This window comes from Clostridia bacterium (assembly GCA_026414765.1).
Taxonomy (GTDB): Bacteria; Bacillota; Clostridia; order Acetivibrionales; family DSM-27016; genus SKW86.
Map to the genome: position 1 here is coordinate 173,015 of JAOAIJ010000009.1, position 57,671 is coordinate 230,685.

Genomic DNA, 57,671 nt, shown 5'->3' on the forward strand with positions numbered 1-57,671 from the left:
GTCCTTGCTGCCAGACAGCACAAACTACAAGTCATCAGGTTTCCTATAAACTTCTGACTTGAACACCATATCAATGCCATTAACGCTACACCACAGGCAAATATAGAAAATACAGTATTTAAAACTGTCTGCAACATTTTATTTACCTTCCGGATTCCAGAAAATCCATAATTCCATTTATGAAGATTTTAACACTATTGTATATCAAATGCAATATAAAGGAGCATATCTTTTGATATGCCCCTTTATGAAGACCTTATATCAATACCCTTTAAAACTACCTGATTTTTCGTTGCTGACAATGGCTATGGATGCACTGGTACCCAATCTTGTGGCCCCTGCATTCACCATTTTTTCAGCCATAGCATAGTCACGTATACCCGCTGAAGCCTTCACCCCAGTATCTGGTCCGACAGTACGTCTCATGAGTCTGATGTCCTCTTCTGTTGCTCCTCCCGTACTGAATCCAGTTGAGGTTTTTACAAAGTCTGCGCCTGCTTCCTTTGCCAGCAGGCACGCATTAATTTTTTCTTCCTCCGATAGCAAGCAGGTTTCTATAATCACCTTAACTATAGCCTCAGGCTTAGCTGCTTTCACAACTGCCTCGATATCTGCTTTCACATAATTGGTTTTTCCGGATTTGAGAGCACCTATGTTTATAACCATATCAACTTCATTCGCTCCATTATTAACCGCTTCTCTTGTTTCAGCAGCTTTTGCTTCTGAAGTTGTAGCCCCCAAAGGGAATCCGATAACCGTACATACCTTGACAGAAGTCCCTGTCAATTCACTGGCAGCCAGAGTGACATATGACGGATTTACACATACCGATGCAAATCCATATTTCCTAGCCTCGCTGCAAAGCTCTTTTATCTGCTTCTCTGTCGCATCAGGCTTCAGGAGGGTGTGATCAATGATTGAAGCCAGATTAATAGCATTACCGTTTATACTCAATATTTTCACCTGCCCGACTAAAATTATATTTATGTAAGTTCATATCAAAGCCTTACCTTTTTCCATGATCAAAAGGTTCACCTGCTGCCCTGGGAGCTTGCGAAGACTTTGAAAACATAATAAGCGCCACAAGGGTTACTATATACCGTACATCTGTCTGCAACTGCTTTTATCTCCTTGAGCTTGTGAGTAATCAATATTATAGATTTACCCTCACTGACAAGATTTTTCATTATTCTGATAAGCTCCTGAATTTCCTGAGGTGTGAGGACCGCAGTGGGTTCATCAAATATCAGCACCTCTGCATCCCTGTAGAGCATTTTCAGAATCTCGACACGCTGCTGCATACCTACTGATATATTTTCAATCTTTGCATTTGGGTCTACATTCAATCCATACTGTTCCGACAGTTCCTTTATACGTTTTGCTGCCGACTTTGTATCAACAGTGATTCCCTTTTTAGGCTCCATACCAAGAATGATGTTTTCAGTCACAGTAAAGTTGTGTACCAGCTTGAAATGCTGATGCACCATACCAATTCCCAACTTGTTTGCAACATTGGGATTAGATATTTTCACATCTTTTCCACGCATTCTGATACTGCCACCGTCCGGCTGGTAGAGTCCAAAAAGGATGCTCATGAGAGTTGACTTCCCAGCACCGTTTTCTCCTAGCAACGCATGTATCTCTCTCTTTTTTAGCATGAGAGTAATATTATCGTTTGCTACTATACCGGGAAACTCCTTCTGAATATCAAGCATCTCTACAACGAATTCCATCTGGCTTCCCTCCTGCTTTTACTCTAAACAAAAAATAAATATAAAGAAAAAGACGGATTCCCGTCTTTTTCCCAATAAACGAGCTTATTTTATAAGACTGCCCATTTCTGCCGCAACCTTAATATCGCCTGATTGTATCTTTTTAAATACTTCGTCAACCTTTTTAACAACATCATCCGACAGGTTAGGATTTTTTGAAGGAATACCTACGCCATTGTTTTTATCATCGATATATTTATTTCGAGCTTTAAATATTGCAGATGAAAACATATAATCGAGACAAACAACAAATTTAAAACCTACATCATACAGAAACTCCCAAAACTGCTGCAATCAATGTAGATATGACCCTGCCTTTTACCATCTTGATTCCTCCTTTGATGATTATAATACACCTAAAATTCTATCATATCAGTACAACTTTGTCATATGGATAATTGCTAATCACAGGACTTTTTACCTATCTTTATCCATTTTGCCACCTATTACTTCACCGGCCAAAACCCTGGTCTCATAACCAGCTTCTGTCTGCTTAAGGATATCCGCATGAATACGGACCTTGTTTTTCTTAAATAAAACAAGTACCGTTGATCCACCAAACTTGAAATATCCTTTTTCATCACCCTTTTGAACCCTTGCTCCAGAGCTGTATGTCTGAACAATTGAGCCTACAGAAGTAGCTCCTACCTCAACATACAGAATATCCCCGAAATTATCGGAAGCCAGGATGCTGTACTCCCGCTTATTCCGGCAAAAAGCCAGCGGAACGGAACTCAATGCAATAGGGTTTACTGAATAATATGCTCCATTTATCCTTTTACTCCCACTACATACACCTCCATCTATAAAATGGAATCTGTGATAGTCTACAGGACAGAGTCTCAACAGAAGATATGTTCCCCCTTCATATTCAGCGGCAAGCTGTTCATCTCTTATTAAGTCCTTCAGAGTATATGAAAATCCTTTAATCTGAAGCAGTTGATCAATGTTTACATTTTCCCACGCCTTTAGCCTTCCGTCTCCGGGAGAGAGTACAGCACTACCTTCTTTTTGAAATACCCGTGCTTCCGGTTTTAGCCTTCTGGTAAAAAATTCATTAAATGTTTTGAAGTCTTCAGCTTTGTCAGCGCATTCCGACATGTCTATCTCAAAGTCTCTTATAAATGACTTGACTTTAGAAGCGCTTAGCCTGCTGTCGCATATGGCCCCTGTCAGGGCTGAGTAAAATTTCCTTTTAATAAGCAGCTCCAAGCCCAACCTGCCGGTTCTAGTGCCATAAAGAGCATTGAGCAGACCTCCTCCGGCCACCTTTTCCATCTCATATTCCTTAGTCTTTCTGTTAAATATTTTTATCATATAAATATTCCTTCTAAAACTATATAGTAGTAATATGTCAAAAACATTAAAAGTAAATGCTACTATAATGATTCTACTAGAGGGCCCTTTGTTTGTCTATGACAAAAACTACAGACATTTTTAAAGAAGATAGGTAAATCTTCGTACCTATTTTGCATATGCTCGTTTAGAATTCGTCATCCTCTTCCAGAGGAATCACTTCCTGTGGCGACACATTATGTTGTGTTTTAGTAAATTGCTTTACAGGTGTCTGTTGCATTTTATGGACATTCTTTTCATGTAGATGAGTACTTGTAAATTTTTTTCCATGATTGTTCATTAAGCTTTCCGTGACTTTTCTACCACTATAACCGCCAAATCCACTATCTGCGCTCCTGCCTTTTACCATGGTGTTCATTTCAAAAACGACATGTTCCAGTTCTTCCGCCTGTGATTGAAGTTCTTCAGCTGCTGCCGCACTTTCCTCGGCTGTAGCCGCATTGTGCTGTATCACCTTTTCCATTTGTGAAATGGCTATATTGACTTGGTGTATCCCTCTGAACTGCTCTTCACTGGCAGCTGTGATTTCTCCTACAATACTATTCACATTTTGCGACTTCTGGTTGATTTCTTCCAGTGCCTTCAACACCTCAGCACTGACATCCACACCTTGCCTGGACAGCTCTATATTTCTCTCAATGATTTCTGCAGTATCTTTAGCAGCCTGGGCACTTCTCTGAGCCAGATTCCTGACTTCTTCTGCCACCACTGCAAATCCCATTCCTGCTTCTCCCGCCCTTGCAGCTTCTACTGCGGCATTTAAAGCAAGAATATTGGTCTGGAACGCGATATCGTCAATTACTTTTATGATTTTTGCAATCTTATCGCTTGATTTCTTAAGCTCCTCCATGGACACTATCATATTGTTCATTTTGGAAAAACCTATACCGGCAGCACCCTTGGCTTGTTCCGACAAATCTGCTGCCTGCCTGGTGCTTTCAGTATTCTGGCTGACCATGGATGAAGTCTCGTTCATTGTCGCCGAGGTTTCTTCTACCGATGCTGCCTGCTCATTGCTGCCTTCCGCCAGCTGCTGGCTTGCCGCAGCAAGCTGTCCGGCAGCTGAGGCAACCATCTTGGAGGATTGGGACAGTCTTTCGGTCAGGTTTGAAAGTACTCTGTTGATATTTCTGGAAACACCTAAGCCCAGGAGCAAAGCAAGTATTATCGCAGCTATGGACAGTACTACCATTACAATTATTGTGTTGCTGGCTTCTTTACCAAATTCACCCCGTTTCTCCGCTCCTGTTTTATCCATTATGCCATATATTTCGTCTATAAGCCTGTTCGCCTCAATAGCCGAGTTCCTCCATGCACCATTGTACATGTTCTGGAATGCAACATCCCTTTTGTCATCATCAATATATTTAATCATTTTGTCACTTTCAGCGTAATAAATATCTATCTGTCTCAGCAGATCCTTAACTGCACCCTCCACAGGCTGATTTTTTACCGCCTGCTCAAAACGCTTAAGTCCATTTTCAATATTCTTTTTACATTCCTCAATAGCTCTCTTGTTATTCTCTGTAAGAATGGGATCATCATTGATATAAATATCCCTTATGTAGTTTCTTATTCTCTGGTATTCCTTGGATATGTATCCCATATCAGCCAAAGCATGTCCATAATTATCATATAGTTCCTTATATCCTGTATTGATATTGCCAAGGTTAATAGTTCCAATGCCTCCTATAAAGCCTGCAATCACAGATACTAAAATAAAACTGAGTAAAAGCCTGACACTGATTTTTTGTTCAAAAAACCATCTCATAACCTGCAACTCCTCCCACATTGATTTTTTTGTCTTCAGATTTTATTGATTGCCTTGATTTCATTGGTAGTCAGAATCTTGTCCGTATCCAGTAGCATGATTACCTTATCCTTCACCTTCCCTATACCTGTAAGAATCTCCTGTTCAGCACCATCGCCGCAAGCCGGCGGAGCCTCGATATTCTCTTCGGCTATAGCCAGCACTTCACACACACTGTCTACTACAAGTCCATTTACACGTTTACCGTTTTCACTTTCCATTTCAACTACGATGATACAGGTTCTGTCACTATACACAGAGCCAGGTATGGAAAATTTGATTCTTAAGTCAATCACGGGAATTATCTTCCCGCGGAGATTGATGACTCCCTTTACAAACTCAGGCATTCGCGGCACATGAGTAATGGTCATCATACCGATGATCTCCTTAACTCTCAAGATATGTATCCCATAAATCTCGTTTTCCAGAACAAAGGAAAGATACTTATTCTGTTGAATCGCCATTCTTATCACCTCTTTCTCCTGAATTAATAGTATATAAAGTGTGTTGAAGAACTTTATACGTCATACACTTTGCATACATATGCTTTGCACAGGCTCAGACATTTTTCAGAATCTCGTCTACTATCCTTTCCAAAGCTACAGTCTTACAAACAGCTCCGGCATCGATAGCCTCCTTGGGCATTCCAAACACTACACAACTCTTTTCATCCTGTGCGATGGTATAGGCACCTTCATTTTTCATTTCCAGCAGCCCCAGCGCACCATCCCTCCCCATCCCTGTCATAATGACTCCGACAGCATTCCGTCCGGCATACCTGGCAACGGACCTGAAGAGAATTTCTACAGACGGCCTTTGATGATGCACCATAGGCCCATCGGATATATGTACGTAATATATCGCACCATTCCTCCTCAGCTCCATGTGTAGATTTCCCGGAGCAATCAATACCTTTCCCGGTGACAGGACTTCCTTGTCCTCCGCTTCCTTTACATGAATGGTGCATACCTCGTCCAATCTCTTAGCAAAGGATTTTGTAAAAAAGGGAGGCATATGCTGCACAATGACTACCGGAGGCGTATTTGCAGGCATTTGCTCCAGCACAGTACGTAATGCTTCTGTTCCACCTGTTGAAGCACCGATGGCAATAATCTTGTTTGTTGTCCTAATCAGGGAGGCTTTCCTGTTTTTACTATCCGCTTTTTCCAGCAGCCTGTCTCCGGTTTTTGACAATTTCCACTGTGGAACTTTTGCTACAGCCTTTATCCTTTCAATCAACTGCTCTGTCATATCCCCCACCGAATAGGCTGCAGCCGGCTTGGCCATTACATCCAAAGCACCGTATTCAATCGCTTTTAATGCAACTTCTCCCCCGTCTTCTGCCAGAGAACTCACTACAATAACTCTACAGGGGTAATGATGCATCAGTTTTTTAAGAAAGGTCAGCCCGTCCATTCTAGGCATTTCAATGTCAAGGAGTATAACATCCGGTTTCAGTTCCACAATCTTATCCCTGGCAAAATACGGGTCCGGCACTGCAGCAATCACTTCAATCTCTTTATCCCTGGAAAGCTCACTTGTAAGCATTTTTCTTACCATAGCCGAATCATCTACAACCAGTACCTTTATTCTGTTAATGCCAATCACTCTCCCGTATTATCATAGTCCTGCTTTCTTAAACATATCTTCTACATCCAGAATCAGCGAAACCACCCCATCACCTAATATAGAGGCGCCTGACGCATAGTCTATGGAGTTGAACTCCGTTCCCAGAGGCTTTGATACTATTTCCTGTCTGACTATAATCCTATCTACCGGAAACGCTAGAAGCTTTTGTTCCAGCTCTACTATGACCAACTCACACCGCTCCTTTCCTGCCTTACTTATTTCTTCACCGAAGAATACCTCCGGCTGCAGTACAGGAATAACATGCTCCCTGAGCCTAACCGCTTTTGCTTTTCCCTGCATGATAACCCATTGCTTTTCATCAACTATAAAAAATTCTTTTATAAACAGAGTAGGGACAATATATCTCCCGCCGCACACCTCGACGATGGTTCCATTCACAACTGCGAGGTTCATTGGAATTCTGATTGTAAAGGTACACCCGTTTCCTGGACAGTTTTGGATTTCTACCCTTCCCCCTACTTTCTTTATTTCCTCTTCTACAACATTCATACCCACGCCACGCCCTGAGATACTGTTGATTTTTTCCTGTGTAGAAAAGCCCGGCAAAAAAATGAACCGGATAATTTCTTCTTCGCTGTATTCCTCGTGTGTCTTAGTCATTCCTAAAGCCTGAGCCTTTTTTAAAATTTTGCTGGTGTCAAGTCCCCTGCCATCATCCGATACCTCAACGTAAACATTCCCTCTTTTGCTATATGCCCTGATTGTAATCTGCCCTTCCGGCTTTTTCCCTTTCTCAAGCCGTTCCTGTTCTTCCTCGATTCCGTGGGAGACCGCATTTCTTACCAGATGCATCAGCGGATCAAAGATTTTCTCAGCCGCACTTCGGTCGATCTCAGTATCCTCACCTTCAATGGATACTACAACACCCTTTTGTAGTTCTGCGGCTGTATCTCTGGCTATTCTTGTCAGTCGATGCAGTGTCGATTTTACTTCTACCATTCTTAACGACATTGATAATGCCTGAATTCCTTTTATTATTTTCGCTGTACGGGATAATATAGTCTGGGATCCCAAATCATAACTGCCGGTTTCCGAAGTCCTCTGCTCTAACTGAGAATTAAGAATAAGAAGTTCACCCAGCATATCCATCAGGTTGTCAACTTTCCCGACAGGTATACGGATAAACCCACTTTCAGCTTTTATAGCCGTATTTTCCTTCTTCTCAGTCACCTGACCCTGCTCTTTCAACGCCTGCAGCATGTCATATGCATTAACCTTATTCTCTTTGACAGCCACCTGTCCAAATCTCAATTCCTGCTGACTCTCTCTCTGCTTATTAAGGATATCTTCAATATCCTTATCACTCACCAGACCCTTTCTTAGAAGAATATCGCCTATCCGCCGGTTTGGAGCTTCACACCTTGACTTGAGCATCAAAAGGTGCTCATCAAGCTTAGCTTGATAGTCACTATCCTCAAGCATTCCTGAAGTTTTAAAGCTTATTTCCAAACCCTTGCATACATAAGCCAACATTTCCATATCTTCTTCAGTAAGCTGCTGATTGTCTTCCAAAGCCGCGTTCAATGCCTTGACGAGTTCGGAAGCGGCTTTCTTTACAAATGAACATTCTTCAGGGAGGTCACTGGCAGCGATTCTTTCAAAATGCCCGATAATACTCCCGATAATTCGTCTGTGCGTCTCCCTGCTGCCGCAGTCCAGAATATGTACACCTATATCACTGAGGATTTTCAGTATTTCCTCCTCTTTTTCTTTCCTTTCCAGTTCACTTCTGACCTCATAAGGACTGATCTGTTGAAGGCTTACATCTATGACTTCTGCTATATTCCTGATCCCTGAGGCAATACTGTCAGCCTCTTTTTCCGTCAGCAATAGCAGCTCTATCTTATTCCATTCAAAATTGCAGGTATCATTCCTGAATTCTTCCTCAGACGGACGTTCCGGCTTCGAAAACACAATAGAACCATATCCGTCCAACTCTTCAAAAACCAGCCATGCCCGGACAGTTTTCATCATACAGTCGGGATCTATAGTGACGGTAATCTTGCAAACGGTAAAGCCCCTCCTGCAGTTTTCTTCAATTATCTGCAGCAATTCAGAATACTCCCTGCTTAAAGCATCATAGGTTTCAGTCTCGATGGCTTCCTTCCCCACATCGCCTTCTTTGCCGCCTTTTAGCTGCTCCAGCTTATTTTGCAGGATATCTGTATTGAGTCTTACATCCGACTCTGCATTGGAAATAATCTCGATACAATCCTCCAGGAAATCATGGCAGGCAAACAGTATCCTGATGATATCCTCTGTCAATTCCCTATCGCCGTTCCGTACCTCCTGCAATATGTCTTCCATGGTATGCATCACTTTCTCTATTTTCATGAAATTCATCGCAGCAGAGTTGCCTTTCATGGTATGAGCCACCCTGAAGATACTATTTATTACACTTGCATCAGCGCCAGAATTCTGTATCTTGATCAATGCATCGTTTAATATTAAAAGGCTGTCTTTCATATCCTCCATATACCCGGATAGCATCTCTTTCATACTGACTCATCCTCCATAGAACTCATATTGGCTTTTTCATATAGATTGAGGGCTTGTAACTTAGAAAATCATGTTTTTTATTGATAAGGCTCTCAGAATGCCCAAGCAGCAGCAATCCACCAGGAACAAGCACCTTATGGAATATATCTATCAGCTTCTGTTGCATGTTTTGATCAAAATAAATCATTACGTTGCGGCAAAATACGATATCAAACCCGTGCCTGAAGCCATGTTCACCCATTAGGTTAAATATCCTGTACTTTATCGTGTTTAGAATGACATCCTTTACCCTGAAGTTTTCACCATCCTTAATGAAATACTTGTTAAGATACACTTGCGGTATACCCTCGCATTCGGTTTGCGAGTAAACGCCGGAAGCTGCCTTGGTCAATACCTTTGTACTGATGTCAGTTGCCAGAATCTTTATATCCATTCCCTCTTCCAGGAGCTCTTTTAACACCATTGCGATAGTAACAGGTTCTTGTCCAGTTGAGCAGCCCGCGCTCCATATACGCAATTCATTTTTGCGATTGATTCTGGGATTCTTTTGAAGGATATAAGAGAAATTATTTTTCAAATATTCGAAGTGATCGTTTTCGCGAAAAAATTCCGTAGTATTTGTTGTCATAATATTGATAAATTCTTGAATCTCATTTGCATCCCGCTGCTCTATTAACAAATCCAGGTGCTTTTCAGGATTTTCTACCTGCCTCTTTCTCAGAAGCTTGAAAATTTTTGTCTGGATCAGGTGTTCTTTATGATTATCCAGCGATATCCCGGTCTTTTCCCTTAATATATCTATATATTCCCTACATATATCATCGCTCAGTTTATGCACGGTATCCCTCCATATGCTGAATTTGATGGAATAATGTTATGAAACAGCATTAATCAGAAGAAACGAAAGATAACCCTGATGTTTTTTTGTGATGCTCCAAGCTCATATGTCTTTCTTGGAGCTGCTTGTCATTATTTCGATTTTTACCACGTATTAAGGGAAAATAAACACAGTTTTATTTTAAGAGCAAATTATACGCTTTATGTAAAGTAATAAATCAAGATACATAGATACGTAAAATCAGAAACGGCAGATAAAAAACCGTGAACGCAATAATAGATTTCTTAAACCTTCAAACCATTACAACTAATTATGGAAAATATCAAAATACAGTAACAAGAACATTAGAATCTGGAAAAACAAAAGATGTTAATTTATGAATTCACTTAAGAAATAAAAAGAACAACACACAATTTTTCAACTGTAAACTATTTTTATTATAAAGCAATGTTCTCTAAGAATCAATACTTTTATGACGTACTACACAGTCATGTATGCTGCCAATATCCTTCTACATGTAATTCTTATGAGTCACATTCCAGACAATCGTCAAGCTTATAGCAGTCAAATCAGATTAAGTAGAACTTGACAAGAGTCTATCTGCGCATTAAAATAATTCGTATGCGAATTATTTTAATGCGAAATATTTTAATGCTAAATGTTTGTACACGAAGTAGCTGAGGGGTGAGTTAATGGAGTCATTAAACAGAAGTATAGAGGTCGGAAGACTTTTCAGGGAAGTCATTTCCCTCATGCACCAAAAAATGGACAGAGTTTTTGAAAGCATGGGTATCACTGCACCTCAAGGGATGATTTTAAGCATCCTAATCAAAAAAGGAAAGATGAAAATAAGCGAACTGAGCGAACAAATTTTTCTGTCAAACAGTACTGTATCCGGGATAATAGACAGGCTTGAAAACCAGGGGATTGTTGAAAGAGAAAGAAGTATGGATGATAAGAGGGTAGTATACGTAAAACTATCACCCAAGGCTGATGAAATGCACAAGGACTTTCATCAGATAGTAGAAGCAAAATGGGAAAAATTAATTAAGAAAGGAACACAAGAGGATCTGGAAAAAATTTTGGAAGGGTTGAATACGCTCAAGCGGTTGCTAAGTGAACCAAAAAAATAATTTTGTGTGTTTGGTTTACAGCAAATTCGGCTGTCCCATGCTCAATTCGCAAGTTATGCGGGCACCTGAACATATAATGTAAATCAAAATCACAATTGATATAGATTTAATGATTAAAGAAATTGGATTTGTTATTTCCAATAGCAAAAGTGTACAAATATATATAGCATCCAGGAGATGATGATTAATGCTTCGATTGTATAAGTTTTTAAAACCATACTCAGCTTTAATAGCCGGGGTTTTGATATTGATTTTTTTGCAGACCCTTGCTGATTTATATTTACCGACCTTAATGTCTGATATTGTAAACAAAGGCATAATGATAGGCGATACAGGCTATATCTATAAAGTAGGGGGATTAATGCTGCTTATAGCAGCCGGCGGAACCATATGTGCAATTATTGCCAGCTTTTTGTCGTCAAAAGCTTCCATGGGCTTGGGCAAAATCCTCCGCAACAAGGTTTTCAACCGTGTGGAGAGCTATTCCCTGCACGAATTTGATAAACTTGGAACCTCTACACTTATTACAAGAACTACAAACGATATTACTCAAATCCAGATGGTTACCATAATGATTATGAGAATGATGATCAGTGCCCCAATGATGGCTATAGGCGGTATTATTCTGGCATTATCCAAGGACAGGACTCTGACCTGGGTACTCGCTGTAGCAATTCCTGTTTTAGGAGGTACTATAGCTTTAATTGCATCAAAAGGTATACCTCTGTTTAAGCAAATGCAGGTAAAGCTGGATAAAATCAACCTGGTTTTACGTGAAAACCTCACAGGAATCAGGGTTATCCGTGCATTCAACCGTGATGAACACGAAAAAGCCCGTTTTGAAGCTGCAAATGCAGATTTAACCGATAACTATATTAAAGTCAATAAAATAATGGCCTTTATGATGCCTTCCCTGATGATGGTTATGAACCTGACCACCATCTCCATATTATGGTTCGGTGGAATAAGGATTGACAATGGGGATATGGACCTGGGATCACTCCTTGCATTCATTCAATACGCAATGCAAATAATGTTTTCCATGCTTATGCTCTCAATGATGTTCATAATGGTTCCCCGCGCTCAGGCTGCCGCTATAAGGATTAATGAAGTCCTTGATACAGTTCCGGAAATCGAGGATCCAAAGCAGGTAAAGACAGCAGGTAAAGAAAAAGGTTATGTTGAATTCAGGAATGTTTCCTTCAGTTACCATGGTGCAGAAGAGCCTGCTTTGCAGAATATCTCTTTCAGCGCAAAACCCGGAGAAGTTACCGCGATTATCGGTGGAACAGGTTCAGGCAAATCAACGCTTATAAACCTCATTCCCCGCTTTTATGATGTAGACAGCGGAAGTGTTCTTGTTGACAATATGGATGTACGGGAAATGTCTCAGGAAGCACTTCGTGCAAAGATCGGTTTTATACCTCAGAAAGCAGTCCTGTTTTCAGGTACTGTAACCGAAAATATCAAATATGGTAATGACAATGCTACCAATGAAGAGGTAAAACACGCCGCCGAAATTGCTCAAGCTTTGGAGTTTATTTCCGGAATGAAGGAAGGGTTTGATACTGTAATAGCCCAGGGCGGTACAAATGTATCCGGAGGACAGAAGCAGCGGCTTTCCATCGCCCGGGCGCTTATAAGAAGACCGGAGATATATATTTTCGACGACAGCTTTTCAGCACTGGATTTTAAAACAGATGCCATGCTTCGTGCAGCACTTAAAAATGAAATTGCTGATGCTACAGTGCTGATTGTCGCTCAAAGGGTTGGAACAGTTATGGATGCAGACCGTATTATTGTTTTGGATGAAGGACGTATAGCGGGCATCGGTACCCATAGAGAGCTTTTAAATACCTGCGAGGTGTACCGTGAAATTGTATCCTCACAGTTGTCAGAGGAGGAATTAGCATGAGTGGAGTAGGTACAGAAAAAAGAACTGTTCAAAGGCCGAGAGGAGGTGCACACGGAGGAGGTCCTGGAGGTGCTCTTGGAATGCCCGTTGAGAAAGCTAAGAATTTCAAGGGAACACTCAAGAGATTGCTTGGTTACCTGAAACCTCATAAAGTAAACCTCATTGCTGTACTTATATTTGCAATTATTGGAATGGGTTTCACAGTTATATCACCCAAAATTACCGGTAAGGCTATGAACAAGCTGACAGATGGCATTTCTGCAAGGATGGTCTTAAAGGAGATTTCCGGCCAACAGAAGAAATTTCAGGAGCAGATAAAGCTGCAAATGCAAAAAGGTACTCAGTCACAACAGAATGCTAGCCAGCTGGACCCTGAAGCGTTGAAGGCTATTCAGGAAATGATGCAGCTGCCTTTACTGGATACAATCGAAGATCCCGAACAAAAGGCCGAAATATGCAAGAAACTGATGTCTTTAAGCAAAAAGCTGCCAAATGCCACTCAGGCTTCAGAAGGCCAGCAGAAAATGAACTATTCGGAAGAACAGATAGACAGAGTAATAAAAGCAATAGAAGAAACTGACGGCAAAGTGGATTATACGTATATCGGAAGAATACTTCTGATATTATTGGGTTTCTACTTATTGAGTTCAGCTTTCACTTTTATCATGCAGTATGTTATGTCTGGCGTCGCTCAAAAAACAGTATATAATATGCGTAAGGACGTAGACAACAAACTACCCAGATTGCCACTCAAGTATTTTGACTCAAAGACCCATGGAGAAATTTTAAGCCGCGTGACCAATGATATAGATACTATATCTCAGACGCTGCAGCAAAGTTTGACCCAGTTGATTACTTCCATTGTACAGATTCTTGGCTACATCATAATGATGCTGACCATAAGTCCGGTGCTGACACTAATAGTGCTTGCTACACTGCCGCTTTACATTTTCTCAACAGCTTTTGTTGCAAAAAAATCACAGAAATACTTCGCAGCACAGCAAAAAGAACTCGGACAGCTCAGCAGCCATGTTGAAGAAATGTATACCGGACACAAAATAGTAAAAGCCTTTGGTCATGAAAAAGATTCTATTGAAAAATTCAGCGGAATAAATGACAAACTGTATGAATCTGGCTGGAAAGCACAGTTCGTATCAGGTATAATGTTTCCTCTGATGAATTTTGTAAGCAATTTGGGGTATGTACTGATTTGTATTGTGGGCGGACTGTGGATGACCAAAAACAGACTTAATCTGGGAGACATCACAGCATTCATCCAATACTCAAGATCATTTACCATGCCTATAGTGCAGACTGCAAACATCGCAAATATCATTCAATCTACAATTGCATGTGCTGAAAGGGTTTTTGAAATACTTGACGAGCAGGAGGAAATCCCTGACAGTCCGGATGCCAAAGTAATAAAGCTGCCAAAGGGCGAGGTTGAGTTTAAAAATGTTAAATTCAGCTATAAGGAAACAGAGCCCCTTATAGAAAGCATGAACCTTGATGTAAAACAAGGCCATACCATTGCTATTGTAGGTCCTACTGGTGCGGGTAAAACTACTCTTGTAAATCTGTTGATGCGTTTTTACGAAATCAATGAGGGAAAAATTACAATTGACGGTATAGATATAAGAGATATCAAGCGAGGCGCTTTAAGGAGTATGTTCGGTATGGTGCTTCAGGATACATGGCTTTTTAACGGAACGATAAAAGATAATATTGCATATGGCCGTGAAGGTGCAACTATGGATGAAATTGTAAGGGCTGCCAAAGCAGCTCATGCAGACCACTTTATCAGAACACTGCCTGACGGTTACAATACAATATTAAATGAGGAAGCCACCAATATATCTCAAGGGCAAAAGCAGCTACTTACTATAGCACGTGCAATACTGGCTGACCCTGCTATCCTTATTCTTGATGAGGCTACCAGCAGCGTTGACACAAGGACGGAAGTTTTGATACAGAAAGCTATGGCAAACCTTATGAAGGACAGAACTAGCTTTGTAATTGCACACAGATTATCCACGATACGGGATGCTGAGATGATACTTGTTATGAATCATGGAAGTATTATAGAAATGGGTAATCACAAAGAGCTGCTGTCAAAGGGCGGTTTCTATGCGGATCTCTACAACAGCCAGTTTACAGGTGCCAATCTCGAAAATGAAGCTGTATAAATAATACAAATCTGAAGCAAAAACTCTATCTTAACGCGTTGTACCAGATAAATTCTGTTATTGAACTGGGTAATACAAGGGTTAAGTTAGCAGTTTTTGCTTTTTTTCTTCCGATATCAGGCCATCAGGGTTTAGCAGTAGCACATATCTCCTAATGCTCCTGTATAGATTTTGATTAGCAGATTTTCTTGACCTAAACCCCAGCTATACTATAATAATGTATACAAACATTAATTTAAAAAGGAATTTCACATGAACACACTGAGCTATGTATCTTCATTCATTATCGGAGCAGGCATACTTCAAGGAGTATTTCTTGCAGTCATATTATTAAGTATTGGAAAGGGAAACAAAAGAGCCAACCGCATCCTTGCTTTTCTTCTGCTGACATTTTCCATCAACATCACCCACTCCGTATTGTTTGCAGATTTGATTTACAAACAGAATAACCCGCTTATGAAAATAAATGAGCCTTTTCAACTGCTGCTGGGACCGCTTACCTTCTTTTACATAAGAGAGCTGACTAGCCCTTTAAACCGTTTTAAAAAAGCAGATATTTTTCACATTTTACCCTTTGGACTTTACAGCCTTATGATTTTATTTTCACCCAAAATTGAGGCATGGCACTCATTTTTGAAGCAATATTCGAGCACAGCCACAGTTTTCATATGGAGTATCATACTAACCCATATAGTATCCTATACAATAGCAGCAGTACACTGCTCCGAATTGCACCGGAAACGGATAAAGGAATGCTATTCCGATATTGACAGGATTAACTTGAACTGGTTGAAATACATGCTTTGTATTCTACTTGCAGTCTATTTAATATATTTTGTACTGCTTGTCTGGCTGATTCACGGAAGCAATCCATTCCCCCACTTTCAAAAGGTTATTTGCATTATCCTGTCTATATCTGTATTTGGCTTTGGTTACCGCGGTCTTACGCAGCCTGAAATTTTCAACAACAATTTGCCGGACAATGAGATAAGCCTGGAAAAAATGCAACTAGAAAGCATATGTACAGATGAAAACCCAAGTCCAAAATATGAGCATTCCGGTCTTGATGCTATGGAAGCAGATGAAATTTCGAAGAAGCTGTCAGCTTTTATGGATGAAGAAAAGCCTTATTTAAATCCTGAACTGACGCTGCCTGATCTCGCCTCAATGCTGGAAATACCACGGAACCGCCTCTCACAGGTATTGAACGAAAAATTGGGCATGAACTTTTATGATTTCATTAACGGGTATCGCATAAAAAGGGTTCAGGAGCTGATGGCTGATCCCTCTTATCAATATATGAAAATACTTGCCGTTGCATTTGATGCAGGTTTCAGCTCTAAAGCAACTTTTAATAATTTCTTTAAGAAGTATACCGGCGTTACCCCTTCAGAGTACAGAAGACAACTGGAAACTAAATAGGACGGGTCCTAACCTACCCGGATATTACAAATTCATACGTCTATTCCTATCCGCTAAGACGACTAAATCCTCCTTACAGCTTACAATTACAACATAAAACACTTTTAAGGAGGATTTATCCATGCAGCAAAACAAAATAGAAAAACCCTTTATTAAATTAACTGAAGTGGTTAAAGAATTTAGTAATGAAAGAGGAAAGTTTACAGCTCTCGATCGAATTAATCTCTCTATTTCCAAAGGGGAGTATGTCGGTATCGTAGGAAAATCCGGCAGCGGAAAAACTACCCTGCTTAATATGCTTACAGGAATTGACCGTCCCACATCAGGGGATATTGTTATAGACAACCGGGTTATCACTTCCCTGTCTGAAAGCCGAATGGCTGTATGGCGCGGTAGAAACATAGGGGTGGTTTTTCAGTTCTTTCAGCTCCTTCCTACACTGACTGTTCTGGAAAATGTAATGCTTCCAATGGATTTCTGCAATTCATACCCCTATACTGCCAGAAAGACCAGAGCTTTATCCCTTCTTGATAAGGTGGGTATGAAAAGCCATGCTGATAAAATACCTTCCAGTCTTTCAGGCGGCGAGCAGCAGCGGGTGGCAATAGCACGCGCGCTGGCAAATGATCCGCAGATTATTGCAGCTGATGAGCCCACCGGAAACCTTGACAGCCGGACAGCAGGAATGATATTCGGAATTTTTGATAAACTGGTGGAAGAAGGTAAAACAGTAATAATTATTACCCATGATAAGGAAGTCGGCATGCGTGTAAACCGATGCGTCACAGTAGCCGACGGTAAAATAACTGAAGATATACCCACAGAAAGGGATTCTTCCAAGTATTTCAGGGGGGTGAACTGACATGTTCAGACTTTGTTGGAAAAAGAGTATTAAAGATTTTTTATCCAGTAAGTCAAGGACACTGCTTGTGCTTCTTGCAATGATTGTAGGAATTACCGGCATGGGAGCAGTATTGAACGCCCAGGCTATACTCACCAGAGAAATGACTGCCAATTATCTGAATACAAATCCGGCTTCAGCCACTCTTTGGGTAGAAGCCCTGAACAAAAATATAGTCGAACAAGTACGGCAAATGCCCGGAATAAAATATGCCGAGCAAAGAAGAACTGTACCTGCGCGTGTAGTTTCAGAAACTTCCATAGGAAAAGAAATATATCTGTTTGTAATAAGTGATTTCAACGACTTGAGCATAAGTACCTTTACCTCTGAAAAGGGCAGCTGGCCTCCTGCAAAAGGAGAAATCCTTATCGAAAGATCAGCAGTTGATGTGCTGAAATGTAAGATTGGAGACATAATTAACGTAAAGCTGCCAGACCTGCCTGCTGCAAAACTGAACATCACCGGGATACTGCATGCTCCGGCACTTTCCCCTGCCTATATGGAAGGCTTTGCATACGGCTTCATTACACCGGAAACATACCGGATGCTCGGTGGAAAAAACGGTATGAATGAGCTAAAATTTGTCGTTTCGGATAACCAGATGGACAAAAAGCATATCCGGGATATTACTAATAAACTAAAAGACTGGCTGGAAAAACAGGGAAAAAGGGTTGAGAGGATCGAAATTCCCAAACCGGGAAAACACCCGCATGCAAGTCAGATGGAGACGCTGCTCTTCCTTATAGGCTCTTTTGGGATACTCACTTTAATCCTAAGTGTCATCATTGTAGCCAATATGATTTCAGCTATATTATCACAGCAAATCCGGCAGATAGGCATAATGAAAGCTGTGGGCGGAAGACCTCTTCAAATCGCATCAATCTACTTGACATCAATCCTGATCCTTGGAGGTATAGCTATAGTTGTGGCGATCCCGCTGGCTGTCATAGGGGGAAGGGCATATTCAAACCTGGCAGCGGAAATGCTGAATTTCAAAATATTTGACAACAGTATCCCGTTAGGAATATATCTTATTCAAGTGCTGGTAGGTCTGCTGCTGCCTTTGACAGCTGCGGTCTACTCCATAATAAAAGGGAGCTTTGTCACTGTAAGAGAAGCACTTCAGGACTATGGGGTTTCTTTGAAAGGGAAACATACAAAAGAGGTCTTGCTATATAAGATAAAAGGTATTTCACGCCCATTTCTTCTATCCATAAGAAATACTTTCAGAAAAAAGGGCAGGTTGTTATTCACATTCGGTGTTTTATCCATAGGAGGAGCCCTGTTTATCACTGCCATGAATGTTTCAGCATCTATGAATTCCAGTACTGTAGGATTTATCAAATCATTCCGTTTTGATGTATCGGCTATGCTTGCGCGGCCTTATGACAAGACAGATATAGAAACCGCGGTAAAAAAAATTCCAGGTATAAAGTATATGGAGGTTTGGGGAGGTTCCCAAGCTGCACGTATGCATCAGGACAGCATGAAGGGCAATAACTTCACCATACTGGCTGTTCCCCCTGATACCAAAGCAATTGCTCCTATACAGCCAAGCTCAGGCCAGTGGCTGAAATACGAAGATACAAATGCAATAGTCATAAACCAGATGGTGCTATCACTGGAGCCTGACATAAAACTGGGTGACACAATCACATTAAGTATCAACGGCAGGGAGTCAGACTGGAAGATTACCGGAATTGTGCAGGAAATAATGTCTGAACCCAAAGCATATGTTAATATGGAGTATTTCCAGAATGTAACAGAGCAGGACGGTCTTGGCCAAAATGCAGTGATAGTTATCGATAAGAAAGAAGCGAAAAGCATAAACAATATGGCAAAGATAATTGAAACTGAATTGGAGTCTTCCGGTTTTCAGATAGTAAAAGTCCAAAGGCTGGCTGATATACGTGAAAAGGTAGAAGAGCATCTTCTCATAATAGCCAGCATGCTGGTAATAATGTCGTTCCTCGGAGTTACAGTCGGAGGTCTTGGACTGTCAACTACCATGAGCATCAATATTCTTGAACGCACACGTGAAATAGGTATTATGCGCGCTGTTGGAGCCTCCACCAAATCAATATTCCGTATAATACTGGGTGAAGGTATTGTTATAGGACTGCTCAGCTGGGTATCTGCCGTATTGATAGCAGCTCCGGTAAGCATTTTCATGAGTATTACCTTTGGAAATGTCTTCTTTGAAACGCCTCTGAAGATTTCATTTTCACCATTGGGCATTTTCATTTGGTTGGGGCTGGCTTTAATACTGGCAGCACTCTCAAGTCTTTATCCGGCTTGGAAGGCTACAAAAATGGGCGTACGCGAAGTCCTTGCCTACGAATAGAACATTTTTTTCAATTCTTTAATTTATTTCAAAATTATCTATAGACATTTATGTAAATTAAACTTAAAATAGTATGATAATTCATTCTACATACTACGGAGGATATTACACAAAATGAGCCGGCTGGGAGATAAGGAATTTTACAAAACACTGGTGCATCTGGCTGTTCCTATAGCGTTACAGAGTCTTGTTGCATCATCTCTGAATATGATAGATGCCATTATGGTGGGACAGTTGGGAGAAAAAGCAATCGCAGGTGTGGGTATAGCAAATCAGGTTTTCTTTCTGCTAAACCTGATTCTGTTTGGTGCTTACAGCGGAGCAAGCATATTTGCATCACAATACTGGGGCAAGGGTGATATCGGCGGAGTAAGGACAGTGCTCGGTATTTGTCTGAAAATAGGCTGCGGAATATCTCTAATATTCACTCTCGTGTGTCTGATATTCCCTAAACACATTATCGGGCTGTTCAACAGTGATCCTATTGTTATCGACCTTGGCGTACAGTTTTTAACAATAAATGCAATGAGCTTTGTAATAATGGCAATTTCCTTTTGCTATGCAGCATTATCCAGAAGTACCGGTTATGTCAAACTGCCAATGTTTGCCAGCATTATTGCTTTGTCATTAAATACGGTACTAAATTTCCTTCTCATCGAGGGCAATTTAGGATTCCCGTCCATGGGGGTACGCGGCGCTTCAATTGCTACACTGATCTCACGTATAGTGGAAGCGCTAATAATAGTTCTGGTAATATACACTGCAAAACACCCTGTAGCCGCAGGTCTCAAGGAATTGATGAGCTTCGACACGGATTTCCTGAGGAAGTTTATCAAGACTACTTTGCCGGTTATTTTACATGAAGGCCTATGGTCTCTGGGAGTAACATTTTACACGTTCATTTATGGACATATGGGTACTCCTGAAGCCGCTGCCATGAATGTTGCCGCCTTGAATATCGTTTCAAACATTGACAGGATCGCTTTAGTCTTATTCTTTGGTTTGTCCAATGCCTGTGCCATCATGGTCGGGCATAAGATCGGAGAGGGTAATAAGGATCATGCATACCGTGACTCCGGAAGATTACTGATTATAGGCCCTCTTTTAGGTGTAGCTACGAGCATAATGCTGCTTTTATCCTACAACAGCATACTGTCGTTATTTCACGTCTCAGCCGATGTCAAGCATCTTGCTGCCCAAGTACTTACTGCCATGGTTTTCGTATTTCCGATAAGAACATTTAATTTTGTCATGATTGTAGGCGTAGCAAGAGCAGGTGGTGATACAAAATTTTCACTGTTTATGGAGATTTTGCCCCTATGGCTGTTTGCAATACCTTTGACTGCCCTGGGCGGGCTTTATTTTAATCTCCCGCTCATATACGTATATCTTCTGTCGACTACCGAAGAGTTTATAAAAGCCTCTTTGGGCTTACGCAGATATTTCTCCCGCAAGTGGATACACAATGTAACTCATACTTAATTCAATACAATGAGGTAAACTCACTTCAGTGAGTTTACCTCAAGTTTATACGATAAGTGATGAATATGAGAGATACAGCCAGAAAAAACATTGAAAAAATCAGAAATCTTGTAGGTGATATTACTGAAGATCAACTCAGGCACGTAGACTGCTTTGTCGGAGACAAGATAGCCATGTTCATGCCTGTGACCGGCCCATGCCTTTATTCCATTTCTCCCCTACATACACATCCATCATATATGTTTGTACTGTCATTTGACAACACTACTGTTGTTAAAATTCATGGAAATACAATACGTTCGGAGCAGGGAAAACTCAGTGCGTTATCCCCCGGAATTCCTCATCAGGAACTTAATGACGGCTTCACTTCAAGGTACATAGCAATATTTATTGATAAGGAACTCTTTGAAGGTGAGTTGGGTGAGTATATAAATAAAAATATAGTATTCCCGGGAGAATACTATAAGGCTCCCGAAGCGCTTCTTCCCAGGCTGAGGAGCTTTATGATAGAAGCAGATAATAATATGCCCGGGCAAAAAACTCTTTTATATACTATCGGCCTGGAAATATGCCATACAATCATAAGGTCTGTCCTGAATCTTAACCATGCACATGATAGGGTTTCCTACAGGCTTGAAATTGATAAAGTTATTCACTATCTGCACAATAACTATAACAGAAGAATATCAGTTAACGAACTTTCGAAGATAGCAAACATGTCGCTGTCACATTTCTCAAGGGTATTTAAAAAAGAGACCGGACAATCAGTATTGGATTATCTTTTAGAACTCCGTTTTGAAAGGGCGCGGAAAATGCTTACCCATGAAAATATGCCTATAACACAGATAGCTATGGAATGTGGCTTCGGAAGCTCAGCCTACCTGTGTTCAGGTTTTAAAAAGAGATATAATCTAAGTCCGCTGGAATATAAAAAACAGTTTGGCAGTAGTTGATTACAGCAGCTAAATGATAGATATTTTTGAGGAGATATAGCTTGCATAGCTGGCTTGATTCTACTATAAAGTAATATCAAGCCAACCTTATTAACGTTTTATTACTATCTTTTTACTCAGCAGAAACCGTTTCAAGGCAACCATGAATCCGCGCGGCACTTCCCTTTTCTCCTGAACGGGCTCTGCTATCGCTATTTCAGCCATTTTCATAATACTCTCAAAGGAACCGGCCCCTGCTATAAATCTTGACGGATGACAAAACACTGCATCATCGATTCCGACTATTTTTCCAAGTTCCTCTTCTCTTTTTCCTGCCCAAGCCTTCGGAAGTCTTTTCCTGTCTCTGAATGAGCTTCCATTATCCCTGACAGTTTGTAGTAGATACTGCTCTTCCCTTGGATAAATAACGAATAAAACTTCCTTCTCCCTGTCTATTCTGGATAAAGTGTTTGCCCAGGGATAAGCTGCTTCCAGTATAAGAAGCTCCGGCCTTACCCGGTTATTATATGCATATACGACATACTCTCTTGCTTTAATATTGGAAATACGCTGATTGATTGTATTTCCAAGTGTAGCAGAAGCAAATTCCACTGCTTTGCTGAAAGCTTTTTCTTCAGATATACCGTCATCCCAGGGCGGGTTAAAACCTGCAATGATAGAAGTAATATTCATTGTGGGGATAATGGTTTCAGTAGTCCTAATACCATTATCCGCTGCATCAATACTCTCAATCAGGACGGCATCTATATCTGAAAAGATTTCATCAACTTCTTTCTCCTGTAATTGCGGCTCTCTTGAAACTATAACTTCCTTACCGAATTTTCTCCATATCAAACCACATGCGGCATATGGAGTTCCGTTTTCACGATATTCCTTTTCAACCTGATGGTGGTCAAATTCCCCGTCTCCTACATCATATACCAGATCAAGCTTGCTGAGGATCTCAGTATCTCTGGTCCTTACAACCTCTACGTCGAATAATTCCTTAAGTATGGCTGTTGCCATTACCTCATCCGCATGAAACCTGCCATTATGAGTACCTACTTTTCTAAATTGCTTCTTTGTATCGATTATAACCCCTTCTCTCCATAAGGTGATCTTACATGAATCAATCCCTCTTAAAAGCAAGAAAATATGTTGTCAAAACTATTATTAGCTGTGCGGAAAATTTGATTCAGGTATAACCATGTAGAAAATGAAAAAAGAACAAATATGTTTTCATTGAAAAGATTCATCCTAAAATTTGTATTCATGAATGTTCACAATTTATTAATATTGTAATCACAGAACACACACATTGACAGGATAGAATAAAATCATCAAATGATGAAAGGAGTTATATAAAAATGAGTAAAAAGAAAGTACTTATAGCACTTGCAGTTACTACTGCACTTACCCTTCCTCTCTCAGTTTTTGCTGCCACTTCAGATACCCAGGTTGCAAAAAGCATACGCGGTTTCTTTGGAATTGACTTTTCCAAACTAACCGAAAAACAAAAAACAGACGCTAAGGATTATGGCAAAAAAATGGCTGATCTGCAAAAAGATTTCATTAACAAGATGGTTGAGAATGGATCAATGACAAAAGAGCAGGGTGATGCGGAAATCAAAAGAATAGACGAAGCTATTAAGAACGGGGAAGAACTCAATTTCCTGTCAGGTTTCGGAAGAGGAAGGGGCGGTTTTAGCGGTCCTGGAATGAAGGGTGGTTTGGGCATTGGAAAAATCGACACTTCAAAGCTTACTGACCAGCAAAAAGCTGATCTGAAGGATTCCCGCAAAAAAATAATCGAACTGCAAAAGGAATCTATCAGCAAATTAGTTGCAAACGGTCTTCTTACCAAAGAACAAGGCGATGCTGTTATAAAGAAAGCTGAAGAGACAGCAGCCGAAATTGAAAGCGGCGACCTGACTGCGGGAATGGGTCTTGGAAGAGATAGTTTCGGTTTCTTTGGTATGTATAGAACTGATGCTTCCACGTTGACTGAAAAGCAAAAAACAGACCTGAGTGAAATAAAAACTAAAATGACTGCACTACACAAGGAATTGATAAACAAACTCGTTGCCAATGGTACTATTACCAAGGAAGAGGGCGATGCCGCCATCCAAAGGCTCGACAATATGAAAGATTTTGACGGACAATACGGTATGCACGGTAAAAAGGGAATGAAAAAAGGACGCTTTGGCAGTCCCGGGAGACAGGGCAACACAACGACAACCAACAGCTCAATCACAACACAGGCTGCTTCATAAATAAAAAAAATAAACCCTTTATGACAGGAATTTTATAATTCACAATCATAAAGGGTTTATTTTTGTATTAAGAGCATTACTATGACACTATTGTTTACCTTGCTTCATAGTGAGTGTGCAAGAGATGATGTGCCTTATGACTTCCCGGCTCTCCAAGGTATTCCTCATATAACTTTTTGATCTCAGGGTTATCGTGGGATTTCCTTTTTTCACAAGCCTTGTCTATTGCATAAATACCTTCTATCCTCTTTTGCTTGACTTCTTCAGTTTTCGATTTATCCATTATGATAGGTTGTCCGCCCCCATTTATACATCCACCCGGACAGGCCATAACCTCAACGAAATGGTAATCAGCCTCTCCAGCCTTTATTTTATCCAGAAGCTTAGCTGCATTTGCAGTACCGCTTGCTACAGCTACTTTTATTTCCATACTGTTAATATTTATCACAGCTTCCTTGATACCGTCAATTCCCCGGACAGCAGTATATTCTACCTCCTTCAGGTCTTTGCCCGTAAGCCTGTCCGCCACTGTACGCAGTGCTGCTTCCATTACACCACCGGTATTTCCGAATATGACCCCGGCACCTGAGTAAGTACCCATTATGCTGTCATAGCTGCTGTCAGGCAGTTCCTGAAATTCTATCCTTGCCTGCTTTATCATTTTTGCCAGTTCCCTTGTAGTAATAACTGCATCTACATCCCTCAGTCCGTCTGTTCCCATCTCTTTCCTCTCAGACTCGTATTTCTTAGCTGTGCACGGCATTACTGAAACTACAAATATATTCCTGGGGTCAATACCGGACTTCTCTGCATAGTAAGACTTTGCTACTGCACCAAACATCTGCTGCGGTGATTTGCAACTGGAAAGATTTCCAATGAAATCATGATATTTATGCTCACAAAACTTGACCCATCCAGGAGAGCAGGAAGTTATCAGAGGAAGCTTGCCGCCGTTATTTATCCTTTGAATCAGTTCATTACCCTCTTCTATTATAGTAAGATCCGCACTGAAGTTCGTATCAAATACCTTGTCGAAACCTAGTCTTCTCAGAGCACTAGTCAATTTGCCTTCTACATTTGTACCTACAGGCATACCAAACTCTTCACCAAGAGCTATTCTTACAGCAGGTGCAGTCTGTACTACAACGTGAAGATCAGAATTTTCCAAAGCATCCCAGACCTTATCCGTATCATCTCTTTCCTGAAGTGCACCGACAGGACAAATTTTAATACACTGACCACAGTTTATGCACTCATACTCATTCAAGCTATTCTCGTAGGGAGTCGTAACTGAAGTATGAGCACCTCTGTAAGCATAGTTTATAACTCCCACACTCTGTGTTTTGTCACATACACTTACACAACGTCCGCAAAGTACACACTTGCTTGGATCCCTCACTACAGGTGCCGATGTATCTATCAACCCACGGTCTGATTTCTTTTCATAAGGAATATCATTTATTCCCATTTCATTGCAAAGTTTCTGAAGCTCGCAGTTCATATTTCTTGAACATGATAAACATTCCCTGTTATGGTTTGCCATAATAAGTTCTAAAATATTCTGTCTTGCTTCCCTGACAGTTTTATTTGCGGTCCTTACTTCCATTCCCTCACAAACCTTTGTTACACATGCGGGATGTAATCCCCTCCATCCTTCTACTTCAACAACGCAAATTCTGCACGAACCAACCTCGTTAATACCCTTCATATAGCATAATGTAGGAATGTCAATCTTTAACTGTTTAGCCGCCTGCAATACGGTAGTATCCTTAGGTACTGAAATTTCAAGACCATCTATCTTAATATTAATCATATCCATGGTTATTTTACCCCCTTGCTGCTCGTGCCGCTTGTCCCAAAAGTGCATTTCCCGGTAGAACACTTGCCTGCAGTATGCGCTTCAAATTCTTCTTCAAAAAACTTAAGCAAAGTGATTACAGGTACAGGAGCGCTTTGTCCCAATCCGCAGAAGCTTGTAGTTTTCATTGTCTGAGCCAGACTCTTCAGCTTTTTGATATCCGCAGCAGTTCCTTTGCCCTCTGTCAGTCTCTCAAGTATTTCTACCATTCTTTGATTTCCTTCCCTGCACGGGGTGCACTTGCCACAAGACTCTTCCTCGAAAAATTCCATTACTGTCTTAAGATAATCCACCGGACAGTGGCTGTCATCCACTACTAATACTGCACCTGAGCCGAGTGATAATCCGTTCTTTTTCAGATCATTATAGCAGATTTTTGTATCTAACAAGCTCTCAGGAAAACAAGCACCGGATGATCCACCCAAATGTACAAATTTAAGTTTTCCACCGTTTGGAATTCCTCCACCGATGTCATATATAAGTTCCCTGAGCGTAATACCGAAGGGGACTTCATATACACCTCTGTTTACTACATTTCCCGAAAGACACATAAGCTTGGTGCCACCGCTGAAATCCGTTCCAAAAGAACTGAACTTGTCTCCACCCTCACTGATTATCCAGGGAATGCAGGAGTAAGTTTCAACATTGTTCAGTATGGTCGGCATCTGATACAGTCCACAGTTTTTAATATATGGCGGCTTTTGCCTTGGCCTTCCGGGCTTACCCTCAATAGATTCAACAAGTGCAGTATTTTCACCACATACATAAGCACCCGCCCCGGATACTACAAAAAGATCGAAATCAAAGCCTGCGCCCAGAATGTTCTTACCCAGGTAACCGGATTTTTTTGCATTCTCTATTGCGCTCTTTATAGTTCTCTGTATTGCTGTGTATTCTCCCCTTACATATATGTAACCTTCTGTAGCTCCCATTATAAATGCGCCGATAGTCATACCTTCAATCAGCATCAAAGGGTCTTCCGCCATTATGTGCCTGTCCTTGAATGTACCGGGTTCACCTTCGTCAGCATTGCAAACCATATACTTGGGACCCTTTTTAATAGCATATGCCTGCTCCCACTTTATGCCAGTAGGATAAGCAGCCCCTCCCCTGCCAAACAGATTGGCTTTCTTGATTTCTTCTATAATATCCAAATGCTGCATGGTAATTGCTTTCTTAAGGCCTTTATACCCACCGTTTGCAATGTATTCCTCCACAGAGTCAGGCTTTATCCTGCCGAATCTTGCACTTAAAATCCTAGTTCTTTCCATAGTTAAGCCCCTCCCTGTAAGAAATCACTATATCTTTCAAACTTCCTTCCGTAAGGTTTCCATATACATTTTCACCTATCTTGATTGCGGGAGCTATGTCACAAGCCCCAAAGCAACTGGAAAGCATCAAAGTAAAAATTCCATCTCCTGTGGTTTGTCCCGGCTTTATCCCAAGCTCCTTTTCCAGCATGTGTATTACATTTTCCGCACCTGATACATGACATGGACCACTTTTGCAAACTTCAATAAGGTATTTGCCCCTTGGCTCCATTCCAAACATAGCGTAAAAAGTAATAACCCCATATACCTTACTCAGTGGTAAATCAAGTGATTCAGCAACGTAAGACACCCATTCAGCCGGCAGATAGTTCTTTCCTGAAAGCAGCTGAAGTTCCAACATGATCTGGATAAGATTTTCCTTTGCATTCCCGAATTTGTCCAATACCTCTTTGACCTTTTCCATTTTAACCTCCTATGTCCCCAGTGCACCAAATGAATCATCCCACCGGGCACACAAAAAGCTTTACTATACTTTCTATTGGGGTAAATGTATTTATTTCACTTCTTTGTTCATTCTAAAAATTAGCCTGCTTAATCATTCCCACCTTGATATATTAATTAAAATCCAACCGATCCTTTAAGTGTATACCAGTTTTACATGCCTAATTTTCCAAATAGCGCCAAGCTCTGCAACACTCTGCTATCAAGTTTCGCTTATGCACATAGTATATTGTATACATTGTACCTCATCATTTACCTAATAATAGTTGTTTTTGCGGGCACTGATGAATTTGCGCTTGAAGAGCAGGATTCCGAAGGCACTTCTTAAGACCCATGCAAAGAAGCTTTTATCAGGTGTGTGGCAGCTGCAAATGCCCACATACCCTGATAGATTCGTTATTCATTATTTACAGGGAATAATCAGTGATTATCAGTGGAATATTTTACTGCCGCCATTGACAGGATTATTAAAACTTATCTACTTTATATTTTATATTATTATAAGTTTATGTCAATCAAAACTTTGATATTTTTTTCACATATACTGCGTTTTTGCTTTATTTTTCTGTCAATTATATCATTTTTCTTATATTTTTGACTTAATTTTCAATATAGACCGAGTAAATCGGATGCTATTCATGTATACATTCCAAATTGCTTTACATTCGTGATGAAACATAATAAAATTAATACATAAATACTTACTTAAAAAACGAATTGGAGTTGATTGTTATGAATAATACTACAATCGATCTCTCTCATCACAATTCTCGTCATACCGAATGCTGTACCTGTATGAAAGGCTATCCGAAAAAATGCAGCTGCGGCGGATTAATTCATGCTGAATCAACTGATAGTGAGTCCTTTGGATTACTGGTTGTGTATAGGTGTGACTCTTGTAATTTTGTTTATGATGTTCAGGAAGAAGAGTACTAAAAAACGTACCGTGTTTTTCTTATATTAATGTCAATTAGTACATTTAAGCATATGTTAACATATTGTTTTCATATGCTTTTTTGTTGTCCACGAAAGTTCGTTTATTTGTGTATATCCATGATTCTGGGGGCAACTGACAAATTTATATTCTGACAAGCCTTTTCTACACTATTTTCATCTTTTATTGAATAAAATCTATATATACATATCGTTGCATTAGTAAATTAATTTTAGCTTACTAAGCATGCGACAAAACAAAGGAGGTTTTTCTTATGAAGAGGATTTTAACCCTACTGCTGGTAGTATCACTGTTAGTCGGTTCCATCTCATTTGCCGCCTGCCCAATTGAGGGTTCGCTGCAGAAGTCTGCAATAAGTCTTGTTCCTCCAAACGAGGGAAAAATAGCTGCTATGCTTATAAAGCAAGGTGCAATAAGCAAAAGTGCTACCCCTGAGGAAATTGAAAGTGCAGTAAATACATATCTCCACAAAAAAATGACAGCCGCTGCTGTAATAAATTCAGAGGCTGATAAGCAAAGTTTGCTCCGAAGTATTGTAACCTGTGGGGAAAAAAATCTCGACTACACCAACCTTCTTCACGGAAAAAAATTTGGCAAAGGTATGACAACACCTCAGGGAGCATCGAATATTCCCTGGAATGGAGAAGTAAAAAAAGCCAGGCTACTGATACTTCTTGCTGAGTTTGGCAATGACGTGTATGACGATGGACCCCTTCATAATAATATTGAAAAGCCAGGTGTCCAAAACAACTCGGATATGTGGGTAAAGAATTTCAGCCTGGAACACTACAACAGAATGTTGTTCACCAAAGGTGGCTATGACGCTGTTGACAAAGATGGCAGCAGTTTGCATCTGGATAGTATGATAGACTACTATCTTGAACAATCAGGAGGAAGTTTCAGGGTTGAGGGAAATTCTTACGGCTGGTTCAAACTTCCACATTCTGAAGCCTACTACGGCGACAATACGGAAGACGGTACTGATGATAAAGCTCCAGGAAACCCAAGGGATCTGGTCAAGGATGTATTGTCAGAAGCGGCAAAAGCTGGAGTACCCTTTGAAGATTATGATTTGGAAGATCCTTATGACCTGGACACTGACGGAAATTTTTATGAGCCTGATGGAATAGTCGACCGCCTCGTTATTGTGCATGCTGGAATCGACGAAAGCGGTGGAGGAGGAGCACAGGGAACAAATGCACTTTGGGCTCACAGTTGGGATCTGGGAGGTTTATACAAAATACCCGGTACAGAAATAAGGGCGTATAATTACATAATGCAAGGAGAAAACGGAAGTATAGGTGTATTCTGCCATGAGTTTGCGCATGATCTCGGAATCCCTGATGAGTATGATACCAGGTATAGCGGCAATGGAGATGCAGTGGGATTCTATTCGCTGATGTCAAGCGGCAGTTGGACGGGAAAACCTCTGGGAACCAAACCGGCATCAATCAGCCCATGGGGACGGATAATGCTCCAGGGAATTTATGGCGGTAACTGGATAAGAGTAAAGGAAGTTGATTCATCTGCCATTACAAAGGACGGGGTTAGTTTAAACCTGGATCAGTCAACAGTTAGAGGCACCAACAGCCAGGTTATCAAAGTTAACCTGCCAAAACAAGCCGTACAGACAGTAGCACCATTTGAAGGCAGTTATGAATGGTTCAGTCAGAATAAAAATGATCTTAACACATCTATGGCCACTACTCTTACTTTACCTGAAAGCAGTCATATTACACTTGATTTTTGGACCTGGTTCTTTATAGAAGAAGGATATGACTATGCATATATTGATGTCTCAACAAATAACGGAATAAATTGGACTAATTTGAAAACCTATAACGGCAGCAGTAACGGTTGGATAAACGAGAAAATAGATTTATCCCCTTATTCCGGCAAACAGGTAAAAATCCGATTCATGTGCACTACTGACGGCGGATATCTGGAAAAAGGTATTTATCTGGATAGTATAAAGGTTGTTACATCTGATGGAAATGTGATTTTCCAGGACAATGCCGAAACCGACACCGGCAGTTGGGAATACAGAGGTAACGGCTTTACCCGTTATCAGGGCTTTGAACACAAGGACAATTATTATCTTATTGAGTGGAGAACTCCAAAAGGAACAGATGCAGCACTTAACTACGGGTATAACTGGGTTGATCCAATAGCCGGAACAGTAGAGTTTTTCCCGCAGGAACCTGGTATGCTTGTATGGTACGCAAATGATGCTTACGTGGACAATTGGGTAGGTATCCATCCTGGTTATGGTTTCCTGGGAATTGTAGATTCACATCCTACACCAATTGTAGCTAATGGAGTTGACATCAGAACAAGAATACAAATCCATGATGCTTCTTTCAGCTTGACTTCCGTTCCGGACAAAGTATTTACATTTTTCGGCAAGACCAAGCTTTTGCAGGGAAAACAGGCAGTTCCTGAGTTCAGCGATTCGCAAAGCTATTGGAATAACAAAGCCCCAAGTGCAGGTCTCCAGCTTCCGAAATTTGGGCTTAAGTTCAAGGTAGCAGGACAATCGCAGGATAATTCGACTACAGAGATTGTTCTTTATAAATAGACCAAAGACAGAAAGGAGAACCACTGATAGGATATATATCCCGTCAGTGGTTCCCTTTTTGTACACACAATCCGCAATTCCCATCTTAAGGCATGCCCATATATTTTCCCTATAACCACAAAGTATAGGTTTTATGCTCTGTTGAAATCGCTACTGCAGGTGGCTGCATCTGATTTGATCTAATTTTCAACATCGGCATGTTCAATATTCCTTATGGTCAGATATGCAACCAGTATCCCTACAGCGGCAAGCGTCATAGGTATTGCTATAATTGAACCCAGGGAGAAATCATTACTGCTGGAGCTGAGGATGGATGTAATCAGTATCGAAGATACTATAGTTGCAGGAAAGGATTTTTTCCTCATTCCGAAAAAGAGAGGTATCAGACCTGCACCGGAAAAAGCCAAAGCATTCATAAAAAATTTGATTGAGCTGTTTACAATTACCGTGCTTGTAAGTTCCTCCGTGACAAAGCTGAATATTGAATTTAAGAAGTAGTAGGAAAAACTCACAATAATATCCGACAATATTATAGATGTAAAAGAAAATACTAAAACTATAACCAGTTTGGCAGCAAACAGCTTTTTCCTGTTTATCGGATACATGAACATTACATTGATTGTTTTGCTTCTATACTCGTCTATAATAATATTTGCTATCAATACAGATGAAAAAATCATAAATGTACCTTTGACAAAGGTGTCAATAATGGCAAAAGCTTCGTCATAACTTCTTATTATATCTCCTTCAGCCTTTCCGGTATAGTTCATAAGGAACAAAAATCCTATAATGACCAGATTGGCAATCAATGCCCCCCGTATATATCCTTTTATTTTATATTTTCTAATTTCCAGCTTAATCAGTTTAAGCACCTACACCGCCTCCATTCAATAAATTCAGGAAGTAATCCTCCAGCGAATTGCTTTTGCTGTTAATAGATTCTATTGCAATATCATTTAGAATGAGAGCCTTTGAAATACTGCTCTGTGGTATCCCTGAATCGTATATTCTTATAACGCTGTTATCCATAATTCTGAAATTGGATATCCCAAGGTCATTGGTCAGGATATATGCCGCTTTTTTACAGTCTCCGGTAACTATTTCTACATACTCGGTATTGCTTTCTCTTATGCTGTCCATAGATATTTCTTTTATCAGTATCCCATTGTTTATGACGCCTACCGTATCTGCTATCTGTTCTATTTCTCCAAGAATGTGACTTGAAATAAGCATGGTAATGCCATATTCCTTACACAGCATCCTGAATAGGTTTCTAAGCTCTTTAATGCCTATAGGATCAAGCCCGTTGATAGGTTCATCCAGTATCAGAAACTCCGGCTTTGTAGTAATGGCCCTGGCTATTCCCAGTCTCTGCTTCATCCCCAGCGAAAAGTCTTTTACGGCTTTGCTTTTTGTATCTTTCAGGTTAACCAGTTCCAATGCCTTATCAATAGCCTTCTTATCATGGTATCCCATATATTCACAGTGAAGATCCAGATTTTCTCTGGCAGAAAGCTTATCATAGAATACGGGATATTCTATGATTGACCCTATTCTTTTAAGAACCTCATAAGACTTATCCGTAAGCTTTTCCCCAAATATCTCAATCTCTCCGCCGGTAGGCTTGATAAGGTTTGCAATCAATTTCATTACTGTTGTTTTTCCTGCTCCATTTGGTCCCAGAAAGCCATATATCTCACCTTTTTTTATATGCATACCCACATTTGACACAGCTGCTTTTCCGTCAAAGGTTTTTGTAAGGTTATTTGTTCTTAATATATACGACACACTGACATCTCCTTTCAATTTGTACTATACCTTTATATTAAACTCCGGAATTCTCTTTTTTCTTAATCAATTCTTACAAATTTATTAAGTTACTCGTTCTTCAAGCCAATTTTTACTTCTGGAATTGAATGCTTTGAATAATTCAAAAAAAACGGACAAGATCCTTAAATCCACATCTTGTCCATTTCAACTCACAAACCGGCTGGCTTAGTAACAAATCCTTCTTAAAGCAAACGTAAATACTGTCTTTTCATAAGGCTTGCTGTATAGAATGATTTCTCCTCCCATTCTCTCAACAAGTCTCTTAGTTATGGTAAGACCAAGCCCGCTCCCCTGGTGAAGCTTGTTTCTTGAATCCTCAATGGTATACATTCTCTCAAACACCCTGTCTTTATCCGGCTCACTGATTCCTTTGCCCCTATCCCAGATATCCACATACACAGACTCCTCATCACCCCTAAGGGTCAATCCTATAACCTTTCCTTCACATCCATACTTGATTGCATTGGATATAAGGTTATTCATTATCCTCCCAAGCGCTTCCTCATTCCCTGATGCATAAATATTTTCATCGGGAATCTCAATCATAACTTCAAGACCCTTCGAGGTTAAAGTATCATAGAAAACCAGAATGTTTTTCCTGCATACCTCATTCATATTTATCCTGGTCAGTGGAATCTCCTTGTCTCCTGACTCCAGTCTGGCCAGGTCAAAGAACTTATTTATAAGTTCCAGTATTTCCAGCGTTTTGTTCTGCACTCTGGACAGCAATACCTCCCTGTCTTCCTTGCTGATATTGCTATCCAGCCTGATGGTCTCTATGTATCCCAACACTACAGTAAGAGGAGTTTTGAGATCGTGAGAAATATTTGAGAGCATTTTTCTCATGGATATTTCAGTCTTGTTATAGTCTGCAAATGCTTTCTGATTATAATCCAGAAGACTGTTGATCTCTATGAGAAGCCCTCTTAACTCGGTGTCATCAGTCACAACCAGCAGCTTTTCACCGGTTTTATCACTTATAATGCTATTCAGCTTCTCACATACGTATTTAAGATCTGAGCTTCTGTCCTTTTTTGCTTTATACTGGATATAGATAATGCTTAGCAGTACAGCAACAATTATCAATAAAATCAATTCCATGTCAAAATTCCCCTAGCTTATATCCAATTCCCCACAGGGTTTTTATGTATTTGGGATTTGAAGCATCATCCTCAATTTTTTCTCTCAATCTTCTCATATGTACATTGATTACATTTTCATCTCCGAAATAGTCATCATTCCAGACAAGGCTGTAAACTTGAGCTTTGGTAAATACCCTGCTGGGGTTGGTTGCAAACAGCCTGAGAATCTCAAATTCCTTTGATGTAAGTTTTATATTCTCACCGTTTTTGCTTGCGGAAAAATTATCCAAATCTATAACAAGGTCGTTAAGCTTAATCACCTTGGTTTCTTCCTTCTTCACACCGGCCGAATACCTGGTTGCCCGCCTTATGGCAGCTTTTACCCTTGCAGAGATTTCTATCATTGAAAACGGCTTGGTGATGTAATCATCGGCCCCCAATCCCAAGCCTATAGCTTTATCCACATCACTATCTTTTGCCGACATGATGAGTATGGGTACCTGGCTTTTCTCCCTGATAACTCTCATTACTTCCATGCCATCAAGCTTAGGCATCATAATATCCAGTATAATCAGATCAAACGAGCCGTTTAAAAACCTGGCAATGCCTTCTTCTCCATTAAAAGCACAAGTAATGGAAAAGCCCTCTTTAATCAGATAGTCTTTTACCATCTCGCTTATGGAAACTTCATCTTCAACAAGCAAAATACTATGCATGGTTCACCTTCCCAAAAGCCTTAAACGAAAAATTCTATTATTCATCTAGTAAAATCATACCATAAGAAAAGGAGGTTATCAAACCTCCAAAGCTCTTGCTGTTTACAAATCCTCGGTTAAAGTTCCTTATACTGCATTTCTTTTCAAGCCTTCCTCAATAATTTTCGCCCTTAAAGGTTTAAACTTCATCAATAACCTGACAAGTGGAGGCATTTTTACTACATTCTGATTCGCCCGTTTCTGAGTTCTTTTACTGACTTTTCCTTTTATGGCTATCTCTTTGCCTGCATCAAAAAAAGCGTCAAATACTGACTTCTTTTCCGCCAGCTCTCTATCACTTTTGCTCTGAAGTATAAAGCTTGATTGTCTGACAAGTGTACCAACCATAGGCGCATCCATGAATCTTGAAAATGTTCTGAAATATGATACAACGTTTTTCGTAGTCTCGTTTTCTATGTTTCCGCAGGTAGTCAGCAGTACAAAGGGCTTTGAACATATATCCCGGTTTATGTGATGAAAGAACAATCCTTTTTTTGAAACCTGCATTTTATGAATATCAGCTGTTGAGTTAATCCTGTCAATAAAATTCTTCATCAATCCGGACATGTTAAAGACATATACAGGGGTAGCATAAACTATGATATCAGCTTCCTTCATATTTTGAAAGATTTCTGCCACATCGTCCTTATCCTCAAATACACATTTCAAATAGCTCTTCTCAGTGTGGCATACTTCACAGCCCAGACAAGGCTTGATCCTTCGTTTAGCCAGAATTGCCGTATCAAAGTCTGCACCTGCCGCAACTGCTCCTTCTCTCATCTTGTTAAGCAATGTTTGTGTAAAACCCTTCTCACCCATATGGCTTCCGTTTATAGCTAATATCTTCATATAGTTCCCTCCATACCTGAATACTTTTCTTATAGTTCTTTACCCCCAGCACTTCAATCTTCTGTCAAAGCGCTTCTGTACCTTTTCTGTTTACGCCGCTTATACTCCTTATTCCTTCCAGATAACTAAAGACTACAGGCACAATAATCAGTGTCAGAAGGGTACATAAGCTAAGGCCTCCTAATACAACCAGTGCAAGATCTGCAGACATATCCCCGTTACCTCCGGAAAAACCGAATGCAGTCGGGATCAAGGCTATAATTGTAGCTATCGCAGTCATAAATATAGGTCTCAGCCTTACCGCCCCTGCCTCTTCAAGAGCTTCATTCACCGGCATGCCTGAGTTCCGGTTTGTTTTTACCCTGTCCAAAAGCACTATAGCGTTTGTTACAACAATTCCTGTCAGCATAAGCATTCCTATCATAGCTGTCATTGTTATGGGTTTGCCCATTATGAAAAGAGTAAATATTCCTCCCACACCTGCAAACGGCAAGGATACCATTATTGCCAAGGGGTAAATTATGCTCCCGAAGGTTATTACTATTACTATAAACACCATACACACTGCTGTCAGTATGGCAATACCCATCTGTCCGAATCCCTCGGTTATGTTTTTATTACTTCCTCTCAAATCATATGTAGTTCCTTCAGGAAGCTTCGCTTTAATTTTATCGATTCTATCCAATACCTCTCTGGATACTTTCTGTGTATCCTGTCCTGCAATGTCGGCTTCTATAGAAGCATATAGCTTTCCATCCTCTTTGGAGATGCTCACCGGAGTTTTCTGGACACTTACGTCTGCTATATCACCCAGCTTTAAGATTCCGTTTGCACCGTTAAACTCAAGTTGTCTGATTTTATCCGTACTGTCCATATCCTCCTGCTTTATTCCAAGCCCGACATTTATGTCAGTGCTGTCTTTTTCTATTTTCATTATATTATCATAATTCAGAGCGCTTCTTATGAGCCCCCCTGTTGCTGTAGGATTCAAACCCTGCTGTGAAGCCTTCTCCATATTTACCTTAATCACTATTTCATTCTTTTCATCAGCCAGGTTATTGCTGATGTTTTTCAACCCCTTGATATCTTCTATTTCTTTTCTGATGAGCTCCGATGCTGCTCTGATATCATCGGTATTATTACCCTGTACCATCAGATCAAGGGTTTCACCTGTACCTACATCAAGCTGTGATGATACTGTTATACCCGCATTTTCATCTTCAAGAGTGCTCAAGCCTTCACGGATTTTATCAACGGCTTTGCCGATATTAACATCATCTTTGAGAATTACTTTGAAGGAAGCCTGATTTACACCCTGCATATTAACTTTTGCACCCTGTGAAGCACTTGTATCTCCAACAGCTGAAACAACCGTCTTCACATTTTCATCTGCTGTCAGGTATTCTTCTATCTTCATAGCCTTATGGTTTGTTTGTTCAAAGGCTGTTCCCGGCTTCATATTCAGCTTTATACTCAACAGCTTGCTTTCAGTGGCAGGAAGGAATTGTATACCTGTTTTACTTATCAGTCCAAAAGACCCGATTACAAGTGAAAGTGACACAACTGTTACAGCAAGCCTGTGAGAGAGACAGAATCTCAATATTCTTTTATAAAGCATCTGAATTCTTCCTGTTCCCTCCACATGCTTCATTTTGCTGTTTAGCAGCATAAGCTTGCTCATGGCCGGTACTACGGTTATTGCAACCAGAAGTGAAGCCAGCATGCATACAACGACAGTTATTGCAAAAGCAGTGAATATTTTTCCAACAACGCCTGTAACAAATCCCAGTGGAATAAATACAGCAATTGTAGTAATGGTTGAAGAGGTGATTGCCGAACCTACTTCATTTGAAGCCTCGAGCAGAAGTTTTTCCTTTTCTGTCCGTTTTTCCGCTGCTGAAGCCTGAAACCTTCTGTAGATATTTTCCATAACAACTATAGAGTCATCTACAATCCGTCCGATAGCAACAGAAATACCTCCTAGAGACATGGAATTCAGAGTTATGTCAAACCATGGCAATATAATGATTGCAGCTAAAATGGATATAGGTATGGAAACAACAGAAATTATAGTTGCCCTCAAATCTCTAAGAAATATAGCAATGACAAGCACAGCAAGAACAGCCCCTATCAGCCCCTCTCTCGCCATACCGTTTACAGATTCTTCTACCCCCTCTGCCGAATCGGAGATAAGGTTAAAATGCAGACCTTCGTTTTCACTCTTTATCTTGTCTAAAACACTCTTTACTCTCTCAGATATTTCTATGGTATTTGCATCATTACTTTTAAATACGTTTAGTATCATGCTTTTCTTTAAGTTATTCCTTGAATAGAACTGAGTATTCTCAGGTGCTATTGTAACATCTGCCAGCTCGGATAAAAATACCGTTTTTATCAATCCTGCTTCACTGGTGTCTTGAGTGTCGCTGTCAGAATTTGATTCAACAGTGTTTTTAGCCGGTATATCACTAAAATTTGTTTTTCCACCCACATTCTTAGCGTTGGCATTGGCTGCTGCCCTGGTATTTGTTGTGTGCCTTAAAGCTTCATCAAGCAATAACTTTAGTTCTGTCTGCAGTGCCTCTATTTCCTTTTGAGCACTGCTGATCTGAGCAATAGCAGCATTTCTTTGCTGTTCATTGGTCTTCGGATTTGCAAGTATCTCCTTCTGAGACTGGATTACGCTCTGATTCCTTTGAAGACCGGCAAGTATTGCAGACTGTCTGTTATTATTGCCTATCATTTGCCCCATACGCTCCATTTGCTGCTGAAGCAAGCTCATACCGTTGCCTATCTGCCCCACTGCTTCACTCGTTTGCTCTAATCCCTGACCAATGCTGCTGACCGCCTTCCCCATATCAGAGATGGCTTTTTCAACACCTTTGAAGCCGCCTCCCACTTTTTCCATAAATGATTTTTGACTGAAGGGGACAATAATAGGAACCGACTTAATATCGTTTACAGTCAGCAGTTTGTTTGTCAGGCGTATACCAAAAGCAGCTCCGTTTTGCGATACCTGCCCCAGAGGAAAGGAAATATCATTCATTGAAAAGGCATCTTTTACATCCCTGACAGTCAGTCCGTGTTCTCTCAATTTTTGTTCGTCCAGCCTGATATAAATTTTTTCTGCCTGGTTCCCCTGTATATCAACAATAGAAACGCCTTTTATGCCCTCCAGTTCAGCAATGACTTTTTCCTGTACAAGGCGGGAAATATCTTTTTCAGGCATATCACCTTCTATAGAATATGTGATTATCGGGTACATATTAAATCCTGCACTCAACACCTGGCTCTTCTGCGCCCTTTCAGGCAGTTTTACCTTGTTTACGGCTTCTTCTACCTGTCTTTTTACATCCTCAATATCAGAATTGTCCGACAATTCCACTACAGCAATTGACATATTGTCCGTAGAATATGTTTGTACGCTCTTAACATCTTCAATGCCGGAAAGAGTTTTCTGGATATGTCCCGATACTTCATCCTCTACATCCCTGGGATTTGCTCCAGGGTAAAGAGTTGATACTAATAAAGTAGGAATGCTTATGTCCGGCATACTTTCCTTGTTTATCGTACTGGTTGAAATCAACCCTCCGGAAATAATCATTATGACGAGGATAATGATTACCAGAACATTCTTTAGCGAAAATTTAGTAAATATACCCATACGTTTATACCTCCTATTGATTCATGGAAATTACTATGTTATAATGTAAGCGACTAATCGGTCGCGACCTTATGGTCTAAATATAACACCCTAAAATCCTGCTGTCAATACCGATAAAATAAATTTTATTGATTATTGGGCAGTATTACTTTTATAATAAGAATAGCTAAGGAAAAGCGGAGGATGTACCATGCCTAATAAAACCTTCTTGAATCTACCTATAGAAAAACAGGAAGAAATAATTGAGATTTCATTGCAGGTATTTTGCAAGCATGACTATGAATCAGCTTCTTTAAATGAAATAATAAGCAAGCTTGGTATAGCAAAAGGCAGTTTTTACAGATATTTTGATACAAAGAGTGAGTTGTACTCATACCTGATAGAGTATTCGGTAAGGAAAAAATCCGCCTATATTGATGAACATGTAGATTTAACTACTACTGACGTATTTGAGTTATTCAAAAATACAATGTTTCATCATTTGAAGTTTGACTTGATATATCCTATATACGGAAAATTTCTCTTACAGGTTTTTACTCAGGATAATCTAAGGCGGCAAGCATTTTCAAAGCATCTGAAAGCCCCGTCAATAATCAGAGGCCTGATAATCAGGGCTCAAAATGAAGAAACTTTAAGAAAGGACATGGATGTGGATTTTATCATGCATTGCATGTTCAGAGCAGCAACAGGCCTTGACGATTATATGGCTGAAATGACGGGCATAAACCATAAAAGATTGATTGATGAGGCTGCTGATCTTGATATAAATGATGATGAATTAATGAGTATATTTGATATGCTGGTTAAGTTTCTGAAGCATGGATTTTTGACAAAACAGTAGAAGGAGAGTTTGTATGATAAAGCTGATTTCGTGGAACGTAAACGGACTTAGGGCGTGTATGGAAAAAGGGTTTCTGGACTTTTTCAGGAGTGTGGATGCCGACGTTTTCTGCATACAGGAAAGCAAGCTGCAGGAAGGTCAGATCAGTCTTGAGCTTGACGGATACCATCAATACTGGAATTATGCTGAAAAGAAAGGGTATTCGGGTACAGCAGTTTTTTCCCGTATAAAGCCTATAAATGCATCGCATGGTCTTGGCATGCCGGAGCATGACAGCGAAGGCCGTACAATAACCCTTGAGTATGATGAATTTTTTCTCGTAAACGTTTACACCCCTAATGCAAGAAGGGGATTGGAGCGGTTGGATTACAGAATGAAGTGGGAAGATGATTTCAGATGTTATTTAAAAAATCTTGATTCAAAGAAACCAGTCGTTATTTGCGGAGATCTGAATGTTGCACATAAGGAAATAGACTTGAAAAATCCATCCTCAAACAGAAAAAATGCAGGTTTTACAGATGAAGAAAGAGGTAAATTTACTGAGCTTCTTTATACGGGCTTCATAGATACCTACCGGTATTTCTTCCCTGATAAAAAGGATGCATACACCTGGTGGTCTTATATGTTTAATGCACGGGCCAAGAATGCAGGCTGGCGTATTGACTACTTCTGTGTTTCTGAAAGGCTTAAAGACAGTCTGTTTCAGGCAACTATTCATTCTGAAGTGCCAGGATCGGACCACTGCCCGGTAGAACTTGTTATTAAATAGCTTGGAGGGAATAAAATGAGAAACCAGTATTCACCTGATAGTAGAATTGTAATTAATTGTGTAAATTGCAGGAATAAGCTAAGAGTTCCTCTGGATAAGGGAAAAATATCCGTCACATGCCCTGTATGCAGACGGGAATTCCGGTATAACCCAAATTCCATCATTGATACACTCAGACAAATTGTATTATCTATCGTATCGTTGGTATCAAAAAGCCGTAGAAACCTGTTAATTTTCATAGCTGCAGCATTAATACTTGTGGCAGTATTGTTCTTCATGCTTTTTGGTTCTGACAGGCAAAACATGGATAAAAGCAATGAACAGGGCATAGAAGCATACAATAGCATACAGACACTCTATAACATGCCTGCTCCTCACTCCCAGCTATAAGAAAAACCGTTTGCCGGCTATTTTTAATAGCTGACAAACGGTACTATATCTTAAAATCTGGCTTTATTAGCTTGATTCATATGTTTATGAAATACTCACTTCTGGTCTAAGACCTGAAGTAAAACAGTGAACCTTGTACCCTTCCCCGGTGTGCTTTCCACTTTTATCTGTCCCTTATGCTCATCCACAATCCATTTTGCTATAGCAAGCCCCAATCCTGAACCACCTTTATTTCTGGACCTGGCTTTGTCAACCCTGTAAAAACGGTCAAAAATTCTTGATAGATGCTCCTTTTCTATTCCTACACCGGTATCTTCAACTGCTATTTCTACATGTTTATCCCTTCTTTTCATTACTACCTCTATCCGCCCTCCATTGCCGGTATACTTTAACGCATTGTCGATCAGTATTATAATAAGCTGCTTTATTCTGTTTCTGTCTCCAATAAACTCGACTCCAGAAAGCGAGTTGTGTTCCAAGGTCATCCCCTGAGCGGCTGCGATAGGCTTGTAAGGATCGACGGCTTCATGTAAAGCTTCATCCAGCATGAAACGGTTCATTTCAAGAGTCTGCTGATTTGCATCGGATCTTGACAGTGTGAGCAGATCGTCTATCAGTTTGGACATTCGCTTGCTCTCGTTAAGCATATTCTCCAGCCACTTGTTCTGGCTCTCTACAGTTTCATCCGGATTCCCCATGACCAGCTCAAGATTTGTCTGTATTACTGCCAGTGGTGTACGCAATTCGTGTGAAGCATCAGCCGTAAAATCCACCTGCTTCTGCCAGGCTTTTTTTATGGGAACTATGACTCTACCCGATATAAACAGACTACCGAAAAAAACAAATACAAGGCATAAAATAACAGAAAAAATAATTCTGACCGTAAGCTCATGTTTGCGGATATCGTTTTGTTCCGCAACATAGGAAGAACCGGTTAGTATCGCTAGCGCAAGCAAAACCAGCATAACGCCTATTACACATATAATAAAAAAAGTCAATCTCAATCTCAGCTTCCTGAACATATCACGCCTCCTTCAGACAGTATCCTATTCCCCTGACTGTATCTATGCTTATTCCTGATAGGGACGGGTCAAGCTTTTTTCTTAAGTAATATATATATATTTCCACATTATTCATTTCTACTTCACTGTCAAACCCCCATACTCTTTGCAATATCTGCTCCTTTGTAAGTACCTGCCCATAGTTTCTCATCAGAAGCTCCAGTAACTGCGCTTCTTTCAAAGTGAGCTTTATTGTTTCGCTTCCGCAGACTGCTTCGCAGCGTAAGGGGTCTAATGAAAGAGAGGCAATACAAATCTTATCACCCAGCAGTTCTTTATCATAACGTCTTCCAAGTGCTCTGACTCTCGCCAGAAGCTCTTCTGTAGAAAATGGTTTCACAAGGTAGTCATCTGCTCCGGCATCCAACCCTTCAACTCTGCAACCTATAGAATCTCTTGCTGTTAGAAATATTACAGCCGTTTTTATGCCCTTTGCCCTGAGGTTTCTTAGTATTTCTACGCCTTCCCTGCCTGGCAGCATCCGGTCTAAAATAATAAGATCATATATATCACTCTCAGCCATATCCTGACCTGTAATTCCATCGTAAGCCACATCTACCGGAAACTTGTTTTTCTTCAGTATGTATTCAAGGGCATCTGCCAGCCCCTGCTCATCCTCCACCAGTAGTATCCTCACATCCATCACCTTCTTTTAATACTATCTTATCTTACATTCCTTAAAATTTCATTAGAAAATTTCTTTACATAAACATAAAAATTCTAAGCTGATTCTAAGATTGGTATGTAAAAATCCTTATATGAAATCAAATTAATGTATTGTGCCAGGTTAAGAAAATAAAAAGGAGAGAAAAAAAATGACAACTGTAAAAAAAGAAAAGGCAGTAAAAAGGACATTTTGGGGTGTAGCTGTATTCTATTTCCTGATAGCTTTTGAATTCCTATACATGGCTAGTCCCTTTGCAGTATACTTCTATTCGGCTTACAAGCCTGCACTGGATTTTTTCAACCGGTCTCCCGTATTATCGTGGCTTGTATCCTACTTTCTTCCACATAACGTAAGAGAAACCACATCCACACTCGTAAACTTGCATAATAAAGTGGGTATTATTTTAGCTCTTTCCGGCTTTCTGGGGTTCTGCATCGGTGCATCCCAGGTATACTACCACAAACTTGCCAGGAAAGGAGCGGTTACCGGAGGTATTTACAATTTTATAAGACATCCTCAATATGCTTCATTTATCATATGCAGCTTCGGGTTATTACTAATGTGGCCCCGCTACATCGTTCTGATCATGTTCACTACCATGCTGTTCGCATACTATTTGCTTGCAAAGGCTGAAGAAATGGAATGTGAGGAAAAATTCGGCCAGTCGTATACGGATTATAAAAATAAGACCAACATGTTCTTCCCCTTTAAAATACCCTTTGCCAAAAAAACACCTGCCTCACCTGTATCAAGGTCTAAAAAGCTTATTACCATTCTCTGTACTTATATACTTACACTGGCTGTTGTACTCATTATTGCAAAGGGCTTGAACACACTCGCCCTGAACAGCCTGTATGCTGTCTATACTGGTAATTCTGCAAACATTTCACTTTGTAAGATTGAACCCGGAAAGCTAAACAGTATACTGGACATTGTCAACTCAGATACCAGGGTAAAAGCTATTATGGAAAAGGTAGAAAAGGACAGGGATACCAAATATCTGAATTACGTTCTGCCCAGTGAATGGTTCGCAGCAGAAGTCCCGATGAACGGTATAAAGAGAGGATCCGGACATTATTCTCCTTCAGATTATGACAATAATTCATTCAAAGTTATACTGACCAAAGCAGACATCAGGCCAGGCAAATCAATATCCAGCAAGGAAATCCTTACCAACGTTGTAAAGAGACACGCCATTATTGAGGTATGGGTTGATGTATCCGGGCAAAAGGTCACGAAAATAATGGAAATGCCAGAAAAGATAAAGTATGAGAACATACCTGTTGCAGTCTATTAGTTTTGTACAAGTTTCCGGCAAGTCCATTTTACTAAATACAGCAGCTTCTCAGCATCATATAGTTTTAGCATACAAGGAGGATTAATATGATCAGTATTAAAGGTATTAATAAAGTTTATCAGCATCAATCTCTCAGTAACAAGGTTTTGAAGAATATATCCTTTGATATAGGTAAAGGCGAATTCGTACTGATAATGGGTAAATCAGGGAGTGGCAAATCAACGCTTCTGAATATTATGACTGGAGTTGACAAGCCAACAAGCGGGGATGTTATTATAAACAACTCCAGTATAGTTAATCTGGATGAAGGAAGTATGGCCGGCTTCAGAGGGAAGAACATGGGAATAATTTTTCAATTCTTTCAGTTGATACCTACCCTGTCTGTCATTGAAAACATTCTGCTCCCTATGGACCTTGTTAAGAAGATTCCTGTGAAAGACAGAAAAGCCAGAGCAATTCAATTACTTAAAAAGGTGGGGCTTTCAGAGCATGCAGACAAAATGCCCAGTGCCCTTTCCGGCGGAGAGCAGCAGCGCGTGGCCATAGCAAGAGCTTTGGCTAACGATGTCCATATCATTGTAGCTGATGAACCTACAGGGAACCTTGATACTAAAAATGCAGAAATAATTTTCGAGCTATTCAACAAGTTAAAGCAGGAAGGCAAGACAGTAATCATGGTCACTCATGAAAGGGAGATAATCAAGGGAGCCAGCCGGAGAATCCTTATAAGAGATGGAGAAATCATTGAAGACACTCTTCTTGAAATGGGGGTTAGTGCAGGATGAAAAGGTTGTTTATAAAAGTTATCCGTGATTTGTTCAAGGATAAATTCAGAGCTGTCATGTCACTTCTTGCTATAACAGTCGGTATGATAGCCTTTGGGGTCATGTTATTTTCCTACGATATAGTCAACAGGGAGATAGTGAATGTTTTTTCAGCAATCAACCCTTCTTCTGCCACTGTTACAGTTGACAGGGTTGATGACAAACTTGTGTCTTTAACCAGAGAATTCAAGGGTTTCAATGACTTTGAAGAAAAAGGCTTCTACGAATTGAGAATGAAGACAAGTGATAACAAATGGAAAACCCTTCATTTGTTCGCTGTGAAAGATTTCAGCAAGATGAAAATAAATAAAATCCGTAGTCTGTCCGGTGATTTCCAACCTCACAGGGGTGAAATTCTTATTGAAAGAGATGCCCTGGGAGTAGCAGATGCGGTACTGAATGACACCATATCCATCCTCCTCCCTGATTCCCGTCTGCAAGAATTCAAGGTAACAGGTGTTGTCAACGATATCAATCTGCACCCTGCTTCAATTCACAACACCGTATATGCATATGTAGCATACGACACGCTGGCAGAATTGGGACTGCAAGGTAACAGGATTGATTTTATCATTGCAGGCAACAAATATGAAAAGTCCGATATATTGGCAATAAGCAATGAGTATATGAAATTGTTGGAACACAACGGTTACAAGCTAAAGGGCCTGGACATATCAAAAAATCCGGGCGTCAGTATTCATATGGATGAATATGATTCAGTACTCTTCATATTGCGTATTTTTTCAGTAGTGTCCTTTATATTTGGATGCATGATTATGAGCGGCCTTCTGTCAACCATTCTATCGAATCAAATCAGACAGATTGGAATTCTTAAAGCTATCGGAGCAAGGACAAAAAATATATTCCCGGTATATATGCTTGCAATCCTCCTCTTAGTGCTGATTACAGTAGCGGTGTCATTTCCCTCGTCTGTACTTATTTCCAAAACCCTCTCTGTTCTCTTTATGAGGCTGGGTAATATGCCACTCCCTGATAGCGGTATACCAGGGTATTTATATGTGCTATTCTGCGTTTCAGGAATAACTGTCCCACTTTTAGTCTCTTTCTTTCCAATAAAAAGAGGCATACGGGCGACAGTCAAAGATGCGCTAAGCAATTATGGCATAAACGGCATAAAAGCAAGCAGTAATTTATCTTCACCCCAGCTTGGTATATTCAAAGCATTTTCCAGACCAGTAATTATGTCACTCAGAAATGCACTAAGACGTAAAGGCCGGCTTTACATGAATATTGCCACTCTGACTCTGGGTGGAGCTATTTTTGTGGCAGTAGTGACATCCATGATGTCTCTCCAGGGTACTCTGTCAAAAAGTATAAAAACACTCGGGTACGACTATCAGATTACTACCAGTTCCTATATTGATGATGCGAGACTGGCTCATGCAGTAAAAAAAATTCCGGAAATAAAACAGTACGAAAGCTGGGGGGTCAGTGGCGGCAAGCATAAATACAAAGACGGCAAGCTCGGTAATCTTTACACTATCATAGCCCCTTCCCACGATACAAAAATGATGAAGCCAGAAATTATGGATGGCAGGTGGTTTATAGAAGGTGATACAAATGGAATCATAGTCGGGCATAAGTTTTTTCTTTCAGAACCTGACTATAAACTTGGGGATACAATTACTTTTCTTATCGGAAATTCCGAAGAACAGTTTAAAATCATCGGAACAGTAAAAGAACTGGGTTCTCCAGCTATTTTACTGAACAAAAAAAGCTTTGACCGGCTTATCCCTGAAAAAGCAAGACAGAACTGCATTAAATTATCAATCGCCCCTGGTAATGCAAACAAGGATATTTTATATCATAGAATTGAGGATAGCTTTGAAAAACAAAATATAAATATCTTCCAGGGTGAAAGTAAAAATGAACAGTACAAAATTCTGTCAGGTCACTTTATGATTATTCTGGTATCTTTTCTTATAGTTTCATTAATGGTAGTAGTTGTTGCTTCTTTTGGACTGACCTCCACAATGAGTGTACAGGTTTCAGAGAGGACAAAAGAGATAGGTATAATGAAAGCCATGGGAGCAACAAAGTTACAAATAAGAAGAGTTGTTACAGCAGAGAGTATATTCATATGTATCTTAAGCTGGTTAATTTCCATCCTTGTTGGTATTCCTGCGGGAATAATGGGAGCATATGTTTTTGGATACATAATCATTGATACCCCGCTTAATATAGATTTCACATCTTTTATCGTCCCCTTTATGATCTGGCTTGTCTTGACAGTCACAACAGGCTATTTTTCAAGCAGGACCGCAGCCAGGAGGGCATCAAGCCTGAGTATAAAAGATACACTGGCTTATGAATGAAGAGTTAAAAAATAAAAGTGATTAACAAATATTCATTATGACTTAACAAGGTGAGCTTATGTGGACGAAAAAAAATACCATACTTAGAACAGTAGTAAAAATCCTATCTTTCATTCTTGTTTCAGAAATGTTCTCCAGAGCATTTGATGGCCTTAAAGCCATTTATGGTATGCTCCTGATACAAAGTCTAAACATCACAAAGCTGAGTATATCACTGAGTCCGATTATTTCGGTGGTTTTCTTGTGCATACTGTTCGGAAGGTTTTTCTGCGGCTGGTTTTGCGCTTTTGGATCACTGAATGATTTTCTATATTTGATATCAAGTAAAGTGTTTGGAAAGAGATTTACAATCAGCCCTCTGGCAGATGCTCTGTTAAAATACCTTAAATATGCCATCCTTCTTTTCATCTTCGGCTTTGTGTGGACATTGAAGCTGCTTCCGTCCGAAAACTATAGTCCATGGCTTGCTTTTGACCAGATAACACAAGCTCCAGGTATTTTTTTTGTTAGACCGGCGGCTTACATTTTGTTATTGCTGATACTTATAGGCTCAATGTTTGTTGAAAGATTTTTCTGCAAGTATCTGTGCCCGCTTGGAGCAGTATTGTCGATAATCTCCAGATTAAGGTTTGTAGAAATAAGCAAACAGGTATCTTCTAACTGTAGTAGTTGCAGTGTCTGCAAGTCAAAGTGTCCCATGAATATAAACCTTGATGATATGGAGCAACAAAAGAGCGGTGAATGTATAGACTGCCTAAAATGCATTGATTATTGTCCGAAAGATAACATAAAGATACATTTTCTATGCAGAAATATTACTAGAAGCAAGTATATTACTTTTGCAGCTCTAACTATAATTTTCTCCTACCTTTCAAGCAGCTATATAAGTTCATACGCTAATGCAAAAGGCTATTCCGTATCAAATCCGTATACTGCTTCTTACACTGATAATACTTGTCAGAGTGATTCAGGCATCGATATTCCGGAAGAATTGACATACAAGGATGGTGTGTTCAAAGGTGTATCCCGTGGCCGCCGCAAAAACCTCACAGTCCTGGTTAAAGTGAAAAACGGCCGTGTTTCCGAAATAGAAATATTGTCACACAAGGAATCTAGAGGCTATTATGAAGAACCTTTCAGGACGATTCCAAAGAAAATTATTTCTTCCCAATCTCTTGATGTTGATGTGGTTTCAGGTGCGACCCTTACAAGCAACGGGATAATCAACGCTGTTAAAGATGCGTTAAGCAATGCAAAAGAATAGGCTAAACCCACTCATGTGAAAATATACTTGAGTGGGTTTAGTTTATGTTTACGTTTTTCACCGTCTGTAAAAAATCCAGATCTTTATGAATTCTTTATATTCACTATCTAAAATAGAAAATAAGACAAAAAATTTGTAGTTATATGCACAAATAAAATATAATTAACTTAGTACGCCATGTTAGGTGAATTTTACCTGTTATACTTAATCAACAGCCTGAGATAGTTTGATTTCATTAAGGAGATGGAATATGCCAGAAAAAATACTGATTGCCGATGACGAAGAAGGAATAATATCTTTTATAAAAGATGCACTGATTTGCGAGGGATATGAAGTAATGACCGCAACCAATGGTGACCAGGCTGTAAGCTGTGCTATGAAGCACCCGGATCTTATAATCCTGGATATCATGATGCCGGGTAAAGACGGATATGAAGTTTGTCAAGCCATAAGGGACATCGTATCCTGTCCGATAATTTTTTTAAGTGCTCTTCAGAGTGAGTCCGACAAGATTAAGGGTCTTGCGATAGGAGGAGATGACTATCTGACAAAGCCTTTTAGTCTGAGAGAGCTAAAAGTGCGCATTCAGGCCCATCTCCGGCGGGAAAAGAGAACTTCCTCAGTTCTTCATAAAACTTTTTTAAAGTACAGAAATCTTGCTATAGATTTAAAAGGGCGTGAGGTATTCTGCAAGGATAATAAAATCGTGTTTACAAAGCGTGAATTTGATATCATTGAACTTCTGGCCCTACACCCCGGTATTACATTTTCCAAAGACCAGATTTATGAGAAGGTATGGGGATATGATGCTATGGGGGATTCAGCAGGTGTAGCGGAGCATGTAAAGAAAATCCGTTCAAAACTGAATGCTGCCGATTCACAGAATGAATATATTTCTACCGTATGGGGGGTGGGCTATAAATGGGAAAGAATAAAATGAAAAAAAGAATTACAATAGAAAAGGAATTTATCTCATCCTACGTAATTGTTCTGATATTGAGCATAATTACGTCAATTGCTGCAGTAATGTCCTTCTATCTTATATTTCATTCCGTAAAAGGCTTCCATTCGTCAGATATAAAAAGGGCAAATATGACAGAGATTATAGAATATGCACATAGAAACAGCAGTTTTATTATAAATGGTAAAAGGATCGATGAACTAAACAATCTTGCAGACACGCATAATCTCAGCTTCTTAATCAAGGATGCCGCTAATAATGTAGTATACAGTTCGGGTAAAGAAAACATAAGCATAGATCATGACGGTTTCCTTACAAATATGATACATGAAATAAGGAGCACCTTGATAAATTCATCAACCGTTGATATTCCCCTGATGCACCCTGATACCGGCAAAGTGCAGCAAATTCTGGTATTGACACAAAAAAGCAACTCCTATTCCATACTATTTATACTTATTGATATCAGCATACCGTTTATATGTTTCATAACATTCACCCTCATAGTTTCCAGAAAGCTTAGTAGAAGAATTAAAACTCCTTTGCGGGAGTTAATGGATGCTGTTGAAAAAATAAAGGGCAGGGATCTGGATTTTACTATAGAAAACAGACAAAGTAATGAAATAGGAGATCTGGCAAGAGCATTTGAGGAAATGAAGGCAAATCTCAAAACTTCTTTGTTAAGAGAATGGCAGCTTGAGCATGACAGACGTGAAATGGTCTCAGCTATAACACATGATTTGAGAACTCCCCTTGCCATCATTCAAGGGCATATAGAAGCCCTGCAGGACGGAATGAAGGAAAACAGGGATAAGCTTGACGCTTATCTGAATACAATAGAACAAAATGCAAAGCGGGCAAAAAATCTTATAGATGAGATGAATCTGCTGGTTGAAATAGACAGTATGGATTTTACGCTGTCCCCTTCTCCATTGGATCTGGTACAGTTTATGAAAAACAGGGTACAAGAATATGAAGTACTGGCAGAACAAAAGGACATAAGAATTGTAAAAAGGATAAGTGACAACCGTAAGGAAAATTCAATGACCGCAGTAGATCCCAGTCGGCTTTCGCAGGTTCTCGACAATATCATGAGCAATAGTTTGCGATATACTCCAAAAGGGGGCACTATCAGCGTTAACCTGGAAATTTTAGAAACAGAGGCACACTTCAGAATATGCGATACAGGTGCCGGCTTTTCTGAAAAAGATTTGTCCAACCTGTTTAAAAAGTTCTACAAGGGCGATGCATCAAGATCAGTGGTAAAAGGCCATTGCGGTCTCGGCTTGTATATCAGCAAATCAATAATCCAAAAACATGGTGGTGCTGTAAGAGCTTGTAATATGCCTGAAGGCGGAGCCTGCATAGAATTTAGTATCACATTCTGACTAAACAAATTTAGGAGAAATAATCCATCAAACCAGATTTTATCTCCTGCCTTTATAAAATCTTTAAAAATATCGCTTAAAATCTGAATATAGCAGTTATTGATGTGATTTCGCATTAAACATCACTTCATAATAACTTAATATAGGAGGATTTTGATGATTAACTTAAAAGGTATTGAAAAGGTTTACAAAACTGGATATAAGGATTATTCAGTCTTAAAAAACGTATCATTTGACATTAAAGCAGGCGAGTTTGTCATAATCATGGGAAAGTCAGGCAGTGGAAAATCCACTCTTATGAACATCATAACCGGAGTTGACAAACCAACAAGTGGCGATGTAGTTATTAATGGAATCGGCATAAATAGCTATAATGAAGGGAAAATGGCGCAATGGAGAGGACATAACGTAGGCATAATCTTTCAGTTTTTTCAACTGATTCCCACATTATCCGTTATAGAAAATATCTTATTACCTATGGATCTGGTAAAAAAAATCCCTGCTAAAGAAAGAGAGTCTAAAGCTGTAAAGCTATTGACCAAGGTAGGTCTTACTGAGCATGCACATAAAATGCCATCCGCCCTTTCAGGGGGAGAGCAGCAAAGGGTAGCTATTGCACGTGCTCTCGCAAATGATGTGCCAATTATAGTTGCGGATGAACCTACTGGAAACCTTGATTCAAAGAATGCAGAAATTATTTATGATTTGTTTGATAAGATAAAAAAGGAAGGGAAAACCGTTATAATGGTTACCCATGAGAGAGAGATTATCAAAGGCGCTACCAGAAAACTTGTTCTGAGAGACGGAGAAGTAATTGAAGATGTTACTCTTGTGCCGGGGGTAAAAGCTGTATGAAAAGGTTGTTTGTAAAGATAATACGCGATTTACTTAAGGACAAACTTAGGACATTTCTTTCATTATTGGCTATCGCGATAGGTATGACAGCCTTCGGTCTGGTAATGTTTTCTTACAATATATTGACAAGAGAATTGTCCGATATATTTACAGCCATAAACCCCGTATCAGCCAGCATTATGGTTGACAAAATCGATGACAGGTTGATTGACCTGACTAGGGGATTTAAAGAAATTGGTGAGTTTGAGGAAAAAGGATATTATGAACTCAGACTAAAGCTGGGTGAAAACAAGTGGAAGACACTCCACCTGTATGCTGTTAAAGATTTCAGCAAAATGAGGATTAATAAAGTGAAGAGCCAGGAAGGAAGCTTCAGCCCTGGAAAAAACGAAGTACTGATTGAAAGGGATGCACTAGGAGTTGCTAACGCTGTACTAAATAAAAACATAAAAGTAGCTTTGCCTGACTCAAGCATCCGTGAACTCAAAGTTGTTGGAGTTGTTCATGACATAGTCGTCCACCCCGCTTCCATAGAAAACATCATACCGGTTTATATTTCTTACGACTCACTTGAAGACTTAGGTCTCATAGGAAACCGGATGGATGTCATACTTGCAGATAACAAGTATGACAGAAAAAGCATATTGGCTGCCGGCAATGACTATATCAAGCTATTAGAAACTAATGGATATAAAGTAAGTGATATCGATATCTCAAGCACTCCCGGCAGAAGCATGCATCAGTCTGAATACGATTCTATCCTTTTCATCCTGCAGGTGTTTGCTATTATAGCCTTTTTACTCGGCTGCATGATCATGAGCAGTTTGTTGTCTTCCATACTTTCAAGCCAGATAAGGCAGATCGGAGTACTGAAGGCTATCGGAGCCAAAACGTCTAATATCTTCCTGTCATATATGCTTATAATGCTGGCTTTAGTATCGTTAACATCAGCAGTATCCGTACCTGCCTCAACAGCACTTGCCAAAAGCTTCTCTGTTCTGATGATGCGGTTAGGCAACATGGAACTTGGCAGTAGCAGTATACCCGTAAACCTGATTGTATTGTTTTGTGTATTGAGTTTCGTAATACCAATGATTATTTCCATATTCCCCATACGCAGGGGGGTTAAAATAACTGTAAGAGAGGCAATCAACGATTATGGAACGGTTCAGCATGCGGGCAGCAGTAGGCAGGATATGCCAGGTGTTGATTTAAGATTATTCTCAAGACCGGTTATGCTATCTATAAGGAATGCAGCAAGGCGTAAAGGCCGTTTTTATCTGAATGTAATAAGCCTGACCTTAAGTGGAGCTATTTTTATTGCTGCAATAACTGCTATGGTTTCTATGAGCTACACTATATCAAAAGACCTTGAAACATTTAATTTTGATTATCAGATTAGAACTAGCAATTCAGTTGATGATTCAAAATTGGATTATGTTATAAAAAACATCCCTGAAATAATTGGCTATGAAAATTGGGGACATGCTACAGGGAAGCTGATATATAACGACGGAAAAGCTGGTAATTTATATGATATCATGGCTCTCTCTCCCAATACCAAAGCATTTAAGCCTGAACAGATGGAGGGCAGATGGCTCTCTGACCATGATACAAATGAAATCGTAGTAGGACATCAGTTTTTTTCAAATGAACCAGCTTTCAGGTTTGGCGATACAATAGCTGTAAAATTTGGAAATAAAGAGCAACGGTTTAAGATAGTTGGCACCATCAAGGAACTTGGTTCTCCTACAATATATATGACAAAAAAAAGCTATGATAAACTGGTTCCTGCCGAAAACAAAAAGAACAGTATAAAACTTATGATTCAGCCCGGTATTTCAGAAAAACAAAACTTGTATCAAAAAACAGAAGACAGGCTTAGAGAAGCAGGAGTAATTATTTTTCAGAGCGAAAGCATGGAAGAATTGCTTGAGGTTTTGGAAGCACACGGCACACTGATTATTGTATTCTTTCTGGCAATTTCTATAATGGTGGTGGTAGTTGCAGGTTTCGGACTTTCATCAACAATGAATGTACAGGTCACTGAAAGAACAAGAGAAATCGGCATCATGAAAGCAATGGGGGCATCCAGGAGGCAAATCAAAAGAATTGTAACTGCTGAGAGTGTATTTATTTCCATTGTAAGCTGGTTGGTTTCAATCATACTTGGTATACCTCTTGGTGCGCTGGTAGCTTTCGTAGTGGGCAACATCATGGTTAGCACCTCACTGGATGTTAACTATGCGCAAAGCTACATACCTGTTGTAATATGGTTAGTGTTAACGCTTACAATAAGTTATGCAGCGAGCAGGACTGCTTCTAAACGGGCATCAAAAATGAGTGTCAAAGAGACACTTGCATTTGAATAATAATAAGTATCGGTAAACAATTGTCTTCCAGGCTGAGTAAAAGGTATTTTACTCAGCCTTTTTTATTAACCGCTCCACAATCCCCCTTTTTCAAAAAATATCAAGAATGTATTCTGACTTTATAAAATCTTTAAAATTCAGTATTACCATTAATATATAAAATGAAAATAATCAGATGGAGGACAGAAATATGAAAGTTTTAGAAAATAAAAGGGCGGTTATTACAGGAGGCAGTGAAGGAATAGGTTTTTCAATTGCAAAATCCTTTGCAAAGAACGGGTGCGATGTTCTATTGATAGCCAGAAACCGGGATAAGCTTGATAAAGCAGCTTCAGATTTATCAGTATATGGAACAAAAGTAGAGACCATATCTTTTGATCTGTCAAATACTGAGTCTATAATGGAATTAGCAGGCAGTATTACGGATATTTACCCCAAAATAGATATACTTGTCAATAATGCCGGCGGAGCAGAATTTAAAGCCTTTGAAAGTGTATCCGCAAAGTGCTTCGACTATCTCTTTGATTTAAATGTAAAATCTATGTTCCTTCTTACACAAGGCTTATTGCCGGCACTCAAACAAAACAATGGCACCATTATAAACATCTCTTCTTTTCATGCACAAAGAGTAATGCCGGGATACCCTTCTACAGTGTATTCCATAGCAAAAGCCGCCGTTAATGCCTTTACTAAAAGTCTGGCTTATGAGCTGGGTCCCCAGGGTATAAGGGTGAATGCCATAGCTCCCGGTAATGTAAGCACTTCTAAAGTCAGAGCAGCTATGGAAAATATTCCTGAGCAAGCTAAGGGCAGGATGCAGGAAATGATACGGACTATATACCCGCTCGGAAGGGTAGGAACTCCTGACGAATTGGGTGGAATAGCAGTCTATCTGGCTTCCGAACAGGCAGCATGGGTTACCGGAAGCATATTTAACATAGATGGCGGAATTACAACGAATTAAAAGAGCTGAACAAGAATTGGAGTGATACTCATGAATAATACTAATCAAATCAAAACTGTCAAAGGGACTTTCTGGGGGGCAGCAGCCTTCTATCTTCTTATAGCTTTTGAATTTTTCTATATGGCAAGTCCCTTTGCCGTCTATTTTTATTCCGTTTACAGACCCGTATTGAACTTTTTTAATGATTCACCGTTATTAGCCGGGCTGATAATTTACTTTATGCCTCACTTTACTGAAACATCTTCAGTAATCATTAATTCACATAATATTTTAGGAGGGATATTGGCTTTATCAGGTTTCCTAGCCTTTTGTGTAGGGGCGTCACAGGTTTACTATCACAAGCTTGCAAAAAAAGGAGCTGTCACAGGCGGTATCTATAACTTCATACGCCATCCTCAATATGCATCCTTTATAGTATGCAGCTTCGGCTTGCTCTTGTTATGGCCCAGATATATAGTTCTTATAATGTTCATTACCATGATTTTTGCATATTACCTGCTGGCAAAAGTAGAAGAGAAGGAATGTGAAGCAAAATTCGGACAGACTTATTTAGACTATAAAAACAAGACCAACATGTTCCTTCCATTCAGATTGCCTTTCAAAATAGCACCTCTCTTCAGGTTTAAGAGAAAATCCGCAAAACTCCTTGCTCTGGTCGGAATATATATTCTTACACTGACCATCGGTATCGGCATCGCAAAAGGTCTGAATACTCTCACTCTAAACAGCCTTTATGCCGTATATACAGAAAACTCCGCAAGCATTTCAATGTCCGGTATTGATATTGATAAACTACATAAGATTATAAACATAGCAGGCAAAAATAAGGATGTAAAGGCCAGGCTTGAGAAATTCACATCTGGCACGGATTCAAAATTCCTCAATTATGTACTGCCCAGTGAATGGTATGCCGCAGAAATACCAATGAACGGAATGGGTCCCATGGGCAGGCACACTGCTGCTTCAAATTATAATAAAAATGAATATAAAATTATTTTTACAAAAGCTCATATGAGGACAAATGACAGAATCCAAGGAAAGGATATAATTATGAATGTTTCCAAAAGAGAGGCTATTGTTGAAGTATGGGTTGATGTTGCAGACGGTAAGGTCACAAAGATAATGGACATGCCGAAAAAAATAATGTATGAAAACATTCCTGTAGCACTGTATTAGTCCTATGAAAGTAATCAATATGTCTCATTAATGGAGGGTGAAAATGTTTCCTCTGAAAATCAAAGTAATATTATTGATTTGCATATCCATAACAAGTATATATCTGGTTATCTCCGGAAGTTTCAGAATTCTTTATAAAGGACTACCCTCAGACCATTTTGATGGAAGACGGTTTTTTTATAAAGGTTCCACCCACTCCTTCACCGATATGGTTAAGTGGATATGGCAAATGGAAACTGTGGAATGGCCTGCCTGGGTAGATGATCCTCCCCAGGCAAAACCTGTAGAGCATGTTAAAGCCGGAGAACTTAAAATAACCTACATCAACCACGCTACACTGCTGATACAGATAGATGGAATAAACATACTGACTGACCCTATCTGGTCAGAAGGTGCAGGCCCTATTTCATTTTTAAGCACAAAAAGGGTAAGGGCACCGGGCATAAAATTAGATGACTTACCCAGGATTGATGTTATTCTGATAAGCCATGACCATTATGACCACCTGGATCAAAAAACTTTGTCCGGGCTTTCAAAGACTCATAAGCCGAAAATTCTTGCAGGGTTAGGTGTAAAATCCCTACTAAATGAAAAGAAATTCCCTGACATAACAGAGCTGGACTGGTGGCAGTATTCTGTATATAAAAACC

47 protein-coding genes and 1 pseudogene (2 of these 48 running past the window's edge) are annotated in these 57,671 nt (G+C 39.8%); 26 read left to right on the forward strand and 22 right to left on the reverse strand.

Annotation, left to right across the window (positions count from 1 at the left end; all coding sequences use genetic code 11):
- The 10 genes and pseudogenes from N3I35_01785 to N3I35_01830 all read right to left on the reverse strand — a co-directional run.
- Positions 1-137, reverse strand: the 5' end (the start) of a protein-coding gene (locus N3I35_01785; GenBank protein MCX8128813.1) for a hypothetical protein. Its footprint begins 193 nt before the window's first position; 137 of the gene's 330 nt are visible here — the first part of the coding sequence; the start codon lies at positions 135-137; its stop codon lies off the left edge, out of view.
- 124 nt (positions 138-261) lie between these two features.
- The gene (gene deoC, locus N3I35_01790; GenBank protein MCX8128814.1) at positions 262-933 is read right to left on the reverse strand and encodes a deoxyribose-phosphate aldolase; all 672 of its coding nucleotides are present in this window, start codon (positions 931-933) and stop codon (positions 262-264) included.
- 164 nt (positions 934-1,097) lie between these two features.
- A pseudogene (locus N3I35_01795) lies at positions 1,098-1,733 on the reverse strand (ATP-binding cassette domain-containing protein).
- A gap of 84 nt (positions 1,734-1,817) precedes the next feature.
- On the reverse strand, positions 1,818-2,066 hold the full coding sequence (locus N3I35_01800) for a hypothetical protein (GenBank protein ID MCX8128815.1): 249 nt from the start codon (positions 2,064-2,066) through the stop codon (positions 1,818-1,820).
- Positions 2,067-2,189: 123 nt separating this feature from the next.
- Complete coding sequence (locus tag N3I35_01805; protein ID MCX8128816.1) at positions 2,190-3,089, reverse strand: phosphatidylserine decarboxylase; 900 nt, start codon at positions 3,087-3,089, stop codon at positions 2,190-2,192.
- Positions 3,090-3,255: 166 nt separating this feature from the next.
- On the reverse strand, positions 3,256-4,899 hold the full coding sequence (locus N3I35_01810; GenBank protein MCX8128817.1) for a methyl-accepting chemotaxis protein: 1,644 nt from the start codon (positions 4,897-4,899) through the stop codon (positions 3,256-3,258).
- 35 nt (positions 4,900-4,934) lie between these two features.
- Positions 4,935-5,402, reverse strand: a complete 468-nt coding sequence (locus N3I35_01815) for a chemotaxis protein CheW (GenBank protein MCX8128818.1) — start codon at positions 5,400-5,402, stop codon at positions 4,935-4,937.
- Between the two features lie 94 nt (positions 5,403-5,496).
- Positions 5,497-6,537 carry a chemotaxis response regulator protein-glutamate methylesterase gene (locus N3I35_01820; GenBank protein ID MCX8128819.1) on the reverse strand — a complete coding sequence of 347 codons (1,041 nt, stop codon included), beginning with the start codon at positions 6,535-6,537 and terminating at the stop codon, positions 5,497-5,499.
- A 21-nt stretch (positions 6,538-6,558) separates the two neighbouring features.
- Positions 6,559-9,087: a chemotaxis protein CheA gene (locus tag N3I35_01825; protein MCX8128820.1), complete on the reverse strand. Its 2,529-nt coding sequence runs from the start codon at positions 9,085-9,087 to the stop codon at positions 6,559-6,561.
- Between the two features lie 22 nt (positions 9,088-9,109).
- The gene (locus N3I35_01830; GenBank protein ID MCX8128821.1) at positions 9,110-9,925 is read right to left on the reverse strand and encodes a methyltransferase; all 816 of its coding nucleotides are present in this window, start codon (positions 9,923-9,925) and stop codon (positions 9,110-9,112) included.
- Positions 9,926-10,617: 692 nt separating this feature from the next.
- On the opposite strand from N3I35_01830, the gene N3I35_01835 reads away from it, so the two are divergent.
- From N3I35_01835 to N3I35_01870, 8 genes are all read left to right on the forward strand, one after another.
- Positions 10,618-11,058, forward strand: a complete 441-nt coding sequence (locus N3I35_01835; GenBank protein MCX8128822.1) for a MarR family transcriptional regulator — start codon at positions 10,618-10,620, stop codon at positions 11,056-11,058.
- Between the two features lie 187 nt (positions 11,059-11,245).
- Complete coding sequence (locus N3I35_01840; protein MCX8128823.1) at positions 11,246-12,973, forward strand: ABC transporter ATP-binding protein/permease; 1,728 nt, start codon at positions 11,246-11,248, stop codon at positions 12,971-12,973.
- The gene (locus N3I35_01845) at positions 12,970-15,159 is read left to right on the forward strand and encodes an ABC transporter ATP-binding protein/permease (GenBank protein MCX8128824.1); all 2,190 of its coding nucleotides are present in this window, start codon (positions 12,970-12,972) and stop codon (positions 15,157-15,159) included. The genes N3I35_01840 and N3I35_01845 overlap by 4 nt, the downstream gene beginning before the upstream one ends.
- Before the next feature lie 252 nt (positions 15,160-15,411).
- On the forward strand, positions 15,412-16,581 hold the full coding sequence (locus N3I35_01850) for a helix-turn-helix domain-containing protein (protein MCX8128825.1): 1,170 nt from the start codon (positions 15,412-15,414) through the stop codon (positions 16,579-16,581).
- A gap of 121 nt (positions 16,582-16,702) precedes the next feature.
- Positions 16,703-17,443 carry an ABC transporter ATP-binding protein gene (locus tag N3I35_01855; protein ID MCX8128826.1) on the forward strand — a complete coding sequence of 247 codons (741 nt, stop codon included), beginning with the start codon at positions 16,703-16,705 and terminating at the stop codon, positions 17,441-17,443.
- 1 nt (position 17,444) lies between these two features.
- Positions 17,445-19,826, forward strand: coding sequence for an FtsX-like permease family protein (locus tag N3I35_01860; protein ID MCX8128827.1), 2,382 nt, complete (start codon positions 17,445-17,447; stop codon positions 19,824-19,826).
- A gap of 114 nt (positions 19,827-19,940) precedes the next feature.
- Positions 19,941-21,308 carry an MATE family efflux transporter gene (locus tag N3I35_01865; protein MCX8128828.1) on the forward strand — a complete coding sequence of 456 codons (1,368 nt, stop codon included), beginning with the start codon at positions 19,941-19,943 and terminating at the stop codon, positions 21,306-21,308.
- A 65-nt stretch (positions 21,309-21,373) separates the two neighbouring features.
- Positions 21,374-22,261, forward strand: coding sequence for an AraC family transcriptional regulator (locus N3I35_01870; protein ID MCX8128829.1), 888 nt, complete (start codon positions 21,374-21,376; stop codon positions 22,259-22,261).
- Positions 22,262-22,351: 90 nt separating this feature from the next.
- Here the strand turns inward: N3I35_01870 and N3I35_01875 are convergent, their stop codons facing one another.
- Entirely contained in the window at positions 22,352-23,389 is a 1,038-nt protein-coding gene (locus N3I35_01875; GenBank protein MCX8128830.1) for an MYG1 family protein, read from the reverse strand.
- A 218-nt stretch (positions 23,390-23,607) separates the two neighbouring features.
- Between N3I35_01875 and N3I35_01880 the strand changes: the two genes are divergently transcribed.
- On the forward strand, positions 23,608-24,513 hold the full coding sequence (locus N3I35_01880) for a YckD family protein (GenBank protein MCX8128831.1): 906 nt from the start codon (positions 23,608-23,610) through the stop codon (positions 24,511-24,513).
- Between the two features lie 94 nt (positions 24,514-24,607).
- On the opposite strand, the gene N3I35_01885 is transcribed toward N3I35_01880, so the two are convergent.
- Genes N3I35_01885 through N3I35_01895 form a run of 3 tightly spaced genes read right to left on the reverse strand, consistent with a single transcriptional unit; the run spans position 24,608 to position 28,105 of the window.
- Positions 24,608-26,332: an NADH-dependent [FeFe] hydrogenase, group A6 gene (locus N3I35_01885; GenBank protein MCX8128832.1), complete on the reverse strand. Its 1,725-nt coding sequence runs from the start codon at positions 26,330-26,332 to the stop codon at positions 24,608-24,610.
- A 2-nt stretch (positions 26,333-26,334) separates the two neighbouring features.
- Positions 26,335-27,642 carry an SLBB domain-containing protein gene (locus N3I35_01890; protein MCX8128833.1) on the reverse strand — a complete coding sequence of 436 codons (1,308 nt, stop codon included), beginning with the start codon at positions 27,640-27,642 and terminating at the stop codon, positions 26,335-26,337.
- A complete protein-coding gene (locus N3I35_01895; protein MCX8128834.1) occupies positions 27,629-28,105 on the reverse strand; it encodes an NAD(P)H-dependent oxidoreductase subunit E in 477 nt (158 codons plus the stop codon). The genes N3I35_01890 and N3I35_01895 overlap by 14 nt, the downstream gene beginning before the upstream one ends.
- A gap of 322 nt (positions 28,106-28,427) precedes the next feature.
- Between N3I35_01895 and N3I35_01900 the strand changes: the two genes are divergently transcribed.
- The 3 genes from N3I35_01900 (at position 28,428) to N3I35_01910 (ending at position 31,676) form a co-directional block, all read left to right on the forward strand.
- Complete coding sequence (locus N3I35_01900; protein MCX8128835.1) at positions 28,428-28,670, forward strand: hypothetical protein; 243 nt, start codon at positions 28,428-28,430, stop codon at positions 28,668-28,670.
- Between the two features lie 205 nt (positions 28,671-28,875).
- Positions 28,876-29,079: a hypothetical protein gene (locus N3I35_01905; GenBank protein MCX8128836.1), complete on the forward strand. Its 204-nt coding sequence runs from the start codon at positions 28,876-28,878 to the stop codon at positions 29,077-29,079.
- Between the two features lie 272 nt (positions 29,080-29,351).
- Positions 29,352-31,676: an immune inhibitor A gene (locus tag N3I35_01910; GenBank protein MCX8128837.1), complete on the forward strand. Its 2,325-nt coding sequence runs from the start codon at positions 29,352-29,354 to the stop codon at positions 31,674-31,676.
- A gap of 179 nt (positions 31,677-31,855) precedes the next feature.
- Here N3I35_01910 and N3I35_01915 read toward each other — a convergent pair whose 3' ends face one another.
- The 6 genes from N3I35_01915 to N3I35_01940 form a co-directional block, all read right to left on the reverse strand.
- The gene (locus N3I35_01915; protein ID MCX8128838.1) at positions 31,856-32,548 is read right to left on the reverse strand and encodes an ABC transporter permease; all 693 of its coding nucleotides are present in this window, start codon (positions 32,546-32,548) and stop codon (positions 31,856-31,858) included.
- Entirely contained in the window at positions 32,541-33,464 is a 924-nt protein-coding gene (locus tag N3I35_01920) for an ABC transporter ATP-binding protein (GenBank protein MCX8128839.1), read from the reverse strand. The genes N3I35_01915 and N3I35_01920 overlap by 8 nt, the downstream gene beginning before the upstream one ends.
- A 207-nt stretch (positions 33,465-33,671) precedes the next feature.
- A complete protein-coding gene (locus N3I35_01925; protein ID MCX8128840.1) occupies positions 33,672-34,607 on the reverse strand; it encodes a sensor histidine kinase in 936 nt (311 codons plus the stop codon).
- A gap of 1 nt (position 34,608) precedes the next feature.
- Entirely contained in the window at positions 34,609-35,292 is a 684-nt protein-coding gene (locus N3I35_01930; protein MCX8128841.1) for a response regulator transcription factor, read from the reverse strand.
- A gap of 138 nt (positions 35,293-35,430) precedes the next feature.
- Positions 35,431-36,192 carry a flavodoxin family protein gene (locus tag N3I35_01935; protein ID MCX8128842.1) on the reverse strand — a complete coding sequence of 254 codons (762 nt, stop codon included), beginning with the start codon at positions 36,190-36,192 and terminating at the stop codon, positions 35,431-35,433.
- Between the two features lie 64 nt (positions 36,193-36,256).
- On the reverse strand, positions 36,257-39,856 hold the full coding sequence (locus N3I35_01940; GenBank protein ID MCX8128843.1) for an efflux RND transporter permease subunit: 3,600 nt from the start codon (positions 39,854-39,856) through the stop codon (positions 36,257-36,259).
- 190 nt (positions 39,857-40,046) lie between these two features.
- Between N3I35_01940 and N3I35_01945 the strand changes: the two genes are divergently transcribed.
- The 3 genes from N3I35_01945 to N3I35_01955 are packed head-to-tail and all read left to right on the forward strand — an operon-like array spanning position 40,047 to position 41,856.
- Positions 40,047-40,697, forward strand: coding sequence for a TetR/AcrR family transcriptional regulator (locus N3I35_01945; GenBank protein ID MCX8128844.1), 651 nt, complete (start codon positions 40,047-40,049; stop codon positions 40,695-40,697).
- Positions 40,698-40,710: 13 nt separating this feature from the next.
- Complete coding sequence (locus tag N3I35_01950; protein MCX8128845.1) at positions 40,711-41,466, forward strand: exodeoxyribonuclease III; 756 nt, start codon at positions 40,711-40,713, stop codon at positions 41,464-41,466.
- A 15-nt stretch (positions 41,467-41,481) separates the two neighbouring features.
- Entirely contained in the window at positions 41,482-41,856 is a 375-nt protein-coding gene (locus N3I35_01955; protein ID MCX8128846.1) for a hypothetical protein, read from the forward strand.
- Between the two features lie 95 nt (positions 41,857-41,951).
- Here N3I35_01955 and N3I35_01960 read toward each other — a convergent pair whose 3' ends face one another.
- Both N3I35_01960 and N3I35_01965 read right to left on the reverse strand, forming a co-directional pair.
- Positions 41,952-42,878 carry a HAMP domain-containing histidine kinase gene (locus N3I35_01960; protein ID MCX8128847.1) on the reverse strand — a complete coding sequence of 309 codons (927 nt, stop codon included), beginning with the start codon at positions 42,876-42,878 and terminating at the stop codon, positions 41,952-41,954.
- Position 42,879: 1 nt separating this feature from the next.
- Positions 42,880-43,554: a response regulator transcription factor gene (locus N3I35_01965; GenBank protein ID MCX8128848.1), complete on the reverse strand. Its 675-nt coding sequence runs from the start codon at positions 43,552-43,554 to the stop codon at positions 42,880-42,882.
- Positions 43,555-43,732: 178 nt separating this feature from the next.
- Between N3I35_01965 and N3I35_01970 the strand changes: the two genes are divergently transcribed.
- The 11 genes from N3I35_01970 to N3I35_02020 form a co-directional block, all read left to right on the forward strand.
- A complete protein-coding gene (locus N3I35_01970; GenBank protein ID MCX8128849.1) occupies positions 43,733-44,881 on the forward strand; it encodes an isoprenylcysteine carboxylmethyltransferase family protein in 1,149 nt (382 codons plus the stop codon).
- Positions 44,882-44,967: 86 nt separating this feature from the next.
- Positions 44,968-45,666 (forward strand): ABC transporter ATP-binding protein, encoded by a 699-nt coding sequence (locus tag N3I35_01975; GenBank protein MCX8128850.1) that lies wholly within the window; start codon positions 44,968-44,970, stop codon positions 45,664-45,666.
- Positions 45,663-48,041 (forward strand): FtsX-like permease family protein, encoded by a 2,379-nt coding sequence (locus N3I35_01980; GenBank protein MCX8128851.1) that lies wholly within the window; start codon positions 45,663-45,665, stop codon positions 48,039-48,041. Before N3I35_01975 ends, N3I35_01980 begins: the two co-directional genes overlap by 4 nt.
- 58 nt (positions 48,042-48,099) lie before the next feature.
- The gene (locus tag N3I35_01985) at positions 48,100-49,305 is read left to right on the forward strand and encodes a 4Fe-4S binding protein (GenBank protein ID MCX8128852.1); all 1,206 of its coding nucleotides are present in this window, start codon (positions 48,100-48,102) and stop codon (positions 49,303-49,305) included.
- Positions 49,306-49,555: 250 nt separating this feature from the next.
- On the forward strand, positions 49,556-50,245 hold the full coding sequence (locus N3I35_01990; protein MCX8128853.1) for a response regulator transcription factor: 690 nt from the start codon (positions 49,556-49,558) through the stop codon (positions 50,243-50,245).
- On the forward strand, positions 50,227-51,654 hold the full coding sequence (locus tag N3I35_01995) for a HAMP domain-containing histidine kinase (protein ID MCX8128854.1): 1,428 nt from the start codon (positions 50,227-50,229) through the stop codon (positions 51,652-51,654). Before N3I35_01990 ends, N3I35_01995 begins: the two co-directional genes overlap by 19 nt.
- 156 nt (positions 51,655-51,810) lie before the next feature.
- On the forward strand, positions 51,811-52,509 hold the full coding sequence (locus N3I35_02000; GenBank protein MCX8128855.1) for an ABC transporter ATP-binding protein: 699 nt from the start codon (positions 51,811-51,813) through the stop codon (positions 52,507-52,509).
- Positions 52,506-54,881: an FtsX-like permease family protein gene (locus tag N3I35_02005; protein ID MCX8128856.1), complete on the forward strand. Its 2,376-nt coding sequence runs from the start codon at positions 52,506-52,508 to the stop codon at positions 54,879-54,881. The genes N3I35_02000 and N3I35_02005 overlap by 4 nt, the downstream gene beginning before the upstream one ends.
- A gap of 190 nt (positions 54,882-55,071) precedes the next feature.
- On the forward strand, positions 55,072-55,845 hold the full coding sequence (locus N3I35_02010; protein ID MCX8128857.1) for an SDR family oxidoreductase: 774 nt from the start codon (positions 55,072-55,074) through the stop codon (positions 55,843-55,845).
- 30 nt (positions 55,846-55,875) lie between these two features.
- Positions 55,876-57,021, forward strand: a complete 1,146-nt coding sequence (locus N3I35_02015) for an isoprenylcysteine carboxylmethyltransferase family protein (protein MCX8128858.1) — start codon at positions 55,876-55,878, stop codon at positions 57,019-57,021.
- Positions 57,022-57,064: 43 nt separating this feature from the next.
- Positions 57,065-57,671 carry the 5' portion of an MBL fold metallo-hydrolase gene (locus tag N3I35_02020; GenBank protein ID MCX8128859.1) on the forward strand. It continues 440 nt past the right edge of the window, so the window shows 607 of its 1,047 coding nt (coding positions 1-607); the start codon lies at positions 57,065-57,067; the stop codon falls past the right edge of the window.

Excerpts from the sequence above, each read along its gene's own strand:
- N3I35_01805 (MCX8128816.1), bottom strand. The coding sequence starts at position 3,089 with ATGATAAAAATATTTAACAGAAAGACTAAGGAATATGAGATGGAAAAG.
- N3I35_01810 (MCX8128817.1), bottom strand. The coding sequence starts at position 4,899 with ATGAGATGGTTTTTTGAACAAAAAATCAGTGTCAGGCTTTTACTCAGT.
- N3I35_01815 (MCX8128818.1), bottom strand. The coding sequence starts at position 5,402 with ATGGCGATTCAACAGAATAAGTATCTTTCCTTTGTTCTGGAAAACGAG.
- N3I35_01825 (MCX8128820.1), bottom strand. The coding sequence starts at position 9,087 with ATGAAAGAGATGCTATCCGGGTATATGGAGGATATGAAAGACAGCCTT.
- N3I35_01835 (MCX8128822.1), top strand. The coding sequence starts at position 10,618 with ATGGAGTCATTAAACAGAAGTATAGAGGTCGGAAGACTTTTCAGGGAA.
- N3I35_01840 (MCX8128823.1), top strand. The coding sequence starts at position 11,246 with ATGCTTCGATTGTATAAGTTTTTAAAACCATACTCAGCTTTAATAGCC.
- N3I35_01845 (MCX8128824.1), top strand. The coding sequence starts at position 12,970 with ATGAGTGGAGTAGGTACAGAAAAAAGAACTGTTCAAAGGCCGAGAGGA.
- N3I35_01850 (MCX8128825.1), top strand. The coding sequence starts at position 15,412 with ATGAACACACTGAGCTATGTATCTTCATTCATTATCGGAGCAGGCATA.
- N3I35_01855 (MCX8128826.1), top strand. The coding sequence starts at position 16,703 with ATGCAGCAAAACAAAATAGAAAAACCCTTTATTAAATTAACTGAAGTG.
- N3I35_01860 (MCX8128827.1), top strand. The coding sequence starts at position 17,445 with ATGTTCAGACTTTGTTGGAAAAAGAGTATTAAAGATTTTTTATCCAGT.
- N3I35_01865 (MCX8128828.1), top strand. The coding sequence starts at position 19,941 with ATGAGCCGGCTGGGAGATAAGGAATTTTACAAAACACTGGTGCATCTG.
- N3I35_01870 (MCX8128829.1), top strand. The coding sequence starts at position 21,374 with ATGAGAGATACAGCCAGAAAAAACATTGAAAAAATCAGAAATCTTGTA.
- N3I35_01880 (MCX8128831.1), top strand. The coding sequence starts at position 23,608 with ATGAGTAAAAAGAAAGTACTTATAGCACTTGCAGTTACTACTGCACTT.
- N3I35_01885 (MCX8128832.1), bottom strand. The coding sequence starts at position 26,332 with ATGGATATGATTAATATTAAGATAGATGGTCTTGAAATTTCAGTACCT.
- N3I35_01890 (MCX8128833.1), bottom strand. The coding sequence starts at position 27,642 with ATGGAAAGAACTAGGATTTTAAGTGCAAGATTCGGCAGGATAAAGCCT.
- N3I35_01895 (MCX8128834.1), bottom strand. The coding sequence starts at position 28,105 with ATGGAAAAGGTCAAAGAGGTATTGGACAAATTCGGGAATGCAAAGGAA.
- N3I35_01900 (MCX8128835.1), top strand. The coding sequence starts at position 28,428 with ATGAATTTGCGCTTGAAGAGCAGGATTCCGAAGGCACTTCTTAAGACC.
- N3I35_01905 (MCX8128836.1), top strand. The coding sequence starts at position 28,876 with ATGAATAATACTACAATCGATCTCTCTCATCACAATTCTCGTCATACC.
- N3I35_01910 (MCX8128837.1), top strand. The coding sequence starts at position 29,352 with ATGAAGAGGATTTTAACCCTACTGCTGGTAGTATCACTGTTAGTCGGT.
- N3I35_01925 (MCX8128840.1), bottom strand. The coding sequence starts at position 34,607 with ATGGAATTGATTTTATTGATAATTGTTGCTGTACTGCTAAGCATTATC.
- N3I35_01935 (MCX8128842.1), bottom strand. The coding sequence starts at position 36,192 with ATGAAGATATTAGCTATAAACGGAAGCCATATGGGTGAGAAGGGTTTT.
- N3I35_01940 (MCX8128843.1), bottom strand. The coding sequence starts at position 39,856 with ATGGGTATATTTACTAAATTTTCGCTAAAGAATGTTCTGGTAATCATT.
- N3I35_01945 (MCX8128844.1), top strand. The coding sequence starts at position 40,047 with ATGCCTAATAAAACCTTCTTGAATCTACCTATAGAAAAACAGGAAGAA.
- N3I35_01950 (MCX8128845.1), top strand. The coding sequence starts at position 40,711 with ATGATAAAGCTGATTTCGTGGAACGTAAACGGACTTAGGGCGTGTATG.
- N3I35_01955 (MCX8128846.1), top strand. The coding sequence starts at position 41,482 with ATGAGAAACCAGTATTCACCTGATAGTAGAATTGTAATTAATTGTGTA.
- N3I35_01960 (MCX8128847.1), bottom strand. The coding sequence starts at position 42,878 with ATGTTCAGGAAGCTGAGATTGAGATTGACTTTTTTTATTATATGTGTA.
- N3I35_01970 (MCX8128849.1), top strand. The coding sequence starts at position 43,733 with ATGACAACTGTAAAAAAAGAAAAGGCAGTAAAAAGGACATTTTGGGGT.
- N3I35_01975 (MCX8128850.1), top strand. The coding sequence starts at position 44,968 with ATGATCAGTATTAAAGGTATTAATAAAGTTTATCAGCATCAATCTCTC.
- N3I35_01980 (MCX8128851.1), top strand. The coding sequence starts at position 45,663 with ATGAAAAGGTTGTTTATAAAAGTTATCCGTGATTTGTTCAAGGATAAA.
- N3I35_01985 (MCX8128852.1), top strand. The coding sequence starts at position 48,100 with ATGTGGACGAAAAAAAATACCATACTTAGAACAGTAGTAAAAATCCTA.
- N3I35_01990 (MCX8128853.1), top strand. The coding sequence starts at position 49,556 with ATGCCAGAAAAAATACTGATTGCCGATGACGAAGAAGGAATAATATCT.
- N3I35_01995 (MCX8128854.1), top strand. The coding sequence starts at position 50,227 with ATGGGAAAGAATAAAATGAAAAAAAGAATTACAATAGAAAAGGAATTT.
- N3I35_02000 (MCX8128855.1), top strand. The coding sequence starts at position 51,811 with ATGATTAACTTAAAAGGTATTGAAAAGGTTTACAAAACTGGATATAAG.
- N3I35_02005 (MCX8128856.1), top strand. The coding sequence starts at position 52,506 with ATGAAAAGGTTGTTTGTAAAGATAATACGCGATTTACTTAAGGACAAA.
- N3I35_02010 (MCX8128857.1), top strand. The coding sequence starts at position 55,072 with ATGAAAGTTTTAGAAAATAAAAGGGCGGTTATTACAGGAGGCAGTGAA.
- N3I35_02015 (MCX8128858.1), top strand. The coding sequence starts at position 55,876 with ATGAATAATACTAATCAAATCAAAACTGTCAAAGGGACTTTCTGGGGG.